At 43.3% G+C, this 57,671-nt stretch carries 46 protein-coding genes and 2 tRNA genes; 20 read left to right on the forward strand and 28 right to left on the reverse strand.

The annotated features are described in order from the left end of the window. Positions 1–159 precede the first annotated feature (159 nt). Complete coding sequence (serC, locus tag FTU01_RS08800) at positions 160–1,242, reverse strand: 3-phosphoserine/phosphohydroxythreonine transaminase (RefSeq protein WP_180138801.1); 1,083 nt, start codon at positions 1,240–1,242, stop codon at positions 160–162. Positions 1,243–1,678: 436 nt separating this feature from the next. On the opposite strand from serC, the gene FTU01_RS08805 reads away from it, so the two are divergent. From FTU01_RS08805 to FTU01_RS08820, 4 genes are read left to right on the forward strand one after another with little or no spacing between them, the layout of a single operon-like run. Next, the gene (locus tag FTU01_RS08805; protein WP_180138803.1) at positions 1,679–3,160 is read left to right on the forward strand and encodes a TolC family protein; all 1,482 of its coding nucleotides are present in this window, start codon (positions 1,679–1,681) and stop codon (positions 3,158–3,160) included. An 11-nt stretch (positions 3,161–3,171) separates the two neighbouring features. After that, positions 3,172–4,251, forward strand: a complete 1,080-nt coding sequence (locus FTU01_RS08810; RefSeq protein ID WP_125278444.1) for an HlyD family secretion protein — start codon at positions 3,172–3,174, stop codon at positions 4,249–4,251. Beyond that, positions 4,252–5,394, forward strand: a complete 1,143-nt coding sequence (locus FTU01_RS08815; protein ID WP_180138805.1) for an ABC transporter permease — start codon at positions 4,252–4,254, stop codon at positions 5,392–5,394. It begins immediately after the preceding gene. Beyond that, on the forward strand, positions 5,391–6,482 hold the full coding sequence (locus FTU01_RS08820; RefSeq protein WP_180138807.1) for an ABC transporter permease: 1,092 nt from the start codon (positions 5,391–5,393) through the stop codon (positions 6,480–6,482). The genes FTU01_RS08815 and FTU01_RS08820 overlap by 4 nt, the downstream gene beginning before the upstream one ends. A gap of 33 nt (positions 6,483–6,515) precedes the next feature. Here the strand turns inward: FTU01_RS08820 and FTU01_RS08825 are convergent, their stop codons facing one another. The 6 genes from FTU01_RS08825 to FTU01_RS08850 all read right to left on the reverse strand — a co-directional run bounded on the left by FTU01_RS08825 (position 6,516) and on the right by FTU01_RS08850 (position 13,892). After that, a complete protein-coding gene (locus FTU01_RS08825; RefSeq protein ID WP_159124427.1) occupies positions 6,516–6,935 on the reverse strand; it encodes a DUF3887 domain-containing protein in 420 nt (139 codons plus the stop codon). A gap of 69 nt (positions 6,936–7,004) precedes the next feature. Then, complete coding sequence (gyrA, locus tag FTU01_RS08830) at positions 7,005–9,977, reverse strand: DNA gyrase subunit A (protein ID WP_180138809.1); 2,973 nt, start codon at positions 9,975–9,977, stop codon at positions 7,005–7,007. Between the two features lie 257 nt (positions 9,978–10,234). Further along, positions 10,235–10,900: a hypothetical protein gene (locus tag FTU01_RS08835; protein WP_125278449.1), complete on the reverse strand. Its 666-nt coding sequence runs from the start codon at positions 10,898–10,900 to the stop codon at positions 10,235–10,237. Between the two features lie 169 nt (positions 10,901–11,069). Then, entirely contained in the window at positions 11,070–12,002 is a 933-nt protein-coding gene (locus FTU01_RS08840; protein WP_125278450.1) for an electron transfer flavoprotein subunit alpha/FixB family protein, read from the reverse strand. 18 nt (positions 12,003–12,020) lie between these two features. Then, the gene (locus FTU01_RS08845) at positions 12,021–12,773 is read right to left on the reverse strand and encodes an electron transfer flavoprotein subunit beta/FixA family protein (protein ID WP_159124425.1); all 753 of its coding nucleotides are present in this window, start codon (positions 12,771–12,773) and stop codon (positions 12,021–12,023) included. Between the two features lie 513 nt (positions 12,774–13,286). Next, entirely contained in the window at positions 13,287–13,892 is a 606-nt protein-coding gene (locus tag FTU01_RS08850; RefSeq protein WP_180138811.1) for a LysE family translocator, read from the reverse strand. Positions 13,893–14,005: 113 nt separating this feature from the next. On the opposite strand from FTU01_RS08850, the gene FTU01_RS08855 reads away from it, so the two are divergent. After that, positions 14,006–14,500 (forward strand): Lrp/AsnC family transcriptional regulator, encoded by a 495-nt coding sequence (locus FTU01_RS08855; protein ID WP_005236726.1) that lies wholly within the window; start codon positions 14,006–14,008, stop codon positions 14,498–14,500. Between the two features lie 48 nt (positions 14,501–14,548). Here the strand turns inward: FTU01_RS08855 and FTU01_RS08860 are convergent, their stop codons facing one another. The 7 genes from FTU01_RS08860 to FTU01_RS08890 all read right to left on the reverse strand — a co-directional run bounded on the left by FTU01_RS08860 (position 14,549) and on the right by FTU01_RS08890 (position 20,656). Beyond that, positions 14,549–14,923 (reverse strand): hypothetical protein, encoded by a 375-nt coding sequence (locus tag FTU01_RS08860; protein ID WP_180012776.1) that lies wholly within the window; start codon positions 14,921–14,923, stop codon positions 14,549–14,551. Positions 14,924–15,130: 207 nt separating this feature from the next. After that, positions 15,131–16,021, reverse strand: coding sequence for a site-specific tyrosine recombinase/integron integrase (gene xerA, locus FTU01_RS08865; RefSeq protein WP_180129955.1), 891 nt, complete (start codon positions 16,019–16,021; stop codon positions 15,131–15,133). A 26-nt stretch (positions 16,022–16,047) separates the two neighbouring features. Continuing rightward, positions 16,048–16,665, reverse strand: coding sequence for an alpha/beta fold hydrolase (locus tag FTU01_RS08870; protein WP_180129907.1), 618 nt, complete (start codon positions 16,663–16,665; stop codon positions 16,048–16,050). A gap of 95 nt (positions 16,666–16,760) precedes the next feature. Then, positions 16,761–17,606, reverse strand: a complete 846-nt coding sequence (gene dapF, locus FTU01_RS08875; protein WP_180138813.1) for a diaminopimelate epimerase — start codon at positions 17,604–17,606, stop codon at positions 16,761–16,763. A 12-nt stretch (positions 17,607–17,618) separates the two neighbouring features. Beyond that, positions 17,619–18,863 (reverse strand): diaminopimelate decarboxylase, encoded by a 1,245-nt coding sequence (gene lysA, locus FTU01_RS08880; RefSeq protein WP_180138814.1) that lies wholly within the window; start codon positions 18,861–18,863, stop codon positions 17,619–17,621. A 24-nt stretch (positions 18,864–18,887) separates the two neighbouring features. Continuing rightward, a complete protein-coding gene (locus tag FTU01_RS08885) occupies positions 18,888–19,121 on the reverse strand; it encodes a lipoprotein (RefSeq protein WP_005236736.1) in 234 nt (77 codons plus the stop codon). Between the two features lie 131 nt (positions 19,122–19,252). Next, positions 19,253–20,656, reverse strand: a complete 1,404-nt coding sequence (locus FTU01_RS08890) for an amino acid permease (protein WP_159124419.1) — start codon at positions 20,654–20,656, stop codon at positions 19,253–19,255. Between the two features lie 321 nt (positions 20,657–20,977). On the opposite strand from FTU01_RS08890, the gene FTU01_RS08895 reads away from it, so the two are divergent. Beyond that, positions 20,978–22,324 (forward strand): sodium:alanine symporter family protein, encoded by a 1,347-nt coding sequence (locus FTU01_RS08895; RefSeq protein WP_034701324.1) that lies wholly within the window; start codon positions 20,978–20,980, stop codon positions 22,322–22,324. Positions 22,325–22,396: 72 nt separating this feature from the next. Here the strand turns inward: FTU01_RS08895 and FTU01_RS08900 are convergent, their stop codons facing one another. Continuing rightward, positions 22,397–22,828 (reverse strand): hypothetical protein, encoded by a 432-nt coding sequence (locus FTU01_RS08900; RefSeq protein WP_180138817.1) that lies wholly within the window; start codon positions 22,826–22,828, stop codon positions 22,397–22,399. 188 nt (positions 22,829–23,016) lie between these two features. Here FTU01_RS08900 and radA point away from each other — a divergent pair, with 188 nt between their 5' ends. From radA to FTU01_RS08915, 3 genes are all read left to right on the forward strand, one after another. Beyond that, positions 23,017–24,405 carry a DNA repair protein RadA gene (gene radA / locus FTU01_RS08905; RefSeq protein ID WP_180053137.1) on the forward strand — a complete coding sequence of 463 codons (1,389 nt, stop codon included), beginning with the start codon at positions 23,017–23,019 and terminating at the stop codon, positions 24,403–24,405. Positions 24,406–24,522: 117 nt separating this feature from the next. Continuing rightward, positions 24,523–25,527, forward strand: coding sequence for a Tim44 domain-containing protein (locus tag FTU01_RS08910; RefSeq protein ID WP_180138818.1), 1,005 nt, complete (start codon positions 24,523–24,525; stop codon positions 25,525–25,527). A 249-nt stretch (positions 25,528–25,776) separates the two neighbouring features. Further along, complete coding sequence (locus tag FTU01_RS08915; RefSeq protein WP_180138820.1) at positions 25,777–26,301, forward strand: tetratricopeptide repeat protein; 525 nt, start codon at positions 25,777–25,779, stop codon at positions 26,299–26,301. Positions 26,302–26,335: 34 nt separating this feature from the next. Here FTU01_RS08915 and FTU01_RS08920 read toward each other — a convergent pair whose 3' ends face one another. Next, entirely contained in the window at positions 26,336–26,914 is a 579-nt protein-coding gene (locus tag FTU01_RS08920) for a hypothetical protein (protein ID WP_257233569.1), read from the reverse strand. Positions 26,915–27,147: 233 nt separating this feature from the next. Between FTU01_RS08920 and ahcY the strand changes: the two genes are divergently transcribed. The 7 genes from ahcY to FTU01_RS08955 all read left to right on the forward strand — a co-directional run bounded on the left by ahcY (position 27,148) and on the right by FTU01_RS08955 (position 37,692). After that, positions 27,148–28,530, forward strand: a complete 1,383-nt coding sequence (gene ahcY, locus FTU01_RS08925; protein WP_005236746.1) for an adenosylhomocysteinase — start codon at positions 27,148–27,150, stop codon at positions 28,528–28,530. A 184-nt stretch (positions 28,531–28,714) separates the two neighbouring features. Beyond that, on the forward strand, positions 28,715–29,551 hold the full coding sequence (gene metF / locus FTU01_RS08930) for a methylenetetrahydrofolate reductase [NAD(P)H] (protein ID WP_179992794.1): 837 nt from the start codon (positions 28,715–28,717) through the stop codon (positions 29,549–29,551). A gap of 31 nt (positions 29,552–29,582) precedes the next feature. After that, on the forward strand, positions 29,583–30,293 hold the full coding sequence (locus tag FTU01_RS08935; RefSeq protein ID WP_180138822.1) for a 16S rRNA (uracil(1498)-N(3))-methyltransferase: 711 nt from the start codon (positions 29,583–29,585) through the stop codon (positions 30,291–30,293). Positions 30,294–30,470: 177 nt separating this feature from the next. Next, entirely contained in the window at positions 30,471–33,347 is a 2,877-nt protein-coding gene (locus FTU01_RS08940) for a bifunctional diguanylate cyclase/phosphodiesterase (protein ID WP_180138824.1), read from the forward strand. Between the two features lie 141 nt (positions 33,348–33,488). Continuing rightward, entirely contained in the window at positions 33,489–35,768 is a 2,280-nt protein-coding gene (locus FTU01_RS08945; protein ID WP_005236761.1) for an NADP-dependent malic enzyme, read from the forward strand. Between the two features lie 83 nt (positions 35,769–35,851). Then, the gene (locus FTU01_RS08950; RefSeq protein ID WP_180138825.1) at positions 35,852–37,084 is read left to right on the forward strand and encodes a multifunctional CCA addition/repair protein; all 1,233 of its coding nucleotides are present in this window, start codon (positions 35,852–35,854) and stop codon (positions 37,082–37,084) included. Between the two features lie 167 nt (positions 37,085–37,251). Beyond that, a complete protein-coding gene (locus tag FTU01_RS08955) occupies positions 37,252–37,692 on the forward strand; it encodes a GNAT family N-acetyltransferase (protein WP_180138827.1) in 441 nt (146 codons plus the stop codon). A gap of 39 nt (positions 37,693–37,731) precedes the next feature. Here the strand turns inward: FTU01_RS08955 and epmA are convergent, their stop codons facing one another. From epmA to FTU01_RS08970, 3 genes are all read right to left on the reverse strand, one after another. Next, positions 37,732–38,712, reverse strand: a complete 981-nt coding sequence (gene epmA, locus FTU01_RS08960; RefSeq protein ID WP_180010624.1) for an EF-P lysine aminoacylase EpmA — start codon at positions 38,710–38,712, stop codon at positions 37,732–37,734. Continuing rightward, positions 38,709–39,776 (reverse strand): 4-phosphoerythronate dehydrogenase, encoded by a 1,068-nt coding sequence (locus FTU01_RS08965; protein WP_180010622.1) that lies wholly within the window; start codon positions 39,774–39,776, stop codon positions 38,709–38,711. The genes epmA and FTU01_RS08965 overlap by 4 nt, the downstream gene beginning before the upstream one ends. A 211-nt stretch (positions 39,777–39,987) precedes the next feature. Next, positions 39,988–41,211: an acyl-CoA dehydrogenase gene (locus tag FTU01_RS08970; protein ID WP_180138829.1), complete on the reverse strand. Its 1,224-nt coding sequence runs from the start codon at positions 41,209–41,211 to the stop codon at positions 39,988–39,990. A gap of 257 nt (positions 41,212–41,468) precedes the next feature. Between FTU01_RS08970 and FTU01_RS08975 the strand changes: the two genes are divergently transcribed. Next, a complete protein-coding gene (locus FTU01_RS08975) occupies positions 41,469–42,422 on the forward strand; it encodes a LysR substrate-binding domain-containing protein (RefSeq protein ID WP_180138831.1) in 954 nt (317 codons plus the stop codon). 55 nt (positions 42,423–42,477) lie between these two features. Here the strand turns inward: FTU01_RS08975 and FTU01_RS08980 are convergent. The 3 genes from FTU01_RS08980 to greB form a co-directional block, all read right to left on the reverse strand. Then, positions 42,478–42,568, reverse strand: a tRNA-Ser gene (locus FTU01_RS08980). A gap of 260 nt (positions 42,569–42,828) precedes the next feature. Then, positions 42,829–42,919 (reverse strand) — tRNA-Ser (locus tag FTU01_RS08985). Positions 42,920–43,007: 88 nt separating this feature from the next. Continuing rightward, on the reverse strand, positions 43,008–43,502 hold the full coding sequence (gene greB / locus FTU01_RS08990) for a transcription elongation factor GreB (RefSeq protein ID WP_159123487.1): 495 nt from the start codon (positions 43,500–43,502) through the stop codon (positions 43,008–43,010). Positions 43,503–43,866: 364 nt separating this feature from the next. Here greB and FTU01_RS08995 point away from each other — a divergent pair, with 364 nt between their 5' ends. Further along, positions 43,867–44,982: a transglycosylase SLT domain-containing protein gene (locus FTU01_RS08995; RefSeq protein WP_180069095.1), complete on the forward strand. Its 1,116-nt coding sequence runs from the start codon at positions 43,867–43,869 to the stop codon at positions 44,980–44,982. A gap of 93 nt (positions 44,983–45,075) precedes the next feature. Here the strand turns inward: FTU01_RS08995 and FTU01_RS09000 are convergent, their stop codons facing one another. Further along, the gene (locus FTU01_RS09000) at positions 45,076–45,462 is read right to left on the reverse strand and encodes an SCP2 sterol-binding domain-containing protein (RefSeq protein WP_004784757.1); all 387 of its coding nucleotides are present in this window, start codon (positions 45,460–45,462) and stop codon (positions 45,076–45,078) included. Positions 45,463–45,680: 218 nt separating this feature from the next. Further along, positions 45,681–46,607, reverse strand: coding sequence for a tRNA 2-thiocytidine(32) synthetase TtcA (ttcA, locus tag FTU01_RS09005; protein WP_005236792.1), 927 nt, complete (start codon positions 46,605–46,607; stop codon positions 45,681–45,683). Positions 46,608–47,108: 501 nt separating this feature from the next. Between ttcA and FTU01_RS09010 the strand changes: the two genes are divergently transcribed. Then, a complete protein-coding gene (locus FTU01_RS09010; protein WP_200228892.1) occupies positions 47,109–47,981 on the forward strand; it encodes a lytic transglycosylase domain-containing protein in 873 nt (290 codons plus the stop codon). A gap of 178 nt (positions 47,982–48,159) precedes the next feature. Continuing rightward, complete coding sequence (gene htpX / locus FTU01_RS09015) at positions 48,160–49,065, forward strand: protease HtpX (protein WP_005236795.1); 906 nt, start codon at positions 48,160–48,162, stop codon at positions 49,063–49,065. A 74-nt stretch (positions 49,066–49,139) separates the two neighbouring features. On the opposite strand, the gene FTU01_RS09020 is transcribed toward htpX, so the two are convergent. The 4 genes from FTU01_RS09020 to FTU01_RS09035 form a co-directional block, all read right to left on the reverse strand. Further along, entirely contained in the window at positions 49,140–49,721 is a 582-nt protein-coding gene (locus FTU01_RS09020; protein WP_005236796.1) for a DUF4112 domain-containing protein, read from the reverse strand. Positions 49,722–49,796: 75 nt separating this feature from the next. After that, entirely contained in the window at positions 49,797–51,131 is a 1,335-nt protein-coding gene (mgtE, locus tag FTU01_RS09025; RefSeq protein WP_159123485.1) for a magnesium transporter, read from the reverse strand. A gap of 41 nt (positions 51,132–51,172) precedes the next feature. Then, positions 51,173–54,298, reverse strand: a complete 3,126-nt coding sequence (locus FTU01_RS09030) for an efflux RND transporter permease subunit (RefSeq protein WP_180138833.1) — start codon at positions 54,296–54,298, stop codon at positions 51,173–51,175. A gap of 172 nt (positions 54,299–54,470) precedes the next feature. Beyond that, the gene (locus FTU01_RS09035) at positions 54,471–57,566 is read right to left on the reverse strand and encodes a multidrug efflux RND transporter permease subunit (protein ID WP_166137801.1); all 3,096 of its coding nucleotides are present in this window, start codon (positions 57,564–57,566) and stop codon (positions 54,471–54,473) included. Positions 57,567–57,671 lie beyond the last annotated feature (105 nt).

Genomic DNA, 57,671 nt, shown 5'->3' on the forward strand with positions numbered 1-57,671 from the left:
TTAATGGAGAAATCTAATCGGTATGTTATACCTGAGAGAAGAGTGAGGAGTTATCCAAGGGTTGTAAAAGGAAAACCTCAAAAATACCCAAGAAAAAGCCAGTCAATCTCTTAACTGACTGGCATTAGGCCAATTGCCGGGTTTTTTAATTCTCAGGAATTAAGCATTGCGTTTAGCAAAGTCATCCATGAAGTTTACCAATGCCTGTACACCTTCTAACGGTACGGCATTGTAAATGCTGGCACGCATACCGCCTACTGAACGGTGGCCGGCAAGGTTAAGCAAATGGTTTTCTTTTGCTTCTTGCAGGAACTGTTTTTCAAGTTCAGGATTTGCCAAGGTAAATGGAACGTTCATGATTGAACGGTTTTCTTTGGCAATCGGATTTGCATAGAAGTCGCTAGAATCGATATAGCCATAAAGCAATTCAGCTTTTTGCAGGTTCACTTTATGAATCGCGTCTACACCGCCCTGTTCCAGTAACCATTCAAATACCAGACCAGATAGATACCATGCATAAGTTGATGGTGTGTTGACCATCGAACCGTTTTTCGCTTGATCTGCATATTTCAGGATGCTTGGAATTTCAGGTTTTGCCTGATCAAGCAGATCTTCACGGATAATAACCAGTGTTAAACCTGCAGGGCCAATATTCTTTTGCGCACCGGCATAGATCAGACCGAATTTAGAAACATCAATCGGTGCAGACAGAATGCTTGAAGAGAAATCACATACGAGTGGCTTATCAGTTTCTGGCACATGGGCAAATTGCAGACCGCCAATAGTTTCGTTATCTGCATAATGCACATAAGCGGCATCATCAGAAAGATTCCATGTGCTTTGATCAGCAATCGCTAATTTACCATCTTCAGTTTTAATGCCTGCTTCAACCACATTGATATCGCCATAGCGTTTAGCTTCTTTCAATGCTTTTTCAGACCAGATACCGGTACGGATATAGTCAGCTTTGTTGTTTTTACCCAGCAAGTTCAATGGAATTGCCGAGAATTGCAAAGATGCACCACCCTGCAAGAACAGTACTTTATAGTTCTCAGGAATATTCATGAGTTTGCGAAGGTCTGCTTCTGCCTTTTCCGCAACTGCAACATAGTCTGCACTACGGTGGCTCATTTCCATGATCGAAAGACCTTTGCTCTGCCAGTCAAGCATTTCAGCTTGAGCCTTTTCAAGTACGGCAGTAGGTAATGCAGCAGGACCAGCACAGAAGTTGTACGCGCGCATGATTTTTCCTTTCAGAGTGAAACACAATAAAATGATGGCATTTAACCATATCTGGACGCCGCTTGCACAAAATTATTTCTATCCAAGAATGAAGATAGAGTCAAAAAACCAATCTAGATTCGAGGGATAATTTGAATATCTTTGATTTTTTTGTTCTAACTCGGTGATTTCATTTATGAGAAATTGTACAGCTAAAAATATTCAATCTCATCCAATGCTTAGAAGATGTTGAATCGGCCGCTAATATAAAATAATTGAAAAATGAATTTAAACTCGGCTCAAGTTTTAGAGTGACATAGAACTATCAGCTTGAAACTTGAGAAGTGAATTGTTTCAAATTACAACAATACTACAACTTAACCCATTCCTGCACTGCAAGCACTTGATTTATAATGCAGCTTAGACTGAATTAATGTGACTTTTACATTACCACTTTATGAATATGAAGAAAAATAAACAATGTGTCTGCTGGGGTCTGACTGTGCTTGCATCTATGATGTATGGCAGTTTTGCTTATGCACAAAGCATCAGCTTTAAGGATGCAGAACAACAATTGTTGCAACGTTCCTATAGTAGCCAGGCTTTTCAAAGTCTGGAGCAAGCGTCAAAACTTGAAGCAGAAGCTGTCAAAGGTATTGGCCTACCTCATGTTGACCTGAATGTTCGTGCCTATGCCTTTCATAGTGAAGTCGATATTCCATTAAAGCAGTTTAAAAATAATCTGGAGAATTCACTCTCTCAAGGCGTGAATGGCCAGCTTAATGAGTGGGAAGCCAGTAATGGTGTGGATCTACCTGCAGGTATTACTGATCCACTGCGTGAAGGACTTAACAATACTATTCATAGCGGAGTTGGTCTGATTCCGGATACGTCTAATGTAGTCCTTGAAGATCAGGTGATTCGTCCCACTGTTTCCGTGATGATGCCACTATATACCGGAGGCCTCACCCGTAGCGCCAAAGAAATTGCCAATATTCAGTCAGGACGTAGCGAACTTAGCAATCAGCAGCAACAGGACACGCAGCGTTTTGAACTGATTCAGTCTTACTTTAATGTTCAACTACAAAAACAGTTACTGGATGCAGCACTCTTTAATTCAAATGCCATGCAACAACATTATCGTAATGCTCTGAAGCTGGAACAGCAGGGTTTTATCAGTAAAGGTCAACGCATGCAGTTCGAAGTGGCACGCAACAATGCTGAACGCGCACAACAAAATGCCCAAGCCAATCTGAATGCTGCCCTATTTCAGCTAAATAATCTGTTGCTGGATAGCAATATCACCGAGCTAAGCACACCTTTATTTGTGAATCGTGCTGAACCCCAAAATGTGAATATTCTGCTCAGCAGTTTTAGTCAGAACTCTCCTCTGATCAAAAAAATGCAGATGGATACCGAGCTGGCCAAAGCCAATGTCAAAGCCCAGCAGGCCGCTAAAAAGCCAAATGTTTTTGCGTTTGGTGAATATAGCCTGGATCAACATCAAAACTGGATTGTGGGGGTTGCAGCACGTTATAACCTGTTCTCAGGCATTGATAAAAATAAAAATATTCAGGCTGCAGAGCTGAAACGCTATGCCGCTGAACTCATGACGGCGCGTACCCAACAGGAGATTGAAAACCTGATTTATAAATCATTTAGTGAAGCAGTCAGCGCCCAGCAAAGTGATGCTCTACTTCAGCAGAATCTGAAAGCAGCTCAGGAAAATCTGCGTATTCAGGAGTTATCCTTTAAGGAAGATGTCGGGACAGCCACTCAGGTCATCGATGCCCAAAACATGCTCAGCAGTTTAAAAGCAGAAATGGCATTAAATGCTTTTAAATATGTGATGTCTCTTGCGACCTTATTACAGAGCCATGGCTCAATTGTTGAATTTCCAAATTACATGCAACATGCCAATACCCACTATATTCGTTAATGGAGCCAGACATGACAGATGAGCAAAAGCCAGAACATCCTGTTGATGAACCGGCTTCAGAAATCAATTACAGTGAATCAGAGCCAGATAATCCTGAAAGCACAGAAAAAAAATCGCGCAAAAAATATCTGCTTTTAGCTTTAATTCCAGTGATTCTTGCTTTGATTGGGTTTGGTCTATGGAAAACCTATCAAACCACAGAAATCGAGCTACAAGGCCGGGTTGAGGCAGAAACCGTTCAAGTGGCCACTAAAGTTCCAAGCCGGATTGAAAAGATTTATGTGCAGGAAGGCGATAACGTCAAGAAAGGTCAGGCGCTGGTAAAATTGCATAGTCCTGAAATTGAGGCGAAAAAGCAGCAGGCTTTAGCCACTTTACAGTCTGCATTAGCACTTCAGTCCACCGCAGAACGTGGTTCTCAGGAAGAAAATATCGCTTCTCTGTATGCCAACTGGCAGTCACTAAAAGCACAGGAGCAACTCGCTAAAACTTCCTATCAACGTGGAGCCAATCTATTTAAGGAAGGCGTCATTTCCCGCCAGCGCCGAGATGAACTGTTTGCAGCTTCACAATCTGCATCCCAAATGACCGAAGCTGCTTATCAGCAATATGCCCGGGCTAAACGCGGCAGTACACCAGAACAGAAAAGTTCAGCAGATGCTCAGGTCGATATAGCCCGTGCAGCAGTCGCTGAAGCCAATGCACTAGAAGCAGAAACTGAATTATTGGCACCGATTGATGGTACCGTCTCCAAAACCTATGGAAATGCCACTGAGCTGGTGGCAACCGCAGTGCCAGTGGTCAGCCTGATCTCGGCAGAACGCTGGATCAGCCTGAATATTCGTGAAGACCAATATGCCGCTTTAGGTAAACAGCAACAGCTTGAAGGGTTTATTCCGGCACTGAATCAATCAGCCACTTTTAAAGTAAAAAATATTAGTGCTGAAGGTGAATTTGCCACCATTAAAACCACGCGCCAAACCGGTGGTTATGATGTCCGCAGTTTTAAAGTTCATCTTGTGCCAGTCACTGAAATGCCTGAGCTAAAAGTCGGCATGAGCGTGCTGTTTAAATTGAAAGAGCCAAAATAAATGGCTTCTGGATTCTGGGCGGGTATTCAGCGTGAAATACGCTATTTATGCAGAGAGAAATGTGATCTGACTCTGGTTCTGCTCGCCCCAGCCTGTATTCTGATTTTACTTGGCAGCATGTTTGCCAAAGGCAAACCGGATCATCTACCAGTCGCCATTATTGATCAGGATCAAAGTAGCCTGAGCAGCAAGATTTATGATCATTTATCTTTGAATCATACCCTACAAGTGCATACCGTTTCCGATCAAACGGTCGAAATCGAGAAGCTATTAAACGAAAATAAAATCTGGGGCTATATTCATATTCCTGCCGGAGCCGAGCAACGACTGGTCAAAGCTCAGGATGCTGAAATTAGTATTGCTTTTAATCAGAGTTATTTTAGTATCGGGAATACCATTTCTTCGGCTATGCTACTTAGCACCTTGCAGGCTCTGGCTGAATTTACCGGCAAGCAGTATCTGGGCAACACGCTCCCCTATCTGGAAGCACCTACACCGAATATTAAAATTTCCCCACTGTATAATCCGCAGCTGAATTATGAATTTTATCTGGAACCTTACATGGTGCCGGCAATTTTGCACTTGCTGTTATGTTGCTGTGTGGCTTTTGCTGTGGGTCAGGAAATTAAACGACATACTGTTAGTCATTGGATTGCCCAACAAAACTTGTGGTCGGCACTGCTGTCTAAAAATCTGGTTTATGTAGCAATATTTTGTTGCTGGACCTGGGCTTGGATGTTTTGGCTGGTCGAAATTCGCGGCTGGTTTATTGCCGGGTCATTATGGCCAATTCTTCTGGCGCAAATACTGTTCTATAGTGCCTATGCCTTTATCAGTAGTGCGGTGGTTCTGGCCACTCAGGACCTGACCAAATCTTTTGGTCTACTAGCAGTTTATGGTGGTTCATCGCTCAGTTTTGCTGGGGTGACTTTGCCCCTTAATAATGCCCCACTATTCACCCAGTTCTGGGCCAATATTATTCCCTATACACCCTATGCCAAATTACAGACGGAGCAATGGGTGATTGGCAGTCCGCTCTCTCTTTCACTGCAACCGATGTTCGTGCTCGTCATTTATGTCGTGCTTTATGCTGTGCTGGCCTATGTCTTTCTCAAAAAAACAGCCAAAGGAGTGTCACCATGAAATCACTCTGGAAAGCTTATTGCCAAACTTTTAAAGACATTATTAGCAATACCAGTATTTTTACCACCCTAATTTTATCGGTTCTGTTTTACAGCTTTTTTTATCCAACGGCGTATAAAGCTGAACAGGCAGAAGCCTTGCCGATTATTATTGTCGACGAAGAGCAAAGTGCTTTAACCAATACCATTATCAGTCATGTCAGCCAAAGCCCGAATATAGAGATTAAGGCGGTGACTGGAAATTTTGCTGAAGCCAAATATTGGGTGGAAACTCAAAAAGCTGACGGGATTTTATTATTACCAGATAATCTTTCTCAATCTATCCGGCATGGTGAAAATGGCGGGATTGGGCTGTACTTAAGTGCTGCTAACTTTTTAATTACCAAACAGATTGGTTTGGGCTTGGTCTCTTCAGTGGAAAATACCTTAAGTGAATATGCTGAACGCTTTAGCGAGATTTCACACTTCTCTCCTGCCCTATCCATTCACCAGATTCCACTATTTAATACACTCTCTGGCTATGGCAGCTATGTGTTTCCCGCTGTTGCCCCGTTGATTATTCATCAGACTATTTTTCTGGGACTGAGCATGCTGATTGCACTGTATCGGGAAAATAAACAGGTGATTAATCTGACCACCTTAAGTGGCCTCAGCTTGGCAATTCTGACCATTGGATGTTTAGGTTGTTATTACCTGTTTGGATTTACCTTCTGGTATTTTGATTATCCCCGTGGCGGAAATTTCTGGGGGATGCTGCTCGCTGTACCCATCTTTGTATTCTGCATGATTGGTATCACAGTACTGTTTGCCAGCTTTCTGGACATGCCAGAACGCGCCGGTCATATCATTGTTTTTACTTCGATTCCGCTCTTTATGCTTTCAGGAGTCGCCTGGCCACATGCTGCCATGCCAGTCTGGGTCCAACTTATTGGGCAAGCCTTACCTTCGACCCAAATCGTGCAGATGTTTATTCAACTCAATCAGATGGGTGTGCCCACTTATATGATTCTAGGAAAGCTTGCTTATCTATTGGTGATCGGCATCATCTGTATGGTCTTAGGCTATTATCGGCTACGTCCACGTTCTTAAATCTGGATTTACTCAGGCTATTCGCATTGAAAATTATTCACCAAATACCTGAATATTAAAGTTGCGGATTTTAGTACTGCCATTCGGCTGGTCAAAACTCACATCATACTGAACCAGATTTTTTGGATAGGCAATTTCATAGCTGACCTTGTATTCACTCGGTTTGCCGTTATTTTCCTCGAAGTTCTTTCTCATGATAGTCTTGGACTTATATTCACCTTGCGGAATTGAACGTGAAAAACGCTTCATGATTTTTTCATTATTTTGAAACTCTGCCTGTAACTTCGGTTCAAGCTGAGCTAAAAACTCGTCATATTTTCCATCACGCAGATCTTCATAAGCTACTTGCGCAGCCTTTTCCTGCTCAGGGCTTGGATCGGGCATACTGTCCATTGCATTATTACAGCCGCTAAGTGCAATAGCTGCGGTCAAAAGCATCAATCTGGTTTTCATTATTTATCTCTCATTTAGCCGATGTGTAAAAAAGGACGCCGAAGCGCCCTTTTTCATCAGTAGCAGAACTTATTCCTCTACTGTATTGTCATCATCTTTTTCAGCTGCTTGTGCATCAGTTACATCATCAGCTGCAGATTCAGTATTTTCAATATCTTCCAATATTTCCAACTCATCTTCAACTGCTTCAATCGCTTCCACACCGACCAGTTTTTCATCTTCAGCCAGACGGATCAGACGAACACCTTGTGCATTACGGCCAGTCTGTGCCACTTCAGAAGCACGGGTACGAACCAGAGTGCCGCCATCAGAAATTAGCATCAGTTCTTTAGATGCGTCAATCGCAACTGCACCGACCAGCTCACCGTTACGTTCTGAGGTCTTAATCGCAATTACGCCCTTACCGCCACGTTTCTTAGTTGGGAAGTCATCTACCGGGGTACGTTTACCATAACCATTTGCAGAAGCACACAGCACTTCACCGGTTTCAGGTACAACCACTAGAGATACGATACGGCTAATGAAGTTAGCTTCAGTTGCATCTTCATCATCAGGTTCAATATCTGCATCTTCTGCATCTTCAACCTGAGAAGCACCGATGGTCACGCGCATACCGCGTACACCTTTGGCTGAACGACCCATTGAACGTACGTCAGTCTCTGCGAAACGAATGGCTTTACCTTCGTTCGAGAACAACATGATTTGCTGTTCACCGTCGGTAATCGCAACACCAATTAAGGTGTCATCGCCATTCAGTTCAATCGCACGTAAACCGTTTGAACGAACATTCGAGAATTGTTCCAGTTCAACACGTTTAATTGTACCGTACTCAGTCGCCATAAACACATAGAAGTTCTTACGAACAGCTTCAGCCTGCTGAGCAAAGTCATTGATGATGTCATCATCAAGATCAGTCGTAGAAAGTGCTAAGCCCAATTCTTTCAACTGAACACGCAGTGCATCAGAAATATCATCTGCACCATCTTCAGATTCAGCAAGAGCAGCTTCTAGTGCTGCAAAGTGACTATTGATCACTTCATTGGTTTTAAGTTGGGCAGCATTGGCCTTCACAAATGCTTTGAAGTCAGCCAGACGTTCTTTGAATTTCTTCGGTGCATCAATCACTGGCAAGATAGCAGTAATGGTTTCGTTGTCATCCAATGGTAACAAGTTCACCATTGGGCGACCTTTGGCACCACGAGATGCTTGTGGCACTTCGTAAACCTTCAGACGGTAAACCTTACCGACATTGGTGAAGCAAAGCACAGTGGCATGATTCGATGTCACCACCATATGCTGGATGTAATCATCTTCTTTCATGCTGGTTGCAGACTTACCACGACCACCACGACGCTGAGCAGCATAATCAGATAATGGTTGAGTTTTCGCATAGCCTGTTTTTGAAACGGTCAGAACCATTTGCTCTTCAGGAATCAGATCTTCACGAGAGAAGTCGATACGAGATTCAACAATATCTGTTTTACGCGCATCGCCATATTGCTGAAGAATTAGCGCTAGCTCTTCTTTAATCACGTTCATCAATAAGTTGAAGTCATTTAAGATGGCTGTGTATTCAGCAATTTGACCTAAGATTTCAGAATATTCAGCTTGAAGTTTATCCTGCTCAAGACCGGTCAAACGGTGTAAACGCAATTCCATAATCGCGTTGACTTGAGTCGGAGATAAACGATACACATCGCCATCAATACCAAATGGACGGTTTGGATCTTCACCTTCAATTTCATCAGGACGTACAGAAACAGCACCCGCTTTTTCGAGCAAGGCTGCTACACCGCCTGCTGCCCACTCACCTGCCTGTAAACGCTCACGCGCTTCAGCCGGGTTGGCAGAAGTTTTAATGGTTTCGATGATAGCATCAATATTTGCCAGAGCAACGGTTAAACCTTCTAAAATATGACCACGTTCACGTGCTTTGCGCAGTTCGTACATAGTACGACGTGTCACGACTTCTTGACGGTGACGAATAAACGCAGCGATGATGTCTTTCAGATTCATCAATTTCGGCTGGCCATTGTCCAAGCAAACCATGTTAATGCTGAAAGAGTTTTCTAACTGCGTATTCTGGAACAGGTTATTGACGATGACTTCAGCATTTTCACCACGCTTCAGGTCAATCGCAATACGCATCCCTTCCTTGTCCGATTCATCACGAAGTTCAGAAATGCCTTCAAGTTTTTTCTCTTTGACCAGCTCGGCGATACGTTCAATCGTTTTCGCTTTGTTGACCTGATAAGGAATTTCTGTGAAGACAATCGTAGTACGGCCAGATTTGGCATCTTCTTCAAAGTGATATTTACCACGAATATGCAAACGGCCTTTACCGGTACGATAGGCATCCACGATACCTGATTTACCGTAAATAATACCGCCCGTTGGGAAATCTGGACCGGAAATGTATTCCATCAAACCTTCGATGCTGATATTTGGATTATCTGCATAAGCCAGACACGCATTCACTACTTCAGTCATGTTGTGTGGCGCCATATTGGTCGCCATACCGACTGCAATACCAGCCGCACCATTCACCAACAGGTTCGGAATACGAGTTGGCATGACTTGCGGAATACGCTCAGAACCGTCGTAGTTATCTTCCCAGTCAACTGTATCTTTTTCCAGATCAGCCAATAATTCATGGGTCAGCTTACGCATACGAACTTCGGTATAACGCATTGCCGCAGCGCTATCGCCATCGATCGAACCAAAGTTCCCTTGACCATCAACCAATTGGTAGCGCAGACTAAAGTCCTGAGCCATACGGACAATGGTTTCATAAACAGCAGAATCACCATGTGGGTGATATTTACCGATGACATCACCTACAACACGGGCAGACTTCTTGTAAGCTTTGTTGTAGTCATTGCCCAATTCGTGCATTGCGAAAAGCACACGACGATGAACAGGTTTTAGACCATCTCGTACATCCGGCAAGGCACGTGAAACAATCACGCTCATTGCATAGTCTAAATACGAGTGCTTGAGTTCATCCTCAATGGCAATCGGTCTAATTTCCGATACGCTCATGCATACTCCTTATTCTACAAGCCAGATTTGGCTTGCATTTATATGTCGTAAATCCAGCTATAAATCGGCTCAAAAAAAAGCTGAACCAATATTAAAATTTAGTCGTACAGTATAGCATAATCTAGGCTAAATTTACCTGTTTCAGCCCCAACTATCCACAGGATTTTTAGTAGAAATTTTAATCACTTCACAATATTTTGATATTAAAAAACCTCTGCTTGCAGAGGTTCATTTTTTTCTTTAAAAAAGCAAGTCACTTAAATATGAAGTTTAGAATCTATATCGGACAAATCATCTTCAGCTATGACCTGACTAGTTGATTTTGTCACAGCACAATCTTGCTTCATTAATGGATAAGCGACCAGGAATAAGCCGATAATAAGCGGAAATTCGTATAGTTCTTCCATCAAATCTTTATAGATAAAATCTGTAAAAATAAAATGAATAAAAAACCGATTATGTTCAATGCCATCAGACATCAGCAAGCCAATGAAAGCTAATATGAGTGCCCAAATTGGAAGTGATACATGCTTAAACTTATAAGCAATTTCTTGACGCAAAGGTGCTAAAAACAGCATAAACACCACGGGTGCAATCACAAGAACCGAAATACCACGGAAATAGATTTTTGGCACTTCCGGGAAATAGTCACGTCCCCAGCTGGTACTTCTACCAAACAGCATAATCCACCATGCAACTGACCAGAGCCAAAATTGTTTTTGACCTTTACTTAATTCAAATGGACGGATATAGAAAAAACTAAATACGGCAAAACCAAACAACATTAATGCTTGAATTGACTCAACTGCTGTAACCGTCATACCTCCTAACAAAGGAAGGTGCAAACTCGGGAGAAAAGGGAAAATCAAACAGCAGATCATCATTACCAAAATACTGACTGGTAACTGAAAATCAAATTTCACGGACACTCCGCCAAATGGCAAGCTTAATAAAAGTTTAATATTAACACAAAATATACAATAACCAAAATTTCGAGTCAGAAATGGACGACTTGTTAGTTAGATTAATTATTTAGATTAAAAAAAAGAAAAACGCTCCTAAAGGAGCGTTTTTTTGAAACTGATTCAGAAATTAGATTTTAGAAACCAATTCAGGAATTACAGTGTTCAGGTCACCTACTAACCAGTAGTCTGCTACTGCATTAATTGGAGCTTCTTCATCTTTGTTGATCGCAACAATCACTTTAGATTCTTTCATACCTGCCAAGTGCTGGATCGCACCAGAGATACCTACAGCGATGTACAGGTCAGGTGCAACGATCTTACCAGTTTGACCAACCTGCATATCGTTAGGAACGAAACCAGCATCAACTGCAGCACGTGAAGCACCTTGAGCAGCGCCAAGTTTGTCAGCTAGTGGATCAAGGATTTTGTGGTAGTTCTCACCAGAACCTACACCACGACCACCAGAAACGACGATACGAGCAGCTGTCAATTCAGGACGTTCAGATTTAACGATTTCTTCATTAATGAACTTAGAAATACCAGCATCACCAGTAGAAGCAGCAGCTTCAACCGCAGCAGAACCACCTTCAGCAGCAACCGCATCAAATGCAGTACCACGAACAGTTGCAACGATTACTGATTCAGAAGATTCAACAGTTGCAATCGCGTTACCTGCATAGATCGGACGCTTGAATGTATTTGCAGAATCAACAGCGATGATGTCTGTGATCATGCTGACATCAAGAAGTGCAGCAGCGCGTGGCAGAATGTTTTTGCCAGTAGTAGTAGAAGCAGCAAGGATATGGCTATAGCCTTTACCTAATTCTGCAACCAGTTTCGCTACATTTTCAGCCAATTGGTTTGCATAAGCAGCGTCGTCAGCAAGTAAAACTTTGCTTACGCCCGCAACTTTAGCTGCCTGATCAGCAACTGCTTGAGCGCCAGAACCAGCAACCAATACAGTGATATCACCACCGATTTTTTGCGCCGCAGCAACAACGTTTAAAGTAGCAGCGTTAAGTGCTTTGTTGTCGTGCTCAGCGATTACTAAAATACTCATGATTTTTATCCTTCTGTATTAGATCACTTTCGCTTCGTTTTTCAATTTTTCTACAAGTTCGTCTACAGACTTCACTTGTACGCCAGCTTTACGCTCTGCAGGAGATTCAACTTTTACTGTTTTCAGTTTAGTTGTAGTAGTTACACCGAAATCTGCAGGTGACTTGGTATCAAGCGGTTTTTTACGCGCTTTCATGATGTTTGGAAGAGCTGCATAACGTGGCTCGTTCAAACGCAAGTCAGTAGTTACGATCGCTGGAAGTGATAATTCAACAGTTTGTAGACCACCGTCGATTTCACGAGTCACTTGTACTTTGTCGCCTTCAACTTTAACTTCTGAAGCGAATGTACCTTGACCTGCACCTAGAAGTGCACCAAGCATCTGACCAACCTGGTTAGAGTCGTCATCAATTGCTTGTTTACCAAGAAGGATCAATTGTGGTTGTTCAGCTTCAACAACACCTTTTAGAATTTTAGCAACTTCTAGCGCACCTAGCTGGCTGTCATCAGCTTCAACCAGAATACCGCGGTCAGCACCAAGCGCCATTGCAGAACGGATTTGTTCTTGCGCTTCTTTAGGACCAATAGAAACAACAACGATTTCTGAAACAGTTCCTTTTTCTTTTAAACGAACCGCTTCTTCCACCGCGATTTCACAGAATGGGTTAATTGACATTTTAACGTTTGTTAAGTCAACACCACTGTTGTCCGGCTTAACGCGAACCTTAACGTTGGCATCAACCACACGTTTTACAGCAACAAGAGCCTTCATGTAATCCTCGGCTGTTTTAGCAAATGTAAATGTTGAGAAAAGTTATAATAACTCTTCACTTAAATTTTTTTAGGTGCCCTATCTTGCAATGTGCACGGCATTTCGGTCAAGTCACAATTCAGCAAAGAGCTGTAAAAATGCGTAATTTTCCTTGAACGATGCGTTCACAATTAATCCGTATCGATTTATTACAATGAATTTTATCAATATTTAATAAAATTTAACCTTTGATTTTTATTATGTTTTTATTTGATGAAACACATCAGAACTTTTGATTTTTGCTTATTAAATGCACAAATCCGTCCTGAGATTTGTGGAAAATGACTTATATTTAAAAATGACCGCTTTGGTCAGTTTGGACATAAAGCGAAATTAATCAGGATTTATTCTGTATATCTGCTCAATTTACTCCGCTTTATTTTGTTGGGTAGGTCTAAAAATCGGGTTGTCATCAATCTATAAATATAAAAAAGCATACCGGGAGCAGTATGCTTTTTTAAAATACGCCATTGCTTAATTAATAATTAACCAGCTTGCGGCAAGGGCAAGTAAACCACCTGAGGTGCCATCAACCCATTTCTGTTTATGCTCATCAATTTGTGTATTGCGAGTAATTCTGCTGAACAGAATACTGAGAGCACAATAAACAATGAAAATCATGCCAATAAAAATAAAAGAGAGAATTAAGCCTTGGCTCACCGTATTTCCGCTTTTATCGATAAACTGCGGCAAGATCGCAAAATAGATCAGCATGCCTTTAGGATTGAGTAAGGCCGTAAAGAAGCCTTTTTTCACTGGATTAGCACTGGTCTTTTTCTCAATTTTCATTGAATTTTTGCTAAATACTGATTTCAACAGGCTACAAGCCAGATAGAGCAAATAAGCAATACCCAACCAGCGAATCGCCTCAAACAATACCGGAAAAGACACGATAATGGCTGCGATTCCTAATGCTACCAAAATGGAATGTACCAGATAGCCTGTACAGATCCCGATGGTTGCCATCATGCCTGCTTTTGCATCTTTACCCATCACTTGAGACAGGATAAACAGCATATCTGGTCCAGGTGTAAAAATCAGGGGGAGCACGGTCAGTGCAAAAAGTGCAAATACAGACATTTCCTTTTTCCTTTGAATCTTCGGAAAGTGAAATTAGTATCTGCGAATTTTCACAAAATAGGCTTTCAATTTATTTTATAATAAGTATTATTTTTCGAATTATATTCTAATTTATGAAAATATCTTCCAAGTCTGTGCGAGTAAAGCTTGATCGAATTGATAAAAATATCATTCATCACTTGCAAGCTAATGGCCGTATTCAGAATAACGATCTGGCGCGGGAAATTGGACTATCCCCTTCTTCCTGTCTGCGTCGGGTAAAATTGCTTGAAGATGCGGGCGTGATCCAGAATTACACCACCATCGTTGATTCACAGAAAATTGGTTTTCAGTTGATCTTGTTTTCACGGATCTGGCTGGTCGGTCAGGATGCAGAAACCATTGATACTTTTATCGAGGCGATGAAAGAACTGCCTCAGGTGATGGAGTGCTATATCATTCTGGGTGAATGTGATGCGATGTTAAAAGTTGTGGTGCCTGATCTGGAAAGTTACCGTAAATTTCAGTCTACCCATCTAACCAAGAAAAATGGCATTACCAGTGTCAAAACTGATTTACCCAGCCAGATCATCAAGCAAAGTTTTCAGTTACCGCTGGATGACTTATAAAATATTTTAGCAATAAAAAAGGATGACCTTAGTCATCCTCCATATACATTAAACTTGTAAAAAGTCACGATGCACATGACTCAGTTCAATCAGTTCATAAGATTTCAGATCGAAAATATTCCAGATTTCGAGCGCATCTTCTTTTAGGTCAACAGCTTTACTGGCACGCTGCGTGGTCTGCCATTGCAGATCAGAAATCCATAGATAATACTGACCTGTCTCAGGATTATAAGCCTGCATTTTCCCTTCCGCATTAATCCCCTGCACAATTGCTCCTTCAGGAAGAACGGCTTCGATAGTGGGCAAGCTAATCTCAACAAAATGTTTGATCTGGCGTAAACCATAACCCGCGAACATGTCTTTTTGAGCTGGGCTTAACTGCGCATACTTTTGTTGTATATCCGGGATAATTGCTGTGTCCATAAAAATTCCAGTATCGAGATCGCTGATTTTCTTTTAAAAATTGATTACTATTTATACTTATATCCGAAAACAGCCATTTGAAAAATAAGACAATAGTGAAATATCTTTCCAACAGTCTGTTCAGGTCATATTTTGAGCATGATACATGAAAGTTTTATGCCATGAATCCTAATCATCCGACAAGCGGAAGAAAACTTTATATTTTCCCTATTCTTTATGCTGTGCCCGCGGATGCGCCTGATCATAAATCTGCGCAAGTCGATCAAAATCAATATGAGTATAAATTTGTGTGGTACTCAAATTGCTATGCCCCAACATTTCCTGAACGGCACGAAGATCACCACTATTCGACAGCATATGGCTGGCAAAACAATGCCGCAATAAATGCGGATGCAGGTCAACATTAACCCCTGCACGCTGCGCCTGAAACTTGACCCGGTTTTCAATTTGCCGTGCACCGAGCGGATTGCCTTTTTGGGTGATAAATACATTCGCGTCAGGTACAAAATCACCATTCCAGAGCGGATAAACTTTTAGCCATTCCATCAGACTGTCTTTGGCTTTTGAACCAAAAGGCACTACCCGGGTTTTATTGCCTTTACCAGTAATACGCAAGAGCTGACGATTAAAATCAACATCCTTGATTCTTAAGCTCTGAATTTCTGCCAAACGTAAACCACTGGAATAGAGTAATTCCAGAATCGCCTTGTCTCTCAACCACATTTGCTGCTGCGCTTCGGTTTCTGGAGCCGGCTGGTCCAGAATCTGGTTCACAGTTTCAATATCCACCATACCCGGCAAAGGACGTGATTGACGTTTCAACTGAAAATCATCAGCCGGATTAAATGCCAGATACTGCGCCTGCTCTGCCCATTTCATGAACTGGCGAATCGAAGAAAGCATCCGCTGCAAGCTACTCGAACTTAATCCGTACTGCTCGACTTTTTCAGCCAGAAATTGGCGTAAATCCGTGGCTTCCACATCATTAAGCACTAGTTGTTGTACTGCGCAGAACTCCAGAAAATCAGCCACATCACGTTCATAGGCCTGCAAGGTATGTTTAGACTGGTTCTGGATCTCACGTTCTTTGAGCCAGATTCCGAGCAAGTCTTTTGCAGAAAGCTTTACTTGCTCCATTCAATTGACTCCAGCCAAGCTTCAATCAGTTCTGCGGTCTGTACTGGATGAGTCGCCGCAAAGAAATGATCCCCGTTTTGAATTATATGCAGGTTTGCATGTTTCAAATTTTGCTTTAAGCATTGCCCCACCTGAACGGTACTTAAAGCGTCTTGATCACCCCAGATCAATAGAACAGGAATCTCAAGATTGCTTAATTGCTCCAGACTAAACACGGTTTGATCTTGTAAAAACCAGTCAGGAACAGCCTTAAACTGTTCGCGATAATTTGTTCGCCAGTCAGCACAACCAAACTGTGATAGATCCAGACCACCAGAAGTTGCCAGTAACACCAGTCCTTTGACTTTCTCTGGATGTTCGAGGGCAAGCCCAACTGCAAGAACTCCCCCCATGGACTGGGCAACCAGAATCGAATCATCCTCAATCTGCTCTGTGATGAGTTCCTGCAGATCATGCAAGTTTTGAATAGTTGAATTTGGTTCTACCCCATCGAAGCCCGGATATGTCAATATTTTTGTAGATTGATCTGTTTTTAAATGAGCCAATAACGGCTGCCAAAAGCCTTGGCTGCCTGATGCACCCGGTAAAAACACAAGCTGATTCATAGAGCTGTTGTGATATCAATTAAATATGGAATTCATCCTATCATAAAAAAAGCACCGTACTATGTGCGGTGCTTTTTAGAGAAATAAATGTGGGATTAACCCTGGAAGTAGCGCAAGTCCAGTCGACCTTCATAAACATTGGCGGTTGGACCTGTCATCCAGACTACATCACCTTCTTTCCATTCAATCTGCAATTTACCACCCGCAAGTTCAATTTCGACCTTGCTAGATAACAAACCACGGCGCATACCAGACACTGCTGCAGCACAGGCACCTGTACCACAAGCCAGTGTTTCACCTACACCACGCTCATAAACACGTAAACGAGCATGCTTTTCATCAATGATCTGCATAAATCCAGCATTAACGCGTGCCGGGAAACGCACATGAGATTCCACCTGTGGGCCAATTTTAGCCACATCAGCAGTCAACACATCCGGAACAATCGTCACTGCATGTGGATTACCCATATTCACCACATCAATCGTCAGTTTCTCACCACCCGCCAGATAGATGTCATACAGATTTTCCGGTTCTTCAGCCACGAATGGAATTTCCTGAGGCAGGAATTTTGGATAACCCATATTCACTCGTACCCAGCCATTGGCACCAAGTTCAGGTTCCACGATTCCAGCTTTGGTCTGTACCTTGATTTTGGTTTTAGTCGTTAATTGACGTTCATGCACGAAACGGGCAAAACAGCGCACACCATTACCGCACTGCTCAACTTCAGAACCATCCGCATTAAAAATACGGTATTTAAAATCTGCACTTGGAATATCAGGCGGTTCAACAATCAAGAGCTGGTCAAAACCCACACCAAAGTTACGATTTGCCAAGCGCTGAATAGTGAGAGTATCCAGATAAGCACGCTGGCTAATCAGGTCTACCACCATAAAATCATTGCCCAGGCCATGCATCTTGGTAAATTCAAGCAACATTATTCAGTCTCCTTAAGGCAATAAACGCTCACGTTCCCAAAGTGATTCAACCGTTTCACGCTCACGAATCAGATGCGCCTGATCACCATCCACCATCACTTCAGCAGCACGGCCACGACTGTTATAGTTTGAACTCATTACGAAACCATATGCACCAGCCCCAAGAACTGCTAGTACATCATTTTCTTTAATGGCAAGCTCGCGTTCTTTGCCCAGGAAATCGCCTGTTTCACAGATCGCGCCCACCACATCCCATTCTTTTGTTTCCACATCTGTACGCGGTGTCACAGACTGAATATCCATCCATGCTTCATATAAAGCTGGACGAATCAGGTCATTCATCGCGGCATCAATGATGGCAAAGTTACGGTGATTGGTTGGTTTCAGCAGATCCACTTTGGTCAGTAAAACACCTGCATTGGCAGAGATACTACGACCCGGCTCCATATAAACTTTCAGGCCCAGTTTTTCTAAAGCCGGACGCATGGCATTGGCATATTCTTCAACCGATGGGGGTGTTTCATCTTTATATGTCACACCCAGACCACCACCGATATCGATGTGTTTCAAGTTGATGCCCATGTCTTTCAGCTTGTCGATCATCACAATGACACGATCCAGCGCATCAACAAACGGCTGAGTTTCAGTCAACTGCGAACCGATATGACAGTCAATCCCGACCACTTCAAGATTTGGCAATGATGCTGCATAAGCATAGGTATCAAATACGCTATCTGATGGAATACCAAATTTGTTTTCTTTTAAACCAGTGGAAATATATGGATGAGTCTTGGCATCAACATCCGGATTAACACGTAGAGAAATCGGCGCTTTAACCTTAAGTTCAGCCGCTACTTTCTGAATACGGTCCAGTTCGGCATAAGATTCCACATTAAAACAGGCGATGCCTACTTCTAATGCCTTTTTAATATCTGCTTCAGATTTACCCAAGCCTGAGAATACGATTTTTGAAGGCTCACCACCGGCTTTCAAGACACGAGCCAGTTCACCACCAGTCACGATATCGAAACCAGCACCCTTCTTGGCCAATACATTCAATACCGCAAGATTAGAGTTTGACTTTACCGCAAAACAGATTTGATGATCGATAAAGCTAAAAGCACGGTCCATATCCAGATAATGCTTTTCAAAAGTTGCTTTTGAATAAACATAAAGTGGTGTGCCAAATTGCTCTGCGAGCTGTTGCAGTGAACATTGCTCAGCATGCAATACCCCATTAATGCGGGTGAAACTCATGAATGTATCCTTTCTCTGAAAGTCTTAAGGAGATGGTGTTGAATCGGATTCAGCGGGCGCTTCAAATTGCTGCTTGACCGGCGCATCCTGTTGTTCATCTGATACTTGCGGTGCAGATTCAGTATTTTTATAGAGTAAATACTTGGCACGTTTATCGTAGTTTGGATCATTTGGAAGATGTAAAGCTCCCGACTGCCCACAACCGACCAAGGCAAAACCGACTGTAATTAAACTGATGTAGCAAATGACCTGACGCATCTGACCACCTATATGAGTATTTTCGATGAAGTATAACGCGATCATCCACATGACCAAAGCGCTAAACGCTAGAGAGTATATTCAGACATAAAAAAACGCCAGCAGATCGCTGACGTTTTTATTGATATGGATTATTTATGTTTCTGTTTATATAAGCCTAAATATCCAATAATCAGCAAAATGAACCACACCGGGCTGACCATCAAGGCACGACGGGTATCATCTTCCAGCGACAACACACCAATCATGCCGACAAAGAAAATAATCACGATCCAGCAAGTCACCAACCCACCAGGCAACTTGAATATGGATTTAGCATGCAATTCCGGACGGGTACGGTAATAGATCATGTAGCTCCAGATAATGATCAGCCATACACAGATAAACAGAATAGTCGACAAAGTTGTTGCCAAAGTAAATGCTTCAACCGTATTCGGCACGAAGTACTGTAATGCTGCACCGAGCAATAAACAGATCGCAGAGAAATACAAAGCATTGGCTGGAACGGCGCGCGAATTCAAACGACCAAAGGCTTTCGGTGCCTGTTCTTCCCGAGACAAACCAAACAGCATACGGCTGGTTGAGAACACCCCACTGTTCATCGATGACATTACTGATGACAACACTACCAGGTTCATGATGATTGCAGCCGCTGCAATACCTGCCTGACTGAACAGATTCACAAACGGAGAAACATTTGGATTGATCTGATCCCATGGCGTTACTGACATCACAATGATCAGAGCCAGCACATAGAAAATAATGATACGGATCGGGATCGAGTTCACCGCTTTAGGTAAGTTACGCTCTGGATCTTTGGTTTCAGCAGCCGTAGTACCGACCAGCTCTACACCCACAAAGGCGAAAATCGCAATCTGGAAACCGGCCAGGAAGCCCATAGTCCCTGTCGGGAATAAACCGCCATGATCCCAGATATGCGCAAATGAAGCGACCGTACCTGCATCATTAGTAAAGCCAGTAAAGATCATCCACAGACCCACACCAATCAAAACAATAATGGCGATAATCTTGATCAAAGCAAACCAGAATTCCATTTCACCAAACAGTTTCACGGTTGCCAGGTTCAAGCCCATAATAAAGACAATAGAGGCAATACTGATCAACACGCCTTCACCCGGAGTAAATGGCAGACCGTTATTAAAGAATTGCAAGTAATAGATAATGGCTGACAAATCCGCGATACCAATCGTGATCCAGCATAACCAGTAGGTCCAGCCGACAAAATAACCTGCCCACGGCCCGATCAGATCGGTGGCAAAATCAATGAAAGATTTATATTGCAGATTGGATAACAGTAATTCACCCAACGCGCGCATGACTAGAAACACCATAAAACCGATGATCATATAGATCACCAGAATGGATGGCCCTGCCAGACTAATGGTTTTACCTGAACCCATAAACAGGCCGGTGCCAATCGCACCCCCAATGGCAATTAACTGCAGGTGCCGGTTGGATAAACTACGCTGTAGCTCACCATCTTCCGATGATGAGTGACTATATTTTTCTGACATTATTTCATTTCAACTTTGAGTTTTAATCGCGACAAATTAACGTAAAAAACCCGGAATACAAAAAGAAAATTCGCATCATTTGTATTTTCCAACTAATCTTGCAAGTTAATTTATTTTTCTTATATCAATATTCATTTATCTTTAGTCTTAGTTTTAGGGCGCAATGAATACAGGATTTTTCTTGTCAAAGCGCTGAAACTATGTAAAAAATAGAATACAAATCCGCCAATATTCGCGTTTAGGATGAGCGCGCATGGCATAGCAATTGCTTTTCAATCAACATCTCAAATAAAGCTGACACGGATAAATAAGAAGAAATTTATGCAAAATTTACAAAGCATCATGGAAACCGTCAGTGGCTGGGTCTGGGGCCCTTATATGCTGGTCCTCATTGTCGGTACCGGTATATTCCTGACCTTCCGCCTGCTGTTCTGGCAGTTCCGCATGTTGCCACTGGCCTTTAAACAGGTTTTTGGCAAACACCCTTCGCATGAAGGCGATATTTCCCAGTTTGGCTCACTCATGACCGCACTGTCAGCTACCATCGGTACCGGTAATATTGCCGGTGTGGCAACTGCCTGTGTGCTGGGTGGTCCTGGGGCCGTATTCTGGATGTGGATGACTGCCCTGTTCGGAATGGCAACCAAATATGGCGAAGGTGTACTGGCCGTCAAATACCGGGTTAAAAATGAACGCGGTGAAATGTCTGGCGGTCCAATGTATTACATTGAGCGTGGCCTGAAATGGAAATGGCTGGCGCTGATCTTTGCGTTCTTTGGTGCTGTCGCATCTTTCGGAATTGGTAGTTCAGTTCAGTCCAACACTGTTGCACTTGCAGTAGAAAATGGTTTCGGTCTGGAAACCTGGGTTACAGGGATCGTGATCACTGCGTTTTCTGCACTGGTAATTCTAGGCGGGATTAAGTGGATTTCTAGAGCTGCTTCCTTCATCGTTCCAATTATGGCGATTGGTTATGTAGCGGGCGGTCTGATCATTATTTTCACCCATCTCGATTTAGTGGGTCCTGCACTAAAAATGATTTTCACCTATGCTTTTACTGGTGAAGCTGCCGTAGGTGGTGCGATTGGTGCGGCGATTCGTTATGGTGTCGCGCGTGGTGTCTTCTCGAATGAAGCTGGTATGGGTTCGGCACCGATTGCCGCTGCTGCTGCAAAAACCGATCATCCTGCCCGTCAAGGTCTGGTTTCCATGACCGGAACTTTTATTGACACGATTATTGTCTGTTCGATTACCGGTATTGTTCTGGTGATGGGCTTCATCATGGCCGGCAGTGATTTTGGTGGACAAACCGGTGCTGTTCTGACCGTTTCTACATTTAACAAACTGCTGCCAGGTGTTGGTGGCTGGATTGTGACCTTCGGCATTATCTTCTTCGCCTATTCCACCATTTTAGGCTGGAGCTACTACGGGGAAAAATGTGCAACCTATCTGCTCGGTGAGAAATTTGTATTCCCTTATCGCATCATCTATATCCTGTCAGTATTTATTGGCTGTGTCGCGACACTAGATCTGGTCTGGCTGTTTGCAGATACCTTCAACGGTTTGATGGCCATTCCAAACCTGATCGGCCTGTTACTGCTGTCTGGGGTGATCGTGAAAGAATCTAAAGATTTTATTGCTCGCCGTAAATCAGGTGAACTGTATTAATCAAATTTAAAACCCTTAATAAAAAGGCCACGTTCATCGTGGCTTTTTTATTATTTAAGTTTGCTAAAAATATCAGTTCACACGACCAGAAAATTCATCGTCATCATCATGAGCTTGATTTAGATTTAAGAACTCTTCACGATCGGCTTCAATCTCAAGAGCAGTTTCTAGAGATAATACAAAGAACAGCACTCCCGGAATCTTCATCTCCCCTTCGGCATCTTCCAGATGTTCACTGACCATTTGGTAAATTGGATTGGCTTCATCAAATGGTACATCGATATAAAGATCACCTGAATAACTTTCAATTACGCCAGGCTGTTCTATGCCCATACAGGGTGCAAAATTAATTTGGCGTTGCTCCAGCCATCCCATCAGGTTCTGACGTAAATGATAGGACTCAGCATCTGCATTTTCATGTTCGTAATTTTCAAAATGTACAAATAATACATCACGGTCTTTTTCACGTGCGATTGCATCGATATGTTTTAAAAGTTGTGGCATGTCAGGTTTCCTGTACCCGTGATGAATTTTCTCATTATAGGAGGTATTTCACTTTCATGTAGAAAGGTTAATCCATATGCGTCATATGCTGACGTAAATCAGTGACTTTTTCAGCCAAAGGTCTTGGTTTTCAGTCTCATTCACCGCTATGCTGTAGACCCCATTCCCAATATTTATTTTCGGAAATTATGGCTAAAGCAAAAAGTGTGTATCGTTGTGAACAATGTGGAGCAGACCATCCTAAATGGGCGGGTCAGTGTTCTGAATGTGGGGAATGGAACAGTCTGGTAGAAGTCAGTATTGCGCCAGCAACGACACATCGTGCTCAGCCAAAAATTGGAGGTTATGCCGGTCAGGCAGCAGCGATTACCACCTTAAACAAAGTCTCCGTTTCACATGAAACCCGGTTGCAAACCGGGATTGGTGAGTTTGACCGAGTCTTAGGCGGTGGTCTCGTTACAGGTTCTGTGGTGCTGATTGGTGGTGACCCGGGGATTGGTAAGTCAACTATCCTATTGCAAACCGCAACCCATATGGCAGCAGGCAATAGCTCTGCCCTGTATGTGACAGGTGAAGAATCTTTATCTCAGGTGGCATTACGCGCCCAGCGTCTGGACTTACCAACTAACCAACTGAAAGTCATGGCAGAAACCTGTGTGGAACGCATTTGCGAGGTGCTTGCACAGGAACGTCCTGCTGTTGCGATTTTGGACTCGATTCAGACTTTATATACCGAAACCTTGCAGTCTGCACCAGGTGGTGTGTCACAGATTCGTGAATCTGCAGCCCTACTGACCCGTTTCGCCAAAAATAGCGGCACTGCCCTGTTTATTGTCGGTCATGTGACCAAAGAAGGTGCCTTAGCAGGTCCGCGTGTATTGGAACATATGGTGGACTGTGTGCTGTATTTTGAAGGCCAGTCGGATTCTCGTTACCGTATGATCCGCGCAGTCAAAAACCGTTTCGGTGCAGTCAATGAACTTGGCGTCTTTGGCATGACCGATAAAGGTCTGCGCGAAGTCGCCAATCCATCTGCCATTTTCCTCAGTCGTTATGATGAAGCGATTCCAGGTTCCATCGTCATGATTAGCCGTGAAGGAACTCGCCCACTCCTGGTTGAAGTTCAGGCTTTGGTCGATGATGCCCATGGCCAGCCACGCCGTGTAGCCTTAGGTTTAGAACAGAATCGTCTGAATATGCTGCTGGCCGTGATGCACCGTCATGGTGGCGTACAAACATCCGGACAGGATGTCTATGTCAATATCGTCGGTGGTTTAAAGATTACCGAAACTGGTTCTGACCTGGCTGTACTTTTAGCCTGTGCATCCAGTATTCGGACTAAAGCCTTGCCTCAGCAACTCGCTGTTTTTGGTGAGGTTGGTCTTTCTGGTGAAATTCGTCCGGTGCCGAATGGTCAGGAGCGTCTGAAGGAAGCCGTTAAACACGGTTTTAAATATATTATTTTGCCGCGTGCCAATGCACCGCAAAAACCGATTCCCGGCGTGCAGGTCATTGCTGTAGCCCGATTGCATGAAGCCCTGAGTGAAGCCATGAGCCTAAGTGACGAACTCAATTAGTTTTAATTGATAAATCTTGCGAAAAGCCTAAAAAAATACACATTTTTGATTGAAATCCCCTATAAAGCCTATATAAATAGAGTATTCAAATAAGTTTTTTTCACATAGGAAAATTGAATGGAAGTTCGACAGCGTGGTTTGGTTGCAGGTATTTTAACAGCAGCATTACTGGTTGCTCCTTTAACTGCTGAAGCAAAACGTGCCGGTGGCGGTAAAAGCCATGGTATGCAACGTTCTGCTGCGCCTACTCAATCTTATCAACAACCTCGTCAAGCTGCGCCAGCACAACAGGCTCCAGCCGCTGGTGCTGCAACTCAGCAAAGATCTGGTCCAGGTGTAGGTAGTATGGTTGCTGCCGGTGTAGCAGGTGCTGCAGTGGGTGCAGTTGCTGCCAATGCGCTGGCTGATGACAAAGAAGTACAAGCGGCTTCTGAAGCTCAAGCAGCTCAACAGCAACAAGAGGAAAAAGGTGGTATTCCTGGCTGGATCTGGATCTTGCTTGCTGCCGCTGTTGCCTTCTTCATTTTCCGTAAGATGGGCGTAAAAAAAAAAGTAGCTTCTAATCCATACGCTCCAAATAGTGGTGCTGGTCATTCAGCACCATTTGGTCAGACACCTCCTCGCGGTGGTGACAACACCAATATTTTTGGTCAGAACGTGGGTGGTAGCACACCAAGCACAAATGCTCCGTTTGGTTCAGCTCCGGTAAATAACGCGCCATTTGGTGCAGCCTATACTAATAGCGGCAACCAGCTTCCAGATGGAACAGAACCTGCGACTTTCTTACGTGTTGCACGTCAGCGCTTCAACCACATTCAGTCAATGAATACGGCGAGCAACATTTCAGAAATTAAACGTTACCTGACCCCTGATCTTTACCAGTCGATGTATAACGATATTATGGCAAATCAGGATCAGGACGTAGCTGAGTTCTCTAACCTGAATGCAATGGTTGTGGATTCATCGAATGAGAATGGTCAATACGTAGTAAGCGTACGCTTCACTGGTACTGTAAGTGAAGACTTGAATAGCCAACCTCAACCGTTTGCTGAAATCTGGCACTTTGTCAAACCTGCCGGTTCTCAACAAGATTGGGTGGTTGCAGGAATCCAGCAAGACTAAATTCTTATCTCATTAATCGTATATCAACAGCGGCTTTCGGGCCGCTGTTTTGCTTTCTGAATCATTGAAAAATATTTAAATTTATTCTTGTTCTCTTTCTATTCGTTTTATTGTTATTCCTCTAAACAAATAGCTTAGTTTGCGTGTTTTAAGCTCTATCAGTCGACTTTTATACAAAAGCCAGTTTTCGGATTGGCTTTTTTATTTTGAACCTTTTAATCTAGATACAAAGATATTTGAGATACTGACATGACTGAGCGTGTTTCTCCCCCTGCCACGCTGGCAAACCGCGCATTGGCAGGCAATGCCGAAGCCCAATTTGAGCTTGCCGAGCTCTATATGCAAAGCGAGCATGACGAAGACATCATGCTGGCCGAAGAGTGGGCATTGAAAGCAGCCAATGGTGGCTGGGTTGAAGCCATGTACTGGCTCGGTGAGGGTTATACGGTTTATGCCAAAGAAATCGCTGAGGAAGACCCAGAAGATTCTAAAGCTCACTTTGAGTTAGCCTATTACTGGTTGAGCAAAGCCAATTTCGAAAAACACCCTGCGGCAACTTTGGAGCTGGCCGGCTTTTACCGACGTGGTGATGTGGTCGAAAAAGATGTCGCAAAATCCATTGCTCTTGTAAAGCAAGCAGCTGAATGGGGCGAAGTTCAAGCCATGCGTGATCTTGCCTTTATTTATGCCAATGGTCTTGGTGTGGTCGCTGATGACATACAGGCAGATTATTGGACTAAGAAAGCAGATGAAATTGAGCAGGACATAGAATAAATAACAAGCCCGTCAGATGATGGGCTTTTTATTATTAAATTTTATTTACTATACTTTCTACTTGTTCAATTAAATCATCTAGCATTTCATTTAAACGAATAAGATCATGAAACCTCATTACACTAAAATTACTATGATCAATTTTTTCTTGCTGTCTCAATAAGACTTTTGTTCTTTGAGTTTTAGAATATTTATAGTCTTCACGTGTAAGATTCGCACGTATTTTTCTTAACTCACTTATATCATGTGAAAGGAATACAATATATTTATCATCTATTAGACTTGGTATAGAGTGTGCTATTAAATTCCTAATGAATAGATTCTTTTTTATTTTTTCAAATAATATATTTGTTATAGGAGTAAAGAACTCTTGTATTTCATGACACTCAATCAGCTGTGCCAATGGTAAAGTTTTTACTTGACCTTTATAGGTTGCAACTTCCATATAAGTTACTAATCTTTTTAAATGTACCTCTAATTTATTAAAGTTGATTAACAGATCCATTATTAATAATTTATGACCTGCTTTTAGTTCATTCTTCCCCAAGAAAACCAATGGATTCTCTTGCATAAGTACATCTATATATTTAGTAACCTCTTCTAAATCATCCATAATATTTCCTTAGTTTAATTTTAGAACAATATATTTTTATTACCTTGTTTACAACTTGGCTATCACTTTAAATCCAAGTACAATACCCCGCTAGTCGAGGGATGCTGCGACGTTTTACAGGTACGAAATGTAAAAGCGCCAGGCTCGACGATCGGTCCATCTTTTTCTAGACAGACCAACAACGGCATCCGCGAACTGAATGATCAATTATTGTTTTTTATAAGGAGATCGTGATGAACGCGGTTAATGCTTCATTTACAGATTATAAAGTTGCCGATATTTCCCTAGCTGACTACGGCCGTAAAGAAATCAAACTTGCAGAAGCTGAAATGCCAGCCCTCATGGGTCTGCGTAAACGCTACTCAGCTGCTAAACCGCTTGCTGGTGCCAAAATCCTTGGCTGTATCCACATGACTATTCAAACTGCGGTTTTAATTGAAACTCTGGTTGAATTAGGCGCTGAAGTTCGCTGGACTTCTTGTAACATCTTCTCTACTCAAGATCACGCTGCTGCTGCAATCGCTGCTCGTGGTATTCCTGTATTTGCTTGGAAAGGCGAAACAGAAGAAGAATACATGTGGTGTCTTGAACAACAGATCAATGTGAACGGCAAACCTTGGGATGCCAACATGATTCTGGATGATGGCGGTGACTTAACTGCTGTTGTTCACGAAAAATATCCTGAACTGATTGCAAAAATCCACGGTATTACTGAAGAAACAACTACAGGTGTAGCACGTCTTCTGGAAATGTGGAAAGACGGCTCTCTGAAAGTTCCTGCGATCAACGTCAACGATTCAGTAACCAAGTCTAAAAACGACAACAAATACGGTTGCCGTCACTCTCTAAATGATGCGATCAAACGTGCAACTGACATGCTGCTTTCTGGCCGTCGTGCGTTAGTGATCGGCTATGGTGACGTAGGTAAAGGTTCTGCTCAGTCTCTTCGTCAAGAAGGTATGATCGTACGTGTATCTGAAATCGATCCAATCTGTGCGATGCAAGCATGCATGGACGGTTATGAAGTGGTTTCTCCATACAAAAATGGCGTTCAAACTGGCAAAAAAGAAGATGTGAACGTTGATCTTCTTCAAAATACCGACCTGATCGTGACTACCACTGGTAACTACCACGTATGTGACGCTGCAATGTTAGATACACTGAAAGCTGGCGCAGTGGTTTGTAACATCGGTCACTTCGACACTGAAATCGATACTAATTACCTACGTGGTTACAAATGGGTTGAAGTAAAACCTCAAGTACACCAAGTATATCGTTCAGAAAATGAAAATGATTACCTGATTCTGCTTTCTGAAGGTCGTCTGGTGAACCTGGGTAATGCAACTGGTCACCCATCACGTGTGATGGACGGTTCATTTGCGAACCAAGTATTGGGTCAAATGCACCTGTTCGCTGAGAAATTTGCGGATCTTCCTGAAGATCAAAAACAAGCAGCGATTCGTGTAGAACTGCTTCCTAAGAAATTAGACGAAGAAGTTGCTGCTGCAATGGTTGCCGGTTTCGGTGGTGTGCTGACTCAATTGACTCCAGAACAGGCAGATTACCTAGGTGTACCTGTTGAAGGTCCATTCAAGTCTGATGCTTATAAATACTAATTTTTGATTTCCACCTCACCCCGGCCCTCTCCTATAAGGAGAGGGAGATTTCCATTGTGAAAATTGTTATAGGGTAAGTCTTTAAAGACTTTAACTATCACAATGGGAGTCCCTTCTCCCTTTGGGAGAAGGTTAGGATGAGAGTAATCTATAAAATACAAGTATTTATAAAAAGGATTTGAACATGTCTAAACAGATTCCAATTTCTTTTGAGTTTTTCCCGACTAAAACTGATGCGGGTGCGGAAAAGCTCAAAACCGTACATCAAGAACTACAACTGCTGAATCCAGAATTCTTCTCTGTGACATATGGAGCAGGTGGTTCAACACGCGAACGTACTTTATCTACGATCAATGACTTTAATGGTAAAGATACACCCGTTGCCCCTCACCTGTCTTGTATCGGTGATGACAAAGCGCGTATTGCGGAACTGCTTGATCTATACAAGTCACAAGGGATCGATCGTATTGTCGCGCTGCGTGGTGACTTGCCATCTGGTCAGGTGGGCCTGGGTGAACTGCCATATGCACAGGATCTGGTTCGCTTTATCCGTGAACATTCAGGTGACCATTTCCATATTGAAGTTGCCGCTTATCCTGAAATGCATCCACAAGCAGACAGCTTTGATAAAGACATTCAGCACTTTGTGGATAAAGTAAATGCTGGTGCCAATGCGGCATTGACCCAGTTCTTCTTTAACCCGGATGCATACTTCTACTTTGTAGACCGTATCCAGAAAGCAGGCATTGATATTCCAGTAGCGCCAGGTATCATGCCAATTACCAATGCCAGCAACCTGATTCGCTTCGCAGATGGTACAGGTGCTGAAATTCCACGCTGGATTCGCAAGCAACTGGCAACTTATGGGGATGACACTGCAAGCATTAAAGCCTTTGGTCATGAAGTCGTCGTAAAATTCTGCGAACGCCTGATTGCTGGCGGTGCACCAAGCCTGCATTTCTACACCATGAATACCACTGATCCAACCCGTCAACTTGTTAAAGACCTCGGTCTTGCATAAGTAAAATACCTGATTTGAGAGTAAAACTTTAATGCCACGTTTTTTTATTGAAGCTGATTTAGCAGTAGATACCACTGTAGAACTGACTGAAACAGTGTTTCATCATTGGGTTAAAGTTTTACGTGCTCAAGTCGGCGAAAAAGCCACCCTGTTCAATGGACAAGGTGGCGAATATGAAGTTGAACTGGTTGAAGTTTCCAAAAAGTCGGCTGCTGTACAGGTCAATAGTTATAACCCTACTGATCGCACACCCAAATTTAAGGCTTTGCTTGGCCAGGTCATGAGTAAAGGTGACCGCATGGATTATGCGATCCAGAAAGCGGTCGAACTGGGTGTATCTGAAATTCAGCTTTTAACCTCTGAACGCTGTGAGATGCGCCTGAAATATGATCGTGATCAGAAGAAACTGGATCATTGGCAAGGTGTAGCCATTGCCGCTTGTGAACAGTGTGGAATGAACATTGTTCCTAAAATTTTAGCGCCAATGTCACTTGAAAAATGGCTGGAAACCGATCTTCCTCATACCAAACTGGTGCTAGCGCCAAATAAAGAAGAAATTGATGTTCTGGTGAATGCCACGCCGGATATTGCCTTGCTGATTGGCCCTGAAGGCGGCTTGCGTGAAGCAGAAATCCTAGCGGCGAATGCGCAAGGCTTTGTCAATTGGTGTATTGGTGAACGTGTCCTGCGTACCGAAACTGCTCCTGTCGTTGCCCTCTCAATTTTGAATTACACTATTTAAGCGGTCAAAATTGTAAAATTTAGTTATTAATTTTATTGATTTTTATTTATAAGCATTCTACTCTTGAGTCAATAATAATGAAACACATATTGATTGATTTAAGAATCATTCAGGCTTGAATAAAAATTAAAATCTAGGATAAAAACCGTTCAGGACGAATACAAGGCACTTAATTATATGATTGATAATCAAGAGGCTTATATCAAAGAGCACTTGCATCGTGCTCAGATTGCGAACACGCTTCGACATAGCCGATATTTTCTGTTAAGTATCATGATTATTTGCCTCTATATTTTCTGTGTTTATCACATTCAATATAGCTTATCGAATAGTTACTTTAATCTCTGGTTTATCCTGACTGAAATTACCGTCAGCATGTGCTGGCTCATCAATACCCTGTATTTTAAGCCTGAACAATATCAACTAAAAAATGCGCATTACTGGTTACAAATTCAGAGCCTTGCGGTAGGTTGCTGTATCGCTTCCGGTATTTCCCTGATTTATTATTACTTGCCGCAGGCCAATATTAAGTTTGATGAAATAGAAGCACTGACTCTATCAGCCTTGCTATTAATAGTGACTCAAGCTTTCGGTCTGACTTATTTAACCCAGAAGCTCAGTTATTTTTCACTGGTATTTTTGCCTTCATTGGTACCCTTTTTACTCTTTCAATTTTTTCATATCTCAGGTGCCAATCCAGTCTTTGGTCTAGCCTTAAATTTTGCAGTCATTGTGATCCTGCTCTGTGCCAATAGTACCTATCGTATTCATACCCGTACTTCCCGCCTTTATGCAGAAAATGAATTGCTGGTGAATAATGCCGAACAACAGGTCGCCTGGACGGATGAACTGTGCAAACAGCTACAAACGGAAGTCAATAAATCAAAAGATATCGAACTGGAGCTACAACTCAGCAATCAACTACTAGAGCAGAAAGTTCGTGAACGTACTTATGATATTGAACAGATTAATATTGATCTGAAAAACCAGCAGCAAAACCTTGAACTGACTCATGAAATCGCCGGTATCCGTCCATGGGACTGGAATATCAAAGACCGCAGTATTTTGCTGACCAATCATAAAGATGAGAAGGTACAACGGAAATCCAGTGAGCATCATTTGCAGTTACAACATATGATTCATCCCGATGATCTGGCTGCATTCAAAAGCAATATGAAACAGCATCTGCGTGGGAAAACTGAGCGCTATGAAGTAACTTACCGGATTCAGCAAGCGCCGGGAGTCTGGAGTTGGGTACATGATGTAGGTCGGGTGATCAGTCGCGATCCCGAAACTCACCGTCCTTTACGCATGGTGGGAATTTTGCGTGATATTCAACAGGAACGTAGTTCTCAAGAACGCCTGAAACTGGCAGCCAGTGTAATTGAGCAAGCAGCTGAAGGGATCTTCATCCTAAATGATGAATTACGTTATATCGAAGTGAACCCTTATTTCGAAAATTTGTCCGGTTTTGAACGTAATGACATCTTGGGTAAATATCTATTTGATATTACTGCGAGTCATAAGTCACAGCAGCGCAGCATTCATTCCAATATCATCAAACAAGTTGTGAAAATCGGTTCTTTTGATGGCGAACTGAGTGAGAAATTCCTGTCTGGCAAAGAGATGCCACTCTGGTTACATATCAATGCAATTACCGATGATGAAGGCCGTATCACTCACTATATCGGCATTGTCTCTGATCTGACTGAGCGTAAATTACAGGAACAGCGCCTGTCTTATCTGGAAAATTATGACACGCTAACTGATTTGCCAAACCGTTTTTACTATAACTACCAACTGCATCAGTATCTGATGACGCAAAAAGATTCCATCAAGAAAATGGCGGTGATTCGACTCAATATCGATCGTTTCCGTCCATTGAATGAATATCTGTCTAATAATGGCGGTGATGAGCTGTTGCGTCAGGTGGCGCAGCGCTTACGTCTGACCAATGCTGAAGCCTTGTTTGTGGCCCATCTAAATGGCGATGACTTTGCGATTTTGTATGAAATCTCGCATATTCGCCCTTCTGTACAAGAACATTGTCAACGTATTGCTGAAGCCTTCCAGGCTCCTTTCCATATTTTCGGCCAAGATTATGTGATTACCCTGTCGATGGGTGTAGCCTTCTATCCGGATCATGGTCGTCAGTTAGACTATTTAAATAACTGTGCAGAACAGGCGCTGAGTGAAGCCAAAAATCTCGGCGGGAATACTATCCATTTCTACTCCAATGAAAATACAGCTTTGCTAGAGCAAGGAATTTTCATTGAACGCGATCTGCGTAAAGCCATCCAAAATGGCGAACTCGTAGTTTATTATCAGCCGAAAATTAATTTCAATGACCAGCATATTTATGGCTTTGAAGCTTTAGTGCGCTGGAAACATCCAGAAAAAGGCATCATCCCACCTAGCTTGTTTATTCCTTTAGCCGAACAGACCAGCCTGATTTCCGAGATCGGCCGTCTGGTGATTCAGCAAACTGCCAAACAGATTCGTGAATGGAATGATCTTGGCTTTCATAATATCTGTGTCTCTGTGAATATCGTGGCGCAGCAACTGCGTCGTGGTCAGTTACTCGATGATCTGGATCAGGCCATTAGCGAAAACCAGATTTCTGGCACTAGTCTGGAACTAGAAATTACTGAATCTTCACTGATTGAAAACTCTGAATCTGTCAAAAATCTGCTGAACCAGATCAAGCAGCGCCAGATTAATATCTCGCTGGATGATTTTGGAACCGGTTATTCTTCTTTATCCTATCTTGCCGATTTTCCTATTGATATTCTCAAAATTGACCGCAGTTTTGTCTCTAAAATTGGCGAACATAAACAGGAAGCAATTGTCAGCGCCATGGTCGCGATGGGCAAAGCCATGGGCATGACTGTCGTCGCTGAAGGTATTGAAACTGAAGAACAGCTGCAATATCTACGTGATTTAGATTGTGATATTGCCCAAGGCTACTTCTTCTCCAAGCCATTGCCTGAACTGGAAGCAACTGCGTATTTAGAACAGAATCGCGTCGCTGAAACTTATATATATCAAGTCTAAGTCTATATCTACCTCGAATAATATTGTCGCAAAAATGGTCGACTTTGACTGGGCTAAGTGCTTAACAAATGTTATATTCAGAGCCATAAATGCAATTTTTTACCCGCTTTCTGGGTAATCTTTACAACGATAGAGATACAGATGGACGAACAATCTTTAAAGCAGCAGGCTCTTTACTATCACGAATTCCCTACTCCAGGAAAAATCAGCGTTACACCAAGCAAACAATTGGTCAACCAACGTGACTTAGCCCTTGCTTACTCGCCTGGCGTTGCCGCACCATGTCTTGAGATTGAACGTGATCCTTCAACAGCTGCCCTATATACCGCACGCGGTAACCTGGTTGCAGTGGTCAGTAACGGTACAGCAGTTCTTGGTTTGGGTAATATTGGCCCATTGGCGTCTAAACCGGTCATGGAAGGTAAAGGCGTACTGTTCAAAAAATTTGCGGGTGTTGATGTATTCGATATCGAAATTGCTGAAAATGATCCAGACAAGATTGTTGATATTGTCGCTTCTCTAGAGCCCACTTTTGGCGGGATCAACCTGGAAGACATTAAGGCTCCAGAATGTTTCTATATTGAACAGAAACTTCGTGAACGCATGAAAATTCCTGTGTTCCACGATGACCAGCATGGTACTTCAATCATTGTAGGTTCTGCTCTTCTGAATGCTTTGCAATTAAACGGCAAAAAAATTGATGAAATCAAGATCATTGCTTCAGGTGCCGGCGCTGCTGCCCTATCTTGCTTGAACTTGCTTTGTGCCCTTGGCGCGAAAAAAGAAAATATCATCGTTGCTGACTCACGTGGTCTATTAACAACTAAACGTGAAGGTCTGGACGAATCTAAAAAAGCATATGTACAAGACATTGATGCCTCTCAGATCGGTGATGTGATTGCAGGTGCAGACATGTTCCTGGGTCTTTCTGCAGCCGGTATTCTCACCAAAGAAATGGTGAAACTGATGGCCAAAGATCCAATTATCTTTGCCTTGGCGAATCCAGATCCAGAAATTCTGCCTGAACATGCACACGAAATTCGTGATGACGTCATCATGGCGACTGGCCGTTCTGACTATCCGAACCAGGTAAACAATGCACTGTGCTTCCCTTACATCTTCCGCGGTGCATTAGACGTTGGTGCCACCACCATTAATGAAGAAATGAAAATTGCCTGCGTACACGCGATTGCACGTATGGCACACGTAGAAGCAGATGCTGCATCTTATGGAGAAAAATCAGCTTCTTTCGGCCGTGATTACCTGATTCCTGGTCCACTGGATCAACGCCTGATTCTGGAAATTGCGCCTGCAGTTGCTCAAGCTGCAATGGATTCTGGCGTGGCAACTCGTCCAATTCAGGATTTCTCGGCATATCGTCAACGTCTGTCTGAGTTTGTTTACAACTCAGCCTTCATGATGAAACCAATCTTTGCACAAGCTAAAACAGATCCTAAACGTATCGCTTATGCAGAAGGTGAAGACCTGCGTGTACTGCGTGCTGCGCAAATTGCAGTGGATGAAGGCTTGGCAAAACCGATTCTGGTGGGTCGTCCAGCAGTCATCGAAGCCAATATCAAGAAATTAGGCTTACGTCTTGAAGATGGTGTGAATATCACTATCGTGGATCAGGAAAAGAACCCAGATTACGAAAAATTTGCAGATGACTATTACAACCTGATGCAACGTAAAGGTGTAACGCCTGAATATGCACACCGTGAAGCACGTCGCCGTTCTACCCTGATCGCTGCGATGCTGGTACGTCATGGCATGGCGGACGGTATGTTATGTGGTACTTACTCAAGCTATGACATCCATCTGGACTTTGTCAGCAATGTCATCGGCAAACAGGATGGCCATAATACCTTCTTCACCTTAAACGCATTAATGCTTGAAGAGCGCAACCTGTTTATCGCGGATACCTACATCAACCGTAATCCAACGGCTGAACAGCTTGCTGAGATGACGATTCTGGCTGCTGAAGAAGTACGTCGTTTCGGTATTACTCCACGTGTTGCCCTACTTTCTCACTCTAGCTTCGGTTCAGACCAGCACGATGCCAGCGCACAAAAAATGCGCCGTGTATATGAAATCCTTTCTGAAACTGCACCTGAGCTTGAAGTTGAAGGTGAAATGCATGGTGATGCAGCACTGGACGAAAATATCCGTCAGTTTGCATTCCCGAACTCTCGTTTCAAAGGTTCTGCAAACTTGCTGATCATGCCAAATCTGGATGCAGCCAATATTTCGTTTAACCTGTTAAAAGCAACTTCAGGTAATAACGTGACCATTGGTCCTATCCTGCTTGGTGCTGCGAAACCTGTTCATATCCTGACACCAACTGCAACGACTCGTCGCGTAGTGAATATGACTGCGTTAACTGTCGCTGAAATTCAGGAAGCAGAAAAAAACGCGCTTTAAAGAATGTACGCATCAGCGTAACTTCTTGACTTGAGAAAACCTCTATTCTGTAGCATGATGCTTGTAAGAATAGAGGTTTTTTCATGCAAGTTTATTTAGTAGGCGGTGCAGTTCGGGATCATTTACTTGGACACCCCTATCACGAAAAAGATTATGTGGTTGTCGGCGCGACGCCGGAACAATTGCTTGCTAAAGGTTTTCAACCTGTTGGCAAGGACTTCCCTGTTTTTCTTCATCCTGAAACCAAAGACGAATATGCTCTGGCACGTACCGAACGCAAGTCTGGCTATGGTTATCATGGTTTCGAATTTTATACCGATATTAGTGTTACCTTGGAAGAGGATCTGATCCGCCGTGACCTGACCATCAACGCCATGGCCATGGATGATTCAGGTAAGATTTATGATCCTTATGGCGGTCAAAAAGATCTGGCTGATCGTGTACTGCGTCATGTATCAGAAGCTTTTGTCGAAGATCCTTTACGTGTTTTAAGGATTGCCCGCTTTGCTGCGCGTTATCAACATCAGGGTTTTAGCATTGCAGAAGAAACGTTGGTGCTGATGAAGCAGCTGGCGGAATCGGGCGAGCTTAATGCATTGACACCTGAGCGGGTCTGGAAAGAAACCACACGCGCACTGATGGAACAGGATGCAGATGTGTATTTTGAAGTATTACGTAGTTGTGGTGCTTTAAAAGTGCTGTTCCCGGAACTGGATGCCTTATATGGCATTCCGCAACGTCCTGAATATCATCCGGAAATTGACTGTGGTATTCATACCATGATGTCTTTACAGCAAGCCTGCCGCCAAAATTATAGTCTGGATGTTCGTTTTGCAGTTCTGGTTCATGACCTGGGTAAGGCATTAACCCCTGTTGAAGAATTGCCACGCCATATCATGCATGAAGAACGTGGGATCAAACCGGTAAATGAGCTATGTGAACGTTTAAGAGTTCCAACTCATACCAAACAGCTGGCATTGGCAGTTTGTAAAGAACACTTAAAATGTCACCAGGCTTTTAACTTAAAACCTGGCACTTTATGGCGTTTATTACAGCGTCTAGATGTTTTACGTCGTCCTGAACGTGTTGAAGCGTTTGTACAGGCCTGTGAATGTGACTCTCGCGGTCGCTTGGGTCTGGAAAATCGTGCTTATCCTCAGGCTCAATATGTGCTGGATGCCATGCAGGTTGTACGTAGCATCAAAGCACAAGATTTACCACCGGAAATTCAAGGTCCGGATATTGGTGAAATGCTGATTGAACAACGGATTGCGGCTTTGGCAGAACTGAAAGAACAGCATAGTGCCATACTTTAAACATCAGGCTCCTTCAAGGGGCCTTTTTATTTAATATCTGAAATCTCATTCATCTCGATTTTCTATATAGATAGCAATAATTCTTTGAAGCTACTGTGCACTTGTAACACTTAAGCAAAGTAAATATTGATTATGATTGATATTATTTTTAGCTAAGAATATGTCTAATGACTTATCTCATCCGTCAACTGGATCTTGAAAAAGACCTGTATGACGTTCATCAACTCACGATTCAGCTTGGCTATCCCTCTACGCTGAAAAATATCAAACAGCGTTGGGAGCATCTCCATCAAGACAGTCATTATCAGACACTAATTATTGAACAGGATTCACATGTGATCGGCTATGCCGGTTTTATTCAGGAATACACCTGGGAATTTGACGGTGGATATTTAAGGATTCAGGCTTTTGTAATTGATCAGGCCTATCGTGGAAAAGGTATTGGCAAGCAACTGATGGCTGTTATTGAACAGATTGCAAAAGAGCAAGGCTTCAAGATGATTCAGCTCAACAGCGGAAATCGCGAAGAACGCCATCCTGCGCATGCCTTTTATCAAGGACTGGGATTTGACAGCTACAGTATTGGATTTCGCAAGCACCTGGAATGATCAGCCAGTCATGACCAGCTGATCAATCGTGGATTTAATTTATGAAATTTCAGCAGGGAAAGTAATCACTTTTTCCAATTTCATCTGATTGGTTGCAATCATCAACAAGCGATCAAGACCCAGGGCAATACCCGAACATTCCGGCATTTGTGGCAATGCCGCCAGCAAATACTCATCAATCGGCATGACATGCAAGCCAAGCGCTGCCCGTTCTGCATTATCTGCTTCAAAGCGGGAACGCAAAACTTCAGCATCAATCAGCTCATCATAAGCATTGGCCAGTTCCAGCCCTTCTATATACAGCTCGAAACGGGCAGCAACCAGCTCCCCATCTTCATCGATTCTGGTTTTAGCCAATGATGCCAGTTCCGGTGGGAAATCTGTCAGAAATACAGCCGCATCGAAACCCAGGCTTGGCTCGACCATATGCGAGAATAAAAGGTCGATATACCCTAAACGGTCATCCCCCAAGTCCAGATTGAGACCTACCCTGCGACAGCAATCTTTGAGTTGCTGCAAAGTGGCCTGTAAAGGATTGAGATCCAGGCGATCCATAAAGGCATGTTTATAGCTGAGCACAGTGGGGCGGATTTCTCCAAAACGTGCCTTAAGCGTCACATTTAACAGATCTGTCACTTCAAACATCAGATCTTTCAGACTAAAGGCCGGACGATACCATTCCAGCATGCTGAATTCACTATTGTGCTTGCGGCCGTGTTCATCATCCCGAAACACCTTACAGATCTGGTAAATCGGTCCACTACCACTCGCCAATAAACGTTTCATGGCAAATTCAGGTGAGGTCTGTAGATAATGTGTGCCGAGCTTACCCATGACATGACGCTGGGCCTGAATCGAAGCCAGGTGCACATCGGTCACACCAGCCTGAGATAAAATCGGGGTTTCTACTTCCAGCACGTCACGTTCAGCAAAAAACTGACGGAGCTGGGCATACATGTTGGCACGTGCTTTAATGGCTTTTAAGTCGCAGGTCGGTTGATAAGATACAATCTGACTCATGCCTTTGGCCCTCCATGAGCGGCCCATTCACGGCGTAAAGGATAAGTCTTGCGTAAATGATCAAATGCTTTCTGATCGACTTTGCCATCTTTTAAACAGGCACGCAGATTGGTATCATCACGGGCAATATCATAGATCTGGGTTAAATGCTGTTGTAGCGCCAGTTTTAAATCCTGGTTCTGGAAAAACTGTACACAGACAGGCAACTGGCTTTCAAACTGCTTATTAATCTCAAAGCCAAAAGTCTGGCAAAATGCCTCGTAAATCATTTGAGTACCGCGTGCCTTACCTTCCAGACTATAACCTGCAATATGCGGCGTCACCAAAGTAATCAGATTCAGCAGCTGTTCAGAAATTTCCGGTTCATGCTCAAAGACATCCAGTACCACCTGACGTTGAGTTGCCTGAATATCAGCAATTAGCGCCGCTTCTTCAATGACTGGCCCACGCGCTGAATTAATTAAAATGGCTTCAGGTTTCATTTGTCCAAGAGCATTAGCATTAATTAAATGATAAGTTGGATGCTGACCTGTTTTGGTTAAAGGTACATGAATGGAAATGGCATCTGCAGTTTTTAGCAGTTGTTCAAATTCAACCTGATGAACCTGATCGCGCTGCACAAAGGGATCGTAGGCAATCACATTCCAGTCCAGCAATTTGGCCATTGTTGCCAAACGCGAACCGACATTTCCTAGACCAATAATGCCCAAGGTGAATTCTTTATTTGCATTGATCAATTGGGGTTGTAAATATAATAAAGCCGTAATCACATATTCAGCCACTGCCTGTGCATTACAGCCGGGCGCATTGCTCCAGCGGATGTTCTGTTGTTCTAGTGCAGCAATGTCCAGATGATCTGTACCAATGGTGGCACTGCCGACGAATTTAATCTGACTGTCCTGTACGAATGCTGCATTGACTTTGGTCACGGAACGGACCAATAAAGCCTCGGCATCTTTTACATCTTCCGAAGTGAGAGTTCTTCCTGCACGATGCTGAATATCGCCAAATTCTGCAAAGAAATAATCGGTAAATGCCAGATTTTCATCTGCGACAATTTTCATAATCTGTTCCAATGACTGAATCTGTCTATCATACCGCGTCAACCGGAATGTGACTATTTTCACTCAAGCTTTAGATGAATTCTTGCAAACATAGAGATATAAAAAATGCCGAAGTCAAACATCACTTCGGCAAAGGAGTGTAATTGGAGTAAGAAAATGACGCAAGGTTAGGCGATTGAAAGCCATACCCTGCACGAAAAAGTTTCCTTTTTTAATTGGAGAATGCAGCAATACCTGTTTGCGCACGACCTAGAATCAAGGCGTGTACATCATGGGTCCCTTCATAAGTGTTGACCACTTCCAGATTCACCAGATGACGAGCTACACCAAATTCATCAGAGATCCCGTTACCACCCATCATGTCACGCGCTAAACGGGCAATGTCTAAAGCTTTACCACAGTTATTACGCTTGATCAGTGAAGTGCCTTCTACTGAAGCAATGCCTTCGTCTTTCATACGGCCAAAACGTAAAGCCACTTGTAGACCTAATGCAATTTCAGTTTGCATGTCTGCCAGTTTTTTCTGGATCAGCTGATTCGCAGCCAATGGACGGCCAAACTGTTTACGGTCCATGGTGTATTGATGCGCTGTATGCCAACAGAATTCAGCTGCACCCATCGCACCCCAGGCAATACCATAACGGGCACTGTTCAGACAGGTAAATGGACCTTTTAGACCACGAATTTCCGGGAACGCGTTTTCTTCTGGAACAAAAACATTGTCCATCACGATTTCACCGGTAATCGAAGCACGCAGACCGACCTTACCGTGAATCGCTGGTGCAGAAAGCCCTTCCCAGCCTTTTTCTAAAATAAAGCCACGAATATCACCCACATTACCTTCAGGAGACACTTCTTTCGCCCAAACCACAAAGACATCAGCAATCGGACTGTTGGTAATCCACATTTTCGCGCCCGTCAGACGGTAACCACCATCGACTTTTTTGGCACGAGTAATCATGCTGCCCGGATCTGAACCATGATCTGGTTCAGTCAGACCGAAACAACCGATATATTCACCGGTCGCCAGTTTTGGCAAATATTTCTGTTTCTGTTCTTCAGAACCAAATTCATTGATGGGCACCATCACCAGAGAACTTTGCACGCTGGCCATAGAACGGTAACCCGAATCTACACGTTCTACTTCACGAGCAATCAGACCATAGCTGACATAGTTTAAACCTGCACCGCCGTATTGCTCAGGAATGGTTGGACCCAGCAGACCCAGTTCACCCATTTCACGGAAAATCGTTGGATCGGTTTTTTCATGACGGAACTGCTCTAATACACGCGGCTGTAACTGTCCCTGACAGTACGCATGCGCGCTGTCACGGATCATGCGTTCTTCTTCAGTCAGTTGCTGTTCCAGTAAAAATGGATCCTGCCAGTTAAAATAGACTTTGCTGGTTTTTTTCGTATCGACCATTTGATTCATAATATTCCCTGCCAATCCTTCATCTATTAGATGATGTTGTTTTATCCTTCAGATTGACTCTAGGCATGAATCATGACTTGTTCAAACAATAAATTTGCATGTAGCTATGCACTTTATGCATACCTTATATAAGTTGCTATTTCTAGAAATTATTTTCATAGCTAATTTGCCTATTTTTTATACCAAAGTCGTATAGTAGTATTAGATTGATATACCATTTATTGATATCTGACCATTTTAAGTTCAAGGAGGAACAGGTGCGTAGAAAAATACCTTCCCTGCAAGCGCTGATCTGTTTCGAAACTGCTGCACGTCATGCCAGTTATACCTATGCTGCACAGGAACTGTTTTTAACCCAAAGTGCAGTTTCACGCCAGATCCAGCAACTGGAGGAGTATTTAGGCACGGCTTTATTTACCCGTACGCGGCATGGTGTAGAACTCAATCATGCTGGACAGCAATATTTAAAAAGTATCACTCCGCATCTCAAAGGACTGGAACAGTCAACACTGGATGTCATTACGCATCAAGGGCGCGGCGGTACTTTAAAACTGGGCGTAGTGCCTACGTTTGCGACTCGCTGGCTATTACCTAAACTCCAGAGCTTTAATCGGCTGTATCCTGAAATTACGATACATCTGGAAACCAGCACCCGCCCTTTTCTGTTTCAGGAACAGATTTTCGATGCTGCTATTTATGCAGGAACACCTCAACAGGTCGAACAATGGCCTGGTACGCATAGCCATTTTCTAATGCATGAAGATGTAGTTGCTGTCTGTGCACCTGACCTGATTCAACAGTATTTTCCCGATGCACAAAAGATTAATGACTACAGCTATGACTTAAGTGCTGAACAACTGGTTCAACTCCCTTTATTACAGCAAACCACCCGGCCGAATATCTGGGAAGACTGGTTCAAGCTACATCAGATCCAACATCCATATCCTTTGCAGGGGCAACGACATGAACTGTTTTCTATGCTCGCTGTAGTGGCTAGCCATGGCATGGGAATGGCCTTGATCCCGCAAATGCTAATTGAAAAAGAATTAAAGCGACAGGAATTGGTGCTGGTATCCAGTAAGACCTTAGAAAAGAAACGAGGCTATTATCTGGTCCATTCCAGTCAGGAAAGCTCACCGCTGATTGAAAAATTTGTTGCATGGATACAACAGGAAATTCAGGGCAGCCTTCTATCTGAGTCTGACCTATAAACCCCAATGATCAGACAATAAAAAACCCCAATCAATGATCGGGGTTTTTCGTATCTGGCGGAAGCGGTGAGATTCGAACTCACGGAGGGGTATAAGCCCTCGTCGGTTTTCAAGACCGGTGCATTAAACCGCTCTGCCACGCTTCCATGGCCGCCATCATATAAATATTTCTGTTTCTTGGCAATAAATTTTCGCAAAACTTCTGTAAAAATCAGTTCATTCAGTCAAAAATCAGACGAAAATTTTAGAGTAGATAAAATTTTATACATAAGATTTAGGGGCTGATATTTTTATTTTCAGAATGAATTTAGCCTTAATGTTCACATCATTTTGAACAATGAAAATTTAAAATCATTTTAATGAGTTAAAAATAAAAACCCCGATCAATGATCGGGGTTTTCGTATCTGGCGGAAGCGGTGAGATTCGAACTCACGGAGGGGTATAAGCCCTCGTCGGTTTTCAAGACCGGTGCATTAAACCGCTCTGCCACGCTTCCATGGCCGCCATCATATAAATAAAAATTGCGCTTGGCAAATATTTTTCCAATTTCTCTGCATCAACTGCACAAAATAAAATCAATTTCATTAATCTTCTGAATTTTCTGGCTTTTCATAGCGAATTGAATTGATAAACCAGAGTTTCTTGCCGGATGGTGTCATCACCTCAGCTTCATCATCCACTGACTTGCCTAACAGGGCACGTGCCATGGGTGAATCAATCGAAATATGCTGCGGATGATGATCATAAATTTCATCGACGCCCACAATCCGAAGGCTCTTTTGCTCACCCTGTTCATTTTCAATTTCGACCCAGGCACCAAAATAAACTTTGCCTTCCTGTTCAGGAGAAAAATCAACAATTCGCAGCTCTTCCAGACGCTTGCCCAGATAACGAACCCGACGATCAATTTTACGTAAAAGCTGTTTGTTATACTGGTAATCTGCGTTTTCCGAACGGTCGCCGAGACTGGCTGCCCAGTTCACTTTTTTGGTAATTTCAGGACGTTCTTCATGCCAGAGATTTTTAAGTTCTGCCACCAATTTATCATGTCCACCACGGGTAATCAGGTTAGATTTCATGTATTTTAATTGCCAATTTTGAACCAGTTTTTAGACATTAAGAGCTTATTTTATTTGGAGTTTTAGGACAAGCCAGAATATGCAATTTTTTTCTTCAATAAATTTAATAACTTAAATTACATTTAAAAAATAAATTATGTACAAAATTTGACAATTCATTTTTTGATCTTTAATATGCACCCTACTTTTGGAATCGCTTATTTTTTAATCTATGTAGTTTTTCTACATATTTCCCGATCAATTTAGTCATTTTTGAATGACGTCATGACTGCCCAACCCTTATTGAATTTATCAAACTTTTAAAAGTTTCTGGCTAGTATTGGCTGTGATTTTTAGGGCATAAATTACTTGTAGCGGAGACAACATGCACAGTAGTTCAACCACTGGGTCGAGGCTTTGCCTTAGCTCTTTTATCTCTTCTCTCCCTGTAAAAGCACTGGTACTGAGTACGGCACTTATCCCCTTTCATAGTATCAATGCCACTAAAACCACACTTCAATATGATCATGTGGTCAATAGCAACAAACTCACCGTCGTCGCAGTTCAAAGTCCAACGACTGTGTTTCAGGATGGACAACATCAGCATGGTTTTGGTTATGACCTGGTTCGCAACTATGCCAACAGCCTGAATGTTAAGCTGGATTTTAAAACTGTTCCGGATAATGCCACGGCCCTGAAATGGGTAGCGCAGGGCAAAGCCAATCTGGCCATGACCACGACTGATCTGGGTACGATTGAACAACAGCGTTTAACGGCTTTTTCTGCCACTTGTGGTGATGAGTCTTCACTGGCCAGTAATGGACTGAATGCCAATCTGAATCTGGTATTTAAATCAGCCAGTGATCCCTTGAGTCAAACCGCCAGTGCTTTTGTATGTCAAGGCAAACAAAGCGGTGCGATCAAGCAGCTTGCATCCTTCTACAATCAGAATGTGGTAGAAGAACATTCTTGGGATGAAATTCAACAGGACCTGAACCAGCGCCTCCCCACATACAAGGCGAGCTTCCAGAAATCTGCTCAGCAGTACGATCTGGACTGGCACCTGCTCGCCGCGATCGGTTACCAGGAATCCTATCTAAAGCCAAACTCCGTATCTCCCACCGGTGTCCGCGGTCTGATGATGCTCACAAGCTCTACCGCAAAAGCGATGGGGGTTAGTAACCGGACAGACCCAGGCGAAAGTATTGATGGGGGTGCCAAATACTATGACCAGATGCTGAGCCGTTATGAACATATCCCTTATCCGGATCGTAACTGGTTTGCTTTAGTTGCCTATAACATGGGCCCAGGTGCTGTGAATCAGCTGCAAAAACGTATTCAGGCCCAAGGCAAGAATCCGAATAACTGGGTAAACCTGTATGCTTATCTGGAACAGAATAAAGCCAGTAATGGTCGTTACCGTCAGGCCCTGCAATACGTGACCCGTATCCGTGCCTATCTGGAACACATCAAGACTACTCCACAGCTGGTGAATATTTAAGCCTGATCAATTTAAATCTAGTTATTCAGCCATAAAAAAAGCTTACCTCAGGGTAAGCTTTTTTTGTTACTACAGCTTTTTAGATCAAGACTATTAAGCTGTGGTATTTTCAAGTACTTTCTTGAACAGGTCTTTTTGTGCTTGGCTTGGCTTCGCTGTTTGCAATGCCATCAATTGAGACATATCGCCTTGCACCTTGATTTTACCTGTCATGAAGGCTTGCATTGCAGCCGCCATATCAAACTCAAGGAAAACTTTACGTAAGGTTTCACCATCCATGTTCAATGTTGTTTTCGCATTTGGAGATAAACCTTTTTTAATCGCGCCACCTTCCAAAGATAATTCTGTATTACCTGTAGTGTCTGCAACGACCAAATTAATTGCCAGATTCGCCAAAGCAGGTGGCAAATCCAAATCACCAGCTTGTGCAGTGAGCGTGTCTACAGTCGAAAACCAATCATCAGTTAAAAAAGCAGGCATGATCTTTCCTCAATTTATTTATTCATTTGTGTCGACTATCCAGACGACATCAGGTTGAAGCTATTATGCTTGTGACTTGTTATAACATGATCATTATGGCAAAGGCTAACGAATTTTGTACGCACCGTTCAATTTTTATAGTTCTTATCTTGTGTTATTTTTGATTCAGGCATCGGCCGTAGCCCATGCCTGTATCGGCTTAACTTTATATAGGTCGATTAGTCCGCTGCAAAGCCCAAATTGACCATATTGATGCGGCGGTTCTCACCTTCTACCGCCTCTTCAGTTGAACAGCTGCCTTTGAAATCGAATTCGCGCTGGCTATCCAGAATTTCAAAATCAAATAATTCGCGGTCAACTAACTGAGATGGTGAAACATTTTGCAAGGCACCAAAGATGCTGTGCAGACGTTTTGGATGTGCATTATCCCATTCACGTAACATGTCATTGATAATGGCACGTTGAAGATTTTCCTGAGAGCCACATAAATTACATGGAATAATTGGAAATTGACGCATCTGTGCATATTTGATGATGTCTTTTTCTTCCACATAGGCCAATGGACGAATCAGGATATTCTTTTTGTCAGAAGACAGCAGTTTTGGCGGCATGGCTTTCAGGCTGCCCCCATGGAACAGGTTCAGGAAGAATGTTGCCAAAATATCATCACGGTGATGACCCAGCGCCACTTTAGTCGCCCCAATTTCCTGAGCAAAACCGTACAAAGAACCACGGCGCAGACGTGAACATACTGCACAGTAAGTCTTACCTTCCGGTGTCAGTTTTTTGGTAATGCTGTAGGTATCTTTTTCCAAGATGTAATACGGAATGTTATTTTCTTCTAAATAACGCGGTAATACATCTTCCGGGAAACCGGGCTGTTTCTGGTCCAGGTTAACCGCCACCACATCAAAGTTGATTGGTGCAATGCGTTTAAACTGAAGGAGGATATCAAGCAAGGTATAACTGTCTTTACCACCAGAAATACACACCATGACCTTGTCGCCGTCTTCAATCATCTTGAAGTCGCGAATGGCATGTCCGACCTGGCGGCGAAGCTTCTTCAACAAACGGTAGTAGGCAGAGCTTGTTGGCAGTTCAGGTTTGAAATTAAATCCTTGCTCGGATTCAACTGGCGAGTACATAGACGAGAATAACCCATAAATAGAAATACCGCGCAATTTTAGCTGATTCGGTTCCGTATCGCATCAAAAGAATTTATTTTCATACAAATGCCATATTAGTTTCATTTTCATGTTTTATTTAGATTGATATATTGAACGATTTAGTTCAATTTTTAAGCGAGATGCTTATCTTTTGGACTTTTCCACAGTTGTCCACAAAAGCTGTGGATAACTTTGTGGATTGAAATGGACTTGACAACTTGTTCACCTCAAAATTTAAGGCTTTTCTTTAAATTGATCATTTTTTAATCAATTTATTTTATAATTAAAATCAATAACTTAAAGCTGTCAACCCTAAGGTTTTAAATTAAATAAAAAAAATATTTTAATGTTCAAAATATTGACAGCTGTTCCCGTTTACATACTCGTTTATAAATGCAGCGTATAAGGCTGTGCATTACGTAATTTTTTGTTAAACTCATCCATGAATTTTTCTAGCTTATTATTTATCAAATATAAACAATGAAAATAAAGACGTATTTCTTGGGGTGTCAACTGATCGGTAGCTTGCTTATGCTGGGCTGCAGTCATTTGGTGTATGCCGGCGAAACCATCTATCAGTTGCGTGATAAAAACGGCAGTACCTTATTGACCAATAAGAAGAGCCGTTATAATCATCTTCAGGTCGAAAAGAAGACTTATTATCCGGATAGCAATATTCATAGCTATAGTAACTGGGGCAGCAGCGAGTCGTCAGTTTTGCCTAGCTATAGCAAGAATAAGAACGCTTTTGATTCGATCATTCGTCAGGCCGCCCAGACTTATGGTGTGTCTGAAGGCTTAATTAAAGCAGTCATGCATACTGAATCCGGCTTTAATACCCATGCCCGCTCCCCTGTGGGTGCACAAGGTTTGATGCAGCTGATGCCGGCCACAGCACGTCGCTTTAATGTCAGCAATGCCTATGATCCTCATCAGAACATTATGGCGGGTGCTAAATATCTGGCCTGGTTATTAAAGCGTTTTAATGGCAATACCAGCCTGGCACTGGCGGGCTATAATGCCGGTGAAGGCAATGTCAGCAAATATGGTGGAATCCCGCCTTTCCGGGAGACTCAGGATTATGTACGCCGTGTGACCAGCCGTTATCAAAATCTGTATACTCATGGCCTGAGTGCAAGTACAACCACGTCTAGCACATCATCCAGTGAAGGTCGCATCATTGCCAGTTCAGCGAACTACTCCAATGATAGCAGCAGTACTTCACACATTCAGGCAGCCAAGTATCAGCGTCAGATTATTATGAATTCTGATGGCAGTTATACCGATGCACCGATGGGTTCTTATGCAACGGCGAATGCAACAGCAGCAGCTAAAATTTATTTAAGTGAATAAATAAATCAAAATCATTTGATTCTAAATAGCCTTAGCGAAAATGCAGCAAAAAATAAAGCTGTGTTTTGTGATCTAGGGCCATTTTTTTTCTTGAATTTTTAGTCATTTCACCCCATATTGATTTCAATGATTTTCATTTGCTAATCAGATTATTTTTTTATAATAAGAGGATTTCTCAATGATGCGGATTGGTTTGTTCTTGCTAACCAACCTCGCGGTACTGGTTGTAGCTGGCATTATCCTGTCACTCTTCGGTGTCGGTAGTTACCATGGCGCGGGTGGCTTGAATCTAGGCAACCTGTTGGTGATCTGTTTTGTGTTCGGTATGGTGGGATCACTGATTTCCCTGTTCATGTCTAAATGGATGGCGAAAAAAACAACCGGTACTGAACTGATTGACCCAAATGCCCCTCGTAACCAGGCAGAAGCATGGTTATTACAAGAAGTTGCGCAACTTTCTCAGCGCGCTGGCATTAAAATGCCGGAAGTGGGTATTTTCCCATCTTATCAGTCAAATGCCTTTGCAACAGGCTGGAACAAGAACGATGCGCTCGTGTCTGTGTCCACGGGTCTGCTTGAACGCATGAATAAAGACGAACTTCGTGCGGTACTGGCACACGAGATTGGTCACGTTGCCAATGGCGATATGGTGACACTGGCCTTGATCCAAGGTGTAGTCAACACATTTGTCATGTTCTTTGCCCGTGTAGTTGGCGACTTTGTAGACCGTACGATCTTCGGTCGTGAAGAAGGTGAGGCACCGGGTATTGGCTATTTTGTGATTACCATTGTGCTGGATATCGTATTTGGTATTATGGCTTCAGCGATCGTGCTGTGGTTCTCACGCTACCGTGAGTATCGTGCTGATGAAGCAGGTGCACGTTTGGCAGGCAAACAGGCGATGATTTCAGCGTTATTACGTTTACAGGCGGAATCAGAAATGCCGGATACTATGCCGAAAGAAATGAAAGCCTTTGCAATTTCTGCTGGTCAGGAACAAGGTTTTAGTCTGGCGGCACTGTTCCAGACTCACCCAACGATTGAACAACGTGTTGCTGCTTTGCAACAACTCGATTGCCCTTAAGCAACGCATTGATTGCTTGATAGAAAAAAGCCTGCATTTGCAGGCTTTTTTATTAAGTTTAGGTTTATAAACCTTCAGGCTTTAAACCATTGAAAGAGCTGCATTGTGCCCCAGCCAATGGCCATAATTAACAGAATCAAAAAGAAAGTTCCTAAGATATCTGGTAGATGAATCCAGATCCAGGCCACCACAGGATTACGCCAGAAAGCAGATTGCTGTTGTCTGCGTTCCAAACTTTCATGCAGAAATGGATGTACCACATGATGATCGGTACGGATCTGGTATTCGTCCCGGATATGCTGATGCACAATATCCAGTGCCTTACGGCTAGGACGAATAAAAATATCAAATATTGTTCCTGCTACAGGAATAAAGCCGACCACAGCATCCATGACGGCCATTTTCAGGACTGGCTTTAATTTTTCACTTGGCACCCCGATCTGACGGGCTTTATAAATCGCATAACTGGTCAATACAAAACCTGCGATATCTCCAGCTACCGGAATGGTACTCAAAGCAGCATCTGCCCCGACGCCCTGCTTGGTAAATGGAATCCGTACCACCGAATCCATCATATTGGCAAACTTGGCCAGATCCCGCTCCAGACGAATGACATCCTGTTGGCTCAATTTATTTTTTTGTCCGGGATCAGGCATAGGTTCTTCCAGAAATGAAGCTGATGTAATTGAGCATAAAGTATTTTTTCTATTTAAGCTGTAATTGCTAGGTATTTAAAACAATAATTGAGAGGCAATAAACAAGTAAATAATCACCCCAGTGGCATCACAAATCGACGTTACCAGCGGTGCTGATGCACTGGCTGGGTCCATTTTCAGCTTGTTGAGAATAAAGGGTAAACTCATGCCAATCAGACAGCCCATCAGCACAATACCTAACATACTTAAAGCAAGTACGATGGCGACCATCCAGTCACCTCGAATATAACCCAAGATTGATACAGCAATGGCCATCGTTCCACCCAGACATAACGCAACCAGGGATTCACGACCCAGCAGGCTAAACCAGTCCTTAAACTGCACATTGCCTGTTGCCAAGGCACGCACCATCAAGGTGGCAGATTGCGAACCAGCATTCCCGCCGCTTCCCACCAACAATGGCAAGAAAAATACCAGCACAATATGGGTGGAAATAATATCTTCAAAATGGGCAATTCCGATTCCGGAGAGCAGACTGCCAAACACCAGAATGACCAGCCAGAATACCCGTTTTTGATACAATCTGAGAATCGGTGCGGTTTTCAGACTCAGTTCATTCAAAGGCGTCACTGCACCGGATTTTAAAATATCTTCAGTACTTTCTGCCTCTGCAATATCCATGGCATCATCATAGGTAATAATCCCGACCAGCTTCTGGGTCGCGTCGACCACTGGCAAGGCAATAAAATCATAATAGGCCAAGGTACGGGCGACCTGCTCCTGATCCTCATCCACCGTGGCATAGACTACATCTGTGGTCATGACCTCATTAATGGTAGCATCCGGCCGTGCCTGAATAATTTGCCTTAAGGAAATTACGCCGAGCAGATGCTGTTTCTCATCCACGATATAGATCAGATATAAAGTGTCATGATTCCCCGCAATATCACGTAGCGTTTCAATCGCCTCCGTCATGCTCAGTTCGGGAGCAAGCGTGACGAAGTCTGAACTCATTAATGCACCGGCTGTTTCTTCCGGATAAGCATGCAGCTCTCGCAGGGTTTGTAGCGACTGGGTAGATAATTTTCCAAGTAACTGCTGCTGCACTTCACAGGGCATCTGCTTGTATAAATCAATGAAGTCATCGGAATGCATGGCATCCATCAGACTGGCCAGTTGCTCCAGAGGAAATTGATAGGCCAGCTGGATTTGCATGGCCAGTGGTAAGTACTCCAGTACTTCTGCCTGACGTTCCAGCTGCTTGAAATGGTGACAGCGTTCTGCTGGTCCAAGCTCAGACAAAATTCTGGCCTGATCGGCAATATTTAGCTTTTGTAGAAGCTGATGAATATTATTTTCCCCTGTCAGCAGAGTCTCATGAAGTTGCTGTATTTTTTCTTGGTACTGCATTTCCCTACCATCATTCCATGCAGGTATGAAACATACCCGCCCTAGAGTGAGTATTCCTCATTTTCCTGATTGATTTGTATAACTTTATTTGTTGCTTTGACACGAAACAGGTTTCGGATTAACACATACATAAACGGGATAAAGAATAATACCAAAATAGTTGCAAAAATGACCCCGCCCAAAACGCTGGCACCAATTTCCTGACGGCTGATCGCACTGACCCCAGAAGCAAAAATCAAAGGAATCACTCCCGCAGCAAAAGCAATAGAAGTCATGAGAATAGGCCGTAAGCGCAAACTTGCTCCTTCTAAGGCTGCAGCTATAGCTGTTTTTCCTGCTTTCTCTGCCTGTGCAGCAAACTCCACAATCAGAATGGCATTTTTACAGGACAGACCAATCGTCGTCAGCAAGGCAATATGAAAAAAGATGTCATTGGCGAAACCAAAGACCCAGCAAAATAAGATACTGCCGCCTACGCCCAATGGAATGGCACTGATCACGGCCGCAGGAATGGTCCAACTTTCATATAAAGCGGTTAAACACAGGAAAATAAAGGCAATCGAAATCACATAAAGAAAAATCGCCTGACCGCTGCTACGCTTTTCTTCCAATGCGGCTCCGCTCCAAGCCAGATTCACACCTTCCTGGGCATCTACCAATGCTTCAACATCCTGCATGGTCTGACTGGAAAACTTGTCCTTTGGAATCCCGGCATAGACTGGAACAGCGTTATAGCCCATATAGCGGTTAATACTGTTCGGCCCGCCCTGCCAATTCAGACTGCTAAACTGGTTAAATGACAGCATTTCACCTTTTTGATTGCGTACATGCCAGAAGGCCAGATCTTCAGGTTTGGAACGGTATTCTGCTTCACCCTGCATAATCACACGTTTAATCTGCCCGCGATCAATAAAGTCATTGATGTAAGTTCCACCCCACGCTGCGGCCAAAGTACTGTTTACATTTTGCTGAGGAATGGAATGCTTTAACACGCGTTCTGCATCAAGTTTGATATTCAGCTCAGCACTTTCTTTGGGTTGGTCCAGCTGTAAAAATTCAATCGATGATTTGCCTTGGGCACGCGCTTCAATCTGGCCAAATGTCTCCTGTAATAATTCAGCTCCTTTATAATCCAGGTCTTGCAACCAGAAATCGACTACACGACCATTACTCGACATGGAAGGCGCCATAAAGAAAATTTGGGCATTGGCATGATTGGCAAAGTGTTTCTGTGCTCGATCGACAATGGCAAAGACCGAATCTTCAGGATTTTTACGTTCAGCCCAGTCTTTTAATACCACAAAGAGCTGCCCACGATACGGGCCTACACCAACGTTGTTGCCGCTATACCAGACGCCTACACTCTGAATGCGTTCTGATTCATGTTTCATTAAATAGTCTTGTACTTCACGCCCGACTTTTTCGACTTCTGAACGCGGTGCGTTGCCCGGCATGACGATCTGCCCCATGACAAAGCCCATGTCTTCGGTGGGCATCAAGCCTTCCGGCAAATGCTTATATACCCAGCCGAAGCCCATTATGCACACACCAAACAGTGCCAACATCATGAATTTCAATCGCATACTCCGAGCTGAAACTTTTTGGTAACCGGCATTGAGCTGATCCATGCCATGGTTAAAGCGCTGCGCCCAGCGAGTCTGATGATGTTTGCGTTTCAATAATTGTGCCGCAAATGTCGGGGTAATCACCAAGGCCACGAATAAAGACAGCAACATCGCTACCACCAAAGTGATGGAAAATTGACGATAAATCATCCCAGTGATGCTGCCAAAGAAAGCCATCGGGATAAATACTGCGGTAAGTACCAATGTAATACCGACCAGTGCCCCACTCATTTCCTGCATGGACTTTAAGGCAGCCGCCTTGGCATCCAGATATTCGTCCTGCATCAGGCGTTCAATATTTTCCACCACTACAATGGCATCATCGACTAGCAGACCGATGGCTAAAATCAGGGCAAATAAGGTAAAGCTATTCAGAGTCATACCCAAGACATACAGCACTGCAAAGGTCGCCAAAACTACAATCGGAATCGTAACGGCCGGAATAATCGTGGCACGCCAGTTTTGCAGGAAGATAAACATCACCACAATGACCAGAATAATGGCTTCAACCAGAGTTTTAGCTACCTGTTCAATTGAGCTGGTAATAAATGGAGTTTTGTCCATGGTCATTTGCAACTGGTAGTGCGGTGGCAAATTGGCCTGAGCGTTTTTTAATACGTCTTGAATCTGTTTGGACACGGCAATAGCATTACTCCGCGGCGCCAAAGTAATCGATAAAGCTGAAGAGAGCTGTCCGTTGGTATAGTTAATGTGGTTATAACTTTCTGCACCTAGTTCTACCCGTGCCACATCTTTTAAATACAGCAATGAACCGGAATCTGTGGTTTTAACGATGATATTTTCAAATTCTTTCACACTGCTTAAATGTGAACCGGCACTGACCTTGGCATTGAGATATTGATCCTGCATCGTCGGCAAACCACCAATTGCGCCTGAAGCCAGCGGTGCGTTTTGAGTTTCAATGGCATTGCGGATATCGCTTGGCATCAGGTTAAACTGCTGCAACTTATGCGGATTTAGCCAAATCCGCATGGCATAACCTGCACCGTACAGGTCAATTTCCCCTACACCTTCAATACGTGACAAACGCGGTTCTACATGCACCATCAAATAATCTGAAAGTTCGATAACGCTACTCTGCCCACTCTCATCATATAAACTTAATAGTGCAAACTGGTCATACCCTGATTTATAAACATTGACTCCGCCCTGCTGCGTCTCTTCAGGTAAGCGGCTCAATACACCATTCACGGCGTTTTGAACCTGTAACTGGGCTTGATCAAGATCGACTCCTGGCTCAAATTGCAGCGTAAGTTGGGCCCGTCCCACCGAACTGCTGGAGTGAAAAGTTTCCAGACCTTCAATGCCTTTTACCGCCTGTTCCAGAATCTGGGTCACCGATTGCTCAACTGTTTCAGCCGATGCACCACGATAACCTGCGGAAACGCCTAAAGCTGGCGTATCCATATTTGGCATATGTTCAATGGGAATTTTTTGAAGTGCAAATACCCCAAGCGCCATCATTAAAATTGCAATGACCGCTGCAAACTTGGGACGATAAATAAAAAAGCGCGACAACATAAATTAGAAATCCCCATCAAATGCATCTTTAGAATGCACACGCCATGAATAGATGATTTCTATAGCAATTTTCACACCATGCTTAAATTTAAGCCAATCTTTACCTTTTTATTTCCGATAAAAAAATCCCCGTTATAACGGGGATTTTAGAATGCTATATTCTCAATTGATATTATGTATGTGATTTCTTCATCGTCATTTGGCGAATTAAAACGTACATAAATGGAATAAAAATTAGCACCAGTATCGTTCCAAAGATCACTCCACCAAAAACACTGATTCCAATCTCACGACGACTGGCTGCACCAGCACCAAAAGCAAAGACCAGTGGCAGAATCCCAGCACCAAAGGCCAGAGATGTCATCAGGATCGGACGCAAGCGTAGCGAAGCACCTTCAAGTGCAGCTTCAACTACCGATTTACCTTTTTCCTGAGCCAATGCCGCAAACTCTACGATTAAAATTGCATTCTTACAGGACAGACCAATCGTGGTGAGCAAAGCAATCTGGAAGTAAATATCATTCGGAAAATCTGCCAGAAAACTGAAAATAATATTCCCACCAATCCCTAGAGGAATAGCGGACATGACCGCAGTCGGAATCGTCCAGCTTTCATATAAAGCGGCCAGGCACAGGAAAATGAAACCAATCGACACCAGATATAACCAGATTGCCTGATTACTGGATTGTTTTTCCTCAAAGGATAAACCGCTCCAGACCACGTCAATGCCATCCTGTTCTGCCACCAGATTTTCAACATCTTGCATCGCTTCACCAGAACTGGAACCTTTGACCATATCCGCTTGCATTTGCAGCGAGGTATAGCCCATAAAACGGTTGACCACCTCAGGACCACCACTCCAGTCCACCTGAGCGAAATTACTGAAAGGCACCATCTCGTTCAGGTCATTACGTACATGCCATTGCGCCAGATCTTCAGGTTTGGAACGGAATTCTGCATCGCCCTGCATAATCACCCGTTTAATCCGGCCACGATCAATAAAGTCATTAATATAATTACCCCCCCAGGCCGCTGAAAGCGTACTGTTGATTGCGGATTGACTCAGACCATTGGCCATCGCCTGTTTCTGGTCAATATTGACTTTCAGTTCGGCTTTTTCCGGATTGGAACGCTTATCCAGATTTTCAAAGCTACTATATTGAGCTGCTCCAGCCTGCATATTCTGGAACTGCTCTTCCAGATACTGACGGCCATTACCGTTAATATCACGAATCCAGAAATCCAGGCCGTCGGTTTGCCCTAAACCATTCACTGAAGCCGGCATGCTGATATTGACTTGAGCATCGCGGTTACTGCGAAAATGCTTCATAGCACGTTCACGAATCGCCTGCGCGGTATTTTCTTCTCCAGCACGGTCATCCCAATGCTTCAAGGCAACAAAACCGGTCGCCAGGTTCTGACCTGTACCTGAGAAGTTACGGCCATAACGTAGCATGACCAAGTCGATATTGTCCTTTTCTTCTTCCAGAAAATACTGACGAATCTGCTCACCGACCTGAATGGTGTTTTTCATTGGCGCGCCTTCCTGCAGCCGGATTTGCAGATTCAGAATACCCTGGTCTTCACTCGGCAAAAAGCTGGTGGGTAAGGCGCGATAAAATAAAGCAAATACGCAGAGCAATCCGGCAAACAGCACCAGACTAATGGCCTTATGTTGTAGAGTGACATTAGAAACTTTCAGATAACGATGCTTCAAACCATCCAGTTTCTGGTTAAACCAACTCGCCCACTTGGCAGGTTTTGGATTTGGTTTTAGAATCAGCGCACAAAGTGCAGGTGTCAGAATCAGTGCGACCATCAGCGACAGAGACATCGCTGCCACGAGCGTAATCGAGAACTGACGATAGATCACCCCGGTTGAGCCACCAAAAAATGCCATGGGAATAAAGACCGCGGTTAAAACCAGGGTAATCCCGATCAGTGCGCCGCTGATTTCCTGCATGGATTCCAGCGCTGCTTCTTTGGCTGTAAGCTGCTGCTCATGCATCAGACGTTCAACGTTCTCTACCACCACAATGGCATCATCGACCAGCAAGCCAATGGCCAGTACTAAGGCAAACAAAGTCAGCGTATTAATACTCAGTCCCAAAACATAAAGTACTGCCATGGTTCCGAGTAAAACTACAGGCACAGTTACAGTCGGAATTAAGGTGGCACGCCAGTTTTGCAGGAAGATAAACATCACGATGACGACCAGAATGACCGCCTCGAATAAAGTTTTAACGACTTCTTTAATCGATTCTTTAACAAACGGTGTATTGTCACGCGGATAGGCAATTTTATAGCCTTCCGGCAACTGCTGGGAGAGTCGCTCGATTTCAGCCTTGATCAGACTCGACGTCGCAATTGCATTGGCACCGGAGGCCAGTGAAATGCCCAGACCGGCAGAAGGATAGCCGTTGGTGGTGCTATATGACTGATAATTTTCCGCACCCAATTCAACCCGTGCAACATCTTTTAAGTAGATAAAGCTACCATCCCGGGCAGACTTCACAATAATATTTTCAAATTCTTCGACTGTTTTTAAACGGCTGCCTGATGTGACTTTGGCATTCAGATACTGATCATCGGCTGTTGGCAAGTCCCCAATTGCGCCGGCTGCCACTTGAGTATTTTGTGATTCAATCGCTGCCCGCACATCACTTGGCATCAGGTTATATTGTTTCAATTTTGCTGGATTCAGCCAGATGCGCATTGCGAACTGTGAACCAAAAACATCCACTTCCCCAATGCCATCAATTCGGGAAATATCCTGTTCCAGATGCGTGGTCAAATAATCAGACAGTTCAATATTGCTGCTACGCCGTGACTCATCATACAAACCGATGACCATATGGGTATCGCCAAGAGATTTGAAGACATTCACGCCCTGTCGCTGGACATCATCTGGCAAACGATTGAGAACCCCGTTAATCGCATTTTGAACCTGTACTTGTGCTGTATCTGGATCGGTACCATTTTCAAAACTGATGCTGATCCGGCTTCGACCTGAGGAATCACTGCTTGAGCTGAAATACAGCAAGCGGTCGATACCTTTAATTTGCTGTTCCAGCACCTGGGTCACGCTTTCTTCTACTGTTTCTGCAGATGCACCGGTATAGGTTGTTGCCACAGTAATACGAGGCGGTGCAATATCCGGATAACGTTCAACAGGTAAATTCATCACCGCAAAAAGTCCAATGGCCATGACTACAATGGCCAGCACACCTGCAAAAATAGGACGATGAATGAAAAACTTAGACAGCATAAGTCTGAATCACTTTGAATTTAATGAATTATGGAAAGCGTTGCATTATTGAGTCAGCTTAAGGATATTCAGGCAGTGGCCTAGAGAATGCAAGGCTTGATCACA

The sequence above is a fragment of the Acinetobacter sp. YH12043 genome (assembly GCF_013419915.1).
GTDB lineage: Bacteria > Pseudomonadota > Gammaproteobacteria > Pseudomonadales > Moraxellaceae > Acinetobacter.

Excerpts from the sequence above, each read along its gene's own strand:
- ttcA (WP_005236792.1), bottom strand. The coding sequence starts at position 46,607 with ATGTACTCGCCAGTTGAATCCGAGCAAGGATTTAATTTCAAACCTGAA.
- FTU01_RS08965 (WP_180010622.1), bottom strand. The coding sequence starts at position 39,776 with ATGAAAATTGTCGCAGATGAAAATCTGGCATTTACCGATTATTTCTTT.
- FTU01_RS08805 (WP_180138803.1), top strand. The coding sequence starts at position 1,679 with ATGAATATGAAGAAAAATAAACAATGTGTCTGCTGGGGTCTGACTGTG.
- FTU01_RS08955 (WP_180138827.1), top strand. The coding sequence starts at position 37,252 with ATGACTTATCTCATCCGTCAACTGGATCTTGAAAAAGACCTGTATGAC.
- epmA (WP_180010624.1), bottom strand. The coding sequence starts at position 38,712 with ATGAGTCAGATTGTATCTTATCAACCGACCTGCGACTTAAAAGCCATT.
- FTU01_RS08970 (WP_180138829.1), bottom strand. The coding sequence starts at position 41,211 with ATGAATCAAATGGTCGATACGAAAAAAACCAGCAAAGTCTATTTTAAC.
- FTU01_RS08895 (WP_034701324.1), top strand. The coding sequence starts at position 20,978 with ATGCAAAATTTACAAAGCATCATGGAAACCGTCAGTGGCTGGGTCTGG.
- FTU01_RS08810 (WP_125278444.1), top strand. The coding sequence starts at position 3,172 with ATGACAGATGAGCAAAAGCCAGAACATCCTGTTGATGAACCGGCTTCA.
- FTU01_RS08900 (WP_180138817.1), bottom strand. The coding sequence starts at position 22,828 with ATGCCACAACTTTTAAAACATATCGATGCAATCGCACGTGAAAAAGAC.
- FTU01_RS08950 (WP_180138825.1), top strand. The coding sequence starts at position 35,852 with ATGCAAGTTTATTTAGTAGGCGGTGCAGTTCGGGATCATTTACTTGGA.
- FTU01_RS08840 (WP_125278450.1), bottom strand. The coding sequence starts at position 12,002 with ATGAGTATTTTAGTAATCGCTGAGCACGACAACAAAGCACTTAACGCT.
- FTU01_RS08890 (WP_159124419.1), bottom strand. The coding sequence starts at position 20,656 with ATGTCAGAAAAATATAGTCACTCATCATCGGAAGATGGTGAGCTACAG.
- FTU01_RS08870 (WP_180129907.1), bottom strand. The coding sequence starts at position 16,665 with ATGAATCAGCTTGTGTTTTTACCGGGTGCATCAGGCAGCCAAGGCTTT.
- FTU01_RS09030 (WP_180138833.1), bottom strand. The coding sequence starts at position 54,298 with ATGTTGTCGCGCTTTTTTATTTATCGTCCCAAGTTTGCAGCGGTCATT.
- FTU01_RS08825 (WP_159124427.1), bottom strand. The coding sequence starts at position 6,935 with ATGAAAACCAGATTGATGCTTTTGACCGCAGCTATTGCACTTAGCGGC.
- FTU01_RS09035 (WP_166137801.1), bottom strand. The coding sequence starts at position 57,566 with ATGCTGTCTAAGTTTTTCATTCATCGTCCTATTTTTGCAGGTGTGCTG.
- FTU01_RS08860 (WP_180012776.1), bottom strand. The coding sequence starts at position 14,923 with ATGGACACAGCAATTATCCCGGATATACAACAAAAGTATGCGCAGTTA.
- FTU01_RS09010 (WP_200228892.1), top strand. The coding sequence starts at position 47,109 with ATGAAAATAAAGACGTATTTCTTGGGGTGTCAACTGATCGGTAGCTTG.
- FTU01_RS08815 (WP_180138805.1), top strand. The coding sequence starts at position 4,252 with ATGGCTTCTGGATTCTGGGCGGGTATTCAGCGTGAAATACGCTATTTA.
- FTU01_RS08855 (WP_005236726.1), top strand. The coding sequence starts at position 14,006 with ATGAAAATATCTTCCAAGTCTGTGCGAGTAAAGCTTGATCGAATTGAT.
- mgtE (WP_159123485.1), bottom strand. The coding sequence starts at position 51,131 with ATGCAGTACCAAGAAAAAATACAGCAACTTCATGAGACTCTGCTGACA.
- FTU01_RS08915 (WP_180138820.1), top strand. The coding sequence starts at position 25,777 with ATGACTGAGCGTGTTTCTCCCCCTGCCACGCTGGCAAACCGCGCATTG.
- FTU01_RS08845 (WP_159124425.1), bottom strand. The coding sequence starts at position 12,773 with ATGAAGGCTCTTGTTGCTGTAAAACGTGTGGTTGATGCCAACGTTAAG.
- FTU01_RS08920 (WP_257233569.1), bottom strand. The coding sequence starts at position 26,914 with ATGGATGATTTAGAAGAGGTTACTAAATATATAGATGTACTTATGCAA.
- FTU01_RS08940 (WP_180138824.1), top strand. The coding sequence starts at position 30,471 with ATGATTGATAATCAAGAGGCTTATATCAAAGAGCACTTGCATCGTGCT.
- metF (WP_179992794.1), top strand. The coding sequence starts at position 28,715 with ATGTCTAAACAGATTCCAATTTCTTTTGAGTTTTTCCCGACTAAAACT.
- lysA (WP_180138814.1), bottom strand. The coding sequence starts at position 18,863 with ATGAGTTTCACCCGCATTAATGGGGTATTGCATGCTGAGCAATGTTCA.
- FTU01_RS08935 (WP_180138822.1), top strand. The coding sequence starts at position 29,583 with ATGCCACGTTTTTTTATTGAAGCTGATTTAGCAGTAGATACCACTGTA.
- FTU01_RS08910 (WP_180138818.1), top strand. The coding sequence starts at position 24,523 with ATGGAAGTTCGACAGCGTGGTTTGGTTGCAGGTATTTTAACAGCAGCA.
- FTU01_RS08885 (WP_005236736.1), bottom strand. The coding sequence starts at position 19,121 with ATGCGTCAGGTCATTTGCTACATCAGTTTAATTACAGTCGGTTTTGCC.
- FTU01_RS09020 (WP_005236796.1), bottom strand. The coding sequence starts at position 49,721 with ATGCCTGATCCCGGACAAAAAAATAAATTGAGCCAACAGGATGTCATT.
- FTU01_RS08945 (WP_005236761.1), top strand. The coding sequence starts at position 33,489 with ATGGACGAACAATCTTTAAAGCAGCAGGCTCTTTACTATCACGAATTC.
- FTU01_RS08850 (WP_180138811.1), bottom strand. The coding sequence starts at position 13,892 with ATGTCTGTATTTGCACTTTTTGCACTGACCGTGCTCCCCCTGATTTTT.
- greB (WP_159123487.1), bottom strand. The coding sequence starts at position 43,502 with ATGAAATCTAACCTGATTACCCGTGGTGGACATGATAAATTGGTGGCA.
- FTU01_RS09000 (WP_004784757.1), bottom strand. The coding sequence starts at position 45,462 with ATGCCTGCTTTTTTAACTGATGATTGGTTTTCGACTGTAGACACGCTC.
- htpX (WP_005236795.1), top strand. The coding sequence starts at position 48,160 with ATGATGCGGATTGGTTTGTTCTTGCTAACCAACCTCGCGGTACTGGTT.
- radA (WP_180053137.1), top strand. The coding sequence starts at position 23,017 with ATGGCTAAAGCAAAAAGTGTGTATCGTTGTGAACAATGTGGAGCAGAC.
- serC (WP_180138801.1), bottom strand. The coding sequence starts at position 1,242 with ATGCGCGCGTACAACTTCTGTGCTGGTCCTGCTGCATTACCTACTGCC.
- gyrA (WP_180138809.1), bottom strand. The coding sequence starts at position 9,977 with ATGAGCGTATCGGAAATTAGACCGATTGCCATTGAGGATGAACTCAAG.
- FTU01_RS08995 (WP_180069095.1), top strand. The coding sequence starts at position 43,867 with ATGCACAGTAGTTCAACCACTGGGTCGAGGCTTTGCCTTAGCTCTTTT.
- FTU01_RS08820 (WP_180138807.1), top strand. The coding sequence starts at position 5,391 with ATGAAATCACTCTGGAAAGCTTATTGCCAAACTTTTAAAGACATTATT.
- ahcY (WP_005236746.1), top strand. The coding sequence starts at position 27,148 with ATGAACGCGGTTAATGCTTCATTTACAGATTATAAAGTTGCCGATATT.
- dapF (WP_180138813.1), bottom strand. The coding sequence starts at position 17,606 with ATGTTGCTTGAATTTACCAAGATGCATGGCCTGGGCAATGATTTTATG.